This is a genomic window from Massilia sp. NBRC 108631 (assembly GCF_059704565.1).
On record NZ_BAAKJE010000142.1, the window covers coordinates 1 to 57050 of the forward strand.

The following is a 57050-nucleotide window of genomic DNA, read 5'->3' on the forward strand; positions in this document are numbered from 1 at the left end:
CTGCCGTTGCCTGTCCCCATCACCGCGCCAGTGCCGCTGCTACTGCCGCTGCCATTTGCGCGGCTGCCGCCGTCAAGCACACCACTGGCGTTCAAGGCGTGCAGTGGACCGGCATTGGCCGTAGCCGGAGCCGAGTCGCTTGCGCCTGTTGGCGCGCCGCCTTGTGCGGGCTGGGTGGCCTTGGCCGCTGCGGCCGGAGCCAGGTTGGTGGCCAGCGAACCCGAGCCGCTCGCGCCGCCCGTTGCCTGCAAATCCGCCGTGGCGGACTTCGACCCGAACAGGCTGCTGAAAAAGCCCGGTTTCTGGCCTGCAGCCGTGCTGTCGGTGGGGGCCGCCGGCTGCGCGTCCGCCAGCTTGGCGGCCAGGCTGCCCGAACCGCTGCCGGCCGCATTGCCGCTTGCCGCGCCGTCCGCGCGGCCGGCATCGATAGCGCCGGTGACCGAGCGGGGCGCATTGAGCACGGTGGCGCGCTTGCCGGCCGCACCCGTGCCTCCCATGCCACTCATGCCGCCCAGTTGCCCGCCGAAACTGCCCGCGCCGCCTATCATGCCGCCCACGGAGCCTCCGCGTCCCAGCAATTGCGCCTGCGCCGAGCAAGCCAGGCCGATGGACAGCGCGAGAATCAGTTGTTTGGCGATGGTATGGTTTTTCATGATGTTCTCCTTGTCGTTGACCGCAGGTTGTCTGCCGCCGTTGAAAGGAAAACGTCCCTGCTCAGCCATTTAATCCATCGCTGCGCAAATTTTTTCAGAATTTATTGGAATGCCGACGGATCGGTGCGGAACGCGGCGCCCAGCACGCCGTAGCCGGTCTCGTTGCTCTGCGTGCCGGCCGCCACGCCGGCCGCCTGCTTGGCCAGCCCCGCGAGCGCCTCGCGGGCGGCGGCCGGCGCGGGCCGGGGCAGGGCGTCCGCCAGCAGCGTGGCCACGATGGGCGCAGCGAATGACGTTCCGCGCACCACGCGATATGGCGGCCGGCCCATGGCCGCGCTCACCATCTGGCTACCCGGCGCCGCGAACATGACCTGCGGCCCGCGCGCGGCCTCGGGGAGCGGGCGGCCGCGCTTGTCTACGCCGCTTACGCCCACCACGCCGGGATAGCTGGCCGGATACAGTGGCGGCGCGGCTGGCCCGTCGTTGCCCACCGCAGCCACCAGCAGGTGCCCGCGCCTGACCATGCCGGCCACCACGCGCTCCAGTATCTGGTTGGGCGGGCCGACCAGGCTCAGGTTCACCACCGCCACCTGTTGGTGCGCCATCCAGCCCAGGGCTGCGGCCACGCGCGCGGCCGAGCCGCCGGTGGCGCTGTCGCAGTAGATATCCGCCGCATACAAAGCAGCGTGCGGCGCCACGCCTTTGAAGCGGGCGGACTGTCCCACCATCAGCGCCGCCACCGCCGTACCGTGCGCGCTCGGACGGGCTGCGCCGTCGCAGCCCCAGCGGATAATCGACGCGTCGCGGAACACATCATGGCCGCGGTCGATGCCACCGTCCACCAGGCCCACCCTCGCACCCGCACCCGCACCCGCACCCGCACCCGCACCCGCACCCGCACCCGCACCCGCACCCGCACCCGCACCCGCACCCGCACCCGCTTCAGCCGACCGCTGGCCGCGCGCTTGCCCGCCTTGACCGCCAACCTGCGCCGCGTCCGCGCCCATTTCCGTGCCGCTGCCGGTGTATACATGGTTGAAATCGTAGGCGCCTTCAGGATCGAGCGCGCGCAATTGTTCCAGCGCGGCGGCCGTGCTCGTCCCATCGGGCACGCGCAGCACGACCATGCGCTCGCCGCCGTCCAGCACCTGCCCGCTATGCACGGCCAGCCCGGCCGCCTGTGTCGCCGCCAGTCCCTGCGCACTGGGCGACCAGGCCAGGATTTCGCCCCGCACAACCGGTTCCCCGCGCGGATCCGCCTCCAGCACGGCGCGGTGCCGCTGCAACAGACCGGTGACGCGCTCCAGACGCAGGGTGCGCAGGTCTGCGGGGACGGTGCGGTCCAGCAGGTTGCGGCTGGAGGCGCGCAACTGGGCGGCGCCGACTGGGTCTTGTAGCTGTGGCAACTGTGGGAGTTGCAATTGCGGCAAGCGCAATTGGGCGTTGGCTGCGCTGGCGCTTAGCGTGCAGGCCAGCACGATAGTCAGGGTTCGGATACGCATGATAGTCGGATGATAGTATAGGAAATCGCACTTTCTTTTGGTTAAACGAACGGGGCAGGGATTAAAATCCCTCGCCGCATCGTTTACCTGTTATCCATGCCATCGATAAACAGCGACATCGCCGCCTTGCTGCCGCGCCTGCGGCGCTTTGCCCGCACCATCACCCACCACCGGGAGGATGCGGACGACCTCGTGCAGATTGCCGTCGAGCGCGCGCTGAACCGTAGCGCCCAGTGGGAGGCCGGCACGCGGCTCGACAGCTGGATATTCAGGATCATGAAGAATGCCTGGATAGACGAGATGCACTCGCGCATGCGGCGCGACCGGCTGTTCGCGCCCGAAGAGGCGGGAGAGCATGTGGGCGACGAGGGCGCGGCGGCGCAGCAGCAGCGCATGGCGATCCAGAAAGCGGTCAGCCTGCTGTCCGACGAGCACCGCATCGTGGTGGCGCTGGTGCTGGTCGACGGCCTGCCGTACAAGGAGGCTGCCGAGGTGCTGGACATCCCGATGGGCACCTTGACCAGCCGCCTGGCGCGCGCCCGCGCCGCGCTGCAAGACCTGTTATCCGATACTGCGAGGACTGCAAGATGAGCTTTAGCGACGAGACCCTGATGGCCTATGCGGACGGCGAGCTGGACGAGCCGGCGCGCACCGAGGTCGAGCGCGCCATGCGCGGCGATCCGGCGCTGGCCGCGCGCGTGGCGCAGCATCAGGCCATGCGCTCGGACGTGTTCGCCGCGTTCGCGCCGATTGCCGACGAGCCGCTGCCACCGGCGCTGCTGGCCACTGCCATGCCGGACAAGGTGAGCGACCTGGGGGCTGCGCGCGCAGCCCGCAGCCAGCCGCAGCGGCGCTGGGCATGGCAGGAGTGGGGCGCGATTGCCGCTTCCTTGTCGGTGGGCGTGCTGGTGGGGAGCTTGGTGCTCGGCGGCGGCTCGGGTGCTGGCGCCAGTGCCGCGGCAAGGCTGCTTGTCGCGCAGGACGCCGACGGGGCGGCGGTCGCGCATGGCCGCCTGGCTGCAGCGTTGTCCAATCAGTTGGCCAGCACCGGAGCAGGGCAGGCCGCAGCTGCTGCCGCTGGTGTGGGTGCGCAAGCGGCCGGCAACGGCGCGCCGGGTGCGGATGGCGGCGCCATCAGGATCGGCGTGACGTTCGCTGCCACGGACGGCGCGCTGTGCCGCAGCTTCATCGCCGGCAGTGCGGCCGGCCTGGCCTGCCGCAGCGGCGACCAATGGAAGCTGGCCGTGTTGGCCGAAGCGGAGCAGGGCGCCAGCGGCGACTACCGCCAGGCCGGCAGCGCCATGCCCCCCGCCGTGCTGGAGGCCATCGATGCCCGCATCGCCGGCCCCGCCCTGGACGCGCAGGCGGAGAAGGCAGCTCAGCAGCGTGGCTGGCGCTAAGCCGGCTGCGCCAGCGGCAAGGTGATCACGAAGGCGCTGCGGCCCGTATGCAGCTTGGCGCAGCGCGCCTCGCCGCCATGGCGTCGGGCGATCTGCCTTACCAGCGCCAAACCGAGCCCGGAACCCACGCTGTCGCGCGCGTTGCTGCTGCGGTAGAAGGGTTCGAATACCTTGTCGTACTCGCTTTGCTGAATGCCGGGGCCGGCGTCCTGCACCACGATTTCGGCGCACACGTCCTTGCCGGCGCCGCTGCGGCGCAGCTTGACCGTGGTGGGCGGCACGCCGTGGCGGCGCGCGTTGTCGAGCAGGTTGCGCAGCATGCGGCGCAGCAGGCGCGCATCGCCGCGCACGATCAGCGATTCACCGTCCAGGTCTGCCTCGTCGTAGCGCGAGCATTCCTCGGCGGCCAGCGGCAGCAAGTCCAGCTCCTCGTTCTCGGTGCGCTCGCCCACCGCATCCAGGCGGCTGGCCAGCAGGATCTCGTCGATCAGCTGGTCCAGTTCCGCGATGTCCTGCTCCAGCCCGGCGCGCCGCTTCGGTTCCACGCTGTCCTTGCTCAGTTCCAGCGCCAGGCGGATGCGCGCCAGCGGCGTGCGCAGTTCGTGCGAGGCGTTGGCCAGCATGGTCTTGTGCGCGCCCACCAGCGCTTCGATCTGGTCGGCCGAGCGGTTGAAACTGGCCGCCAGCGCGGCCACCTCGTCGCTGCCCTTGACCTCCACCCGCGCCGACAGGTTGCCCGCGCCCAGCGATTCCACCCCTTTCTGCAAATGTTCCAGGCGCCGCGTCACGCGCCGCACCACTGGGTAGGCGGCGATGGCGATGATGATGGCCAGGCCGATCAGGATGGTGTGTAGCCGCATGCGCGACGGCGCCTGGCGCAGCGGCGTATTGGAGACGATGTGGCGGCCGTCGTCCAGGTGCATCTGGAAGCGGCGCTGGCGCAGCGGACGGTCAATGTCCTCGTCGCCGCGCGCCCAGCGGCGGGCCTGGTCCAGCGGGCCGGCGCGCTGGGCCGCCTCTGCCTCGTGTGCGGCGCCGCCGCGGCGGTCGCCAGCATTGCCGTGCTCATTGCGCCTGCTGTCCGCGCCGCGCTGGCCGTCCTCACCGTGCTGGCGGGCCTCCATGCGCTCCATGCGTTCCATGCGCTGCTGGCGCAGCATGCGCCGGTCCGGGCGTTCCAGCGGTTCGCCCACGTAGGCCAGCCGCTGCCAGTCCTTGCTGAACAGCGTGATGTCGGCGCGCAGGCCGCGCGTCATGCGCTCCAGCGCTGCCTGTTGCTGTTCGGGCGGCGCTTCGGCAGGGGGCAGCGCGTTGCGCAGCAGCGTGCCCAGGGTGCGGTCGGACAGCTCGACCGGCGCGCCGGCCCATTGCCACAGCAGCACCACGGCCAGGGTCAGCAGCGCCAGGCTGGCCAGCAGCGCGGCGTAGAAGCGGAAATACAGACGCGGCATCAGTCCTGGTCCTTGGCGAACAGATAGCCCGCCCCGCGCACCGTGATGATGCGGCGCGGATGCTTGGGATCGTCCTCCACGGCGGCGCGGATGCGCGACATGTGCACGTCGATCGAGCGGTCGAACGCCTCGGCCTGGCCGCTGCTGGTGGCCTCCATCAGCGCCTCGCGCGACAGCACCCGGCCGGCGTTGCGCGCCAGCATCAGCAGCACGTCGAACTGGCACGCGGTCAGCTCGCAGGCCTTGCCGTCCAGCCGCGCGCCGTAAGCGCCCGGCTCGATTTCCAGGCGCCCGAAGCGCAGCACCTCGTTGGCCGCGCGCTGCGCCTCGCCGCCCCTGCGCAGCACCGCGCGCAGGCGCGCCAGCAGCTCGCGCGGCTCGAAGGGCTTGGGCAGGTAGTCGTCGGCGCCCAGCTCCAGGCCGATGATGCGGTCGATGGCGTCGCCGCGCGCGGTCAGCATCACCACCGGAATGTTGGAGGAGGCGCGCAGCGTGCGGCACACTTCCATGCCGTCCATGTCGGGCAACATCAGGTCCAGGATCACGGCGTCGGCATGGTTGGCCGCCAGCCAGGCCAGCGCCGGCTTGGCGCGGGTGTGGGCGGTGACCTCGAATTTGGCCGTGGTCAGGTATTCGGACAGCATCTCGCTCAGGCGCGGATCGTCCTCGATAATCAGGATATGTTCGCTCATGCCCCATTTTACGGAGCATGGCCGCCGCCGGTCACCACAAATTTGTAGCAGCTTTGTATCGGGCAGCTACCCGATGTAACAGGCCGCCGCCCCGCCGTTGCAGGCACTCTGGCTTGCATGATGGAAACTGCCTGCGGCGGGGGGCGTAATTGTTTCAAACCGACACGTAGCCGAAATTCCATTGTGCTAGAGTCGGTTCATCTCCCGGCGCGTACTGGGCGCGCCACGCCTAAGAACAAGGACAATAGCGATGACCTCGCCCACACCACCCACACCACCCTCGAAGACCCTTCCCGCCACGCCCAGGCGCAGCCGGCGCGCGCAAATTATCGGCGGCCTGCTGGCGCTTGCCGCCATGGCCGGCCTGGGCGGCCTGGCCTGGCATCTGACCCACCCGGCCGCCGGCCAGGGCGCGCAAGCGGGCGCCCAGGGCGGCCCCGGAGGTCCGGGCGGCCCGGGCGGTCCCGGCGGCGGGGGCGGGCGGCGCGGCGGCGCGGCTACCACGGTGGGCGTGGCCACCGCCGACAAGGCCGACATCCCGGTGGTGCTGGATGCCCTGGGCACCGTCACGGCGGCGGCCACCACCACGGTGCGGCCGCAGGTATCCGGCATCCTGCAGAAGGTGCTGTTCAAGGAGGGGCAGATGGTCAAGGCCGGCCAGGTGCTGGCCCAGATCGACCCGCGCCAGTTCGAACTGGCGCTGATGCAGGCCAGCGGCCAGCGCCAGCGCGACGAGGCCCAGCTGGAAAACGCCAGGCTGACGCTGGAGCGCTACCGCACCTTGCTGGCGCAGGACTCGATCGCGCGCCAGGACGTCGATACCCAGGCCGCGCAAGTCAAGCAGCTGGAGGGCACCGTCATGACCGACCGCGCCAACGAGGGCGTGGCGCGCCTGAACCTGGGCTACACCAAGGTGGTGGCGCCGATCAGCGGGCGGGTCGGCCTGCGGGTGGTCGATATCGGCAACCTGGTCAGCTCGGGCGACGCGGCCGGCATCGCCGTCATCACGCAGCTCTCGCCGATCGACGTGGAATTCTCGGTGCCGCAGGACCAGGGGCCGATGGTGATGGAGGGCGTGAGCGCCGGCGCGCCGCTGCCGGCGCTGGCGCTGGACCGCACCCGCGCCGTGACGCTGGACGACGGCCGCTTCTATGCGCTGGACAACCAGGTCGACACGCAGACCGGCACCATCAAGGCCAAGGCACGCTTCGCCAACGCCAGGAACACGCTGTTCCCCAGCCAGTTCGTCAACGTGCGGCTGGAGCTGCGCACCATCAAGGATGCCGTGATGGTGCCGGTGACGGCGCTGCGCCATGGCAGCAAGGGCGATTTCGTCTATGTGCTGAACGGCGACAAGACGGTCAGCACGCGTCCCGTCACGCGCGGGCAGGCCACGGTGGACAAGGTGGAGATCCGCAGCGGCCTGAAGGCGGGCGAGCAGGTCATTACCGAAGGCGCGGACCGCCTGAAGGACGGCGCCAAGGTCACGCTGCCGGGCGACAAGCCGGGCGCGGGCGCAGGCGGCGGCCGGCGCGGCAGGCGTGAAGGGCAGGGCGGCGCTGCGCCTGCACCGGCCGGCGCCGAGGGGGCAGCGCCTGCCGGCGCCGGCGCGCCGCATGGCGAACACCGCCGCCGCGACTGGTCCGCCCCCGGCGGTACGCCGGCGCCGGCGGCGCCGTCCGCAACGCCGAAGCCGACGCCATGAGCCCGTCGCGCCCCTTCATCCAGCGGCCGGTGGCGACGTCGCTGCTGATGCTGGCCATCGTGCTGGCGGGCCTGGTCGGCTTCAAGTTCCTGCCGCTGTCGGCGCTGCCGCAAGTCGATTTCCCCACCATCCAGGTGCAGACGCTGTACCCCGGCGCCAGCCCGGAAGTGATGGGCCAGACCGTCACCGCGCCGCTGGAGCGCCAGTTCGGCCAGATGTCCGGCCTGCAGCGCATGAGCTCCACCAGCGCCGCCGGCGTCTCCATCATCACGCTGCAGTTCGGCCTGGGCCAGACGCTGGACGTGGCCGAGCAGGAAGTGCAGGCCGCCATCAACGCCGGCGGCTCGCTGCTGCCCACCGACCTGCCGGCGCCGCCGGTGTACGCCAAGGTGAACCCGGCCGACGCCCCCGTGCTGACGCTGGCCATCACCGCCGACACCATGCCGCTGACGGAAGTGCAGAACATCGTCAACACCCGTTTGGCGCTGAAGATCAGCCAGGTCTCCGGGGTCGGCCTGGTGTCGCTGAGCGGCGGCCAGCGCCCGGCCGTGCGGATCCAGGCCGACACCCAGGCGCTGGCGTCCTACGGCCTCGGGCTGGACACGCTGCGCACCGCCATCACGTCCTCCAACGCCAACAGCGCCAAGGGCAGCTTCGACGGCCCCACGCGCTCGTTCACCATCAACGCCAACGACCAGCTGGTGACGGCCGAGGACTACAAGAACCTGATCGTGGCCTACCGCAACGAGGCGCCGGTGCGCCTGTCCGAAGTGGCGCGCGTGGTCGACAGCGCGGAAAACGTCAAACTGGGCGCCTGGTCCGGCCACACCGGGGCGCTGACCCCCGCCATCATCCTGAACGTGCAGCGCCAGCCCGGCGCCAACGTCATCGCCACCGTGGACGCCATCAAGGAACGCCTGCCGGAGCTGCAGGCCGGCCTGCCCGGCGCGCTGAAAGTGGAAGTGCTGAGCGACCGCACCACCGGCATCCGCGCCTCCGTCAAGCACGTTGAGTTCGAACTGGTGCTGGCGGTGCTGCTGGTGGTGCTGGTGATCTTCTTCTTCCTGCACAGCGTGCGCGCCACCGTCATCGCCAGCCTGGCCGTGCCGATCTCGCTGATCGGCACCTTCGGCGTGATGTATTTGCTGGGTTACAGCCTGAACAACCTGAGCCTGATGTCGCTCACCATCGCCACCGGCTTCGTGGTGGACGACGCCATCGTCATGATCGAGAACATTGCGCGCTACATCGAGGAAGGCGAAACGCCGATGGCCGCCGCCATCAAGGGCGCCACCCAGATCGGCTTTACCATCATCTCGCTGACGGTGTCGCTGATCGCGGTGCTGATCCCGCTGCTGTTCATGGGCGACGTGGTGGGCCGGCTGTTCCGCGAATTCGCCGTCACGCTGGCCATCACCATCCTGATTTCAGGCGTGGTGTCGCTGACCCTGGTGCCGATGATGTCGGCGCGCTGGCTCACCAGCCACCGGGACGACGCGCCGGATTCCTTCGGCGGCCGCGTGCAGCGCTTCTTCGACAAGGTGATCGCCCGCTACGACAACTCGCTGCAATGGGTGCTGCGCCGCCAGGGCCTGACCCTGCTGGTGGCGCTGGGTACGCTGCTGTTGACGGTGGTGCTCTACATCTTCATCCCCAAAGGATTGTTCCCGACCCAGGACACCGGCCAGCTGCAGGCCCGCATCGAGACCGCGCAAGCGGTGTCCTACAGCCGCATGGCCGAGCTGCAGCAGGCCGCCGCCCGGGCCATCATGGAAGATCCGGACGTGGCCACCCTCAGTTCCGTGGTGGGCGTGGACGCGGCCAACAACACCATGCTGCACACCGGCCGCATGCTGATCAACCTGAAGGACAAGCGCGGCCACCAGAACGAGATCATGGAGCGCCTGCGCAAGCGCGTGGCGGCCGTGGCCGGCGTCACCGTCTATCTGCAGCCCACGCAGGACCTGACCATCGACGCCGAATCCGGTCCGACGCAGTACCGCGTGTCGCTGGAAGGCGCCGACACGGCCACCGTCACCGAGTGGGCCGGCAAGCTGGCCGCACAGATGCAGCAGCACGAGCAGCTGCGCAACGTGGTGTCGGACGCCGGCGCCACCGGCGTGGCGGCGCAAGTGACCATCGACCGCGACAGCGCCTCGCGCCTGTCCATCACCGCCGCCGCCATTGACGACGCGCTCTACAGCGCCTTCGGCCAGCGCATCGTCTCCACCATTTTCACCGAGACCAACCAGTACCGCGTGATCCTGGAGGCGCAGCCGGGCACCCTGACCACGGCCGAGTCGCTGGGCAACCTGCACCTGAAGACCGGCTCCGGCAAGCCCACGCCGCTGTCGGCGGTGGCCACCATCACGGAAAAGCCGGCGCCGCTGCAGATTACCCACGTGGCGCAGTACCCGGCCACCACCCTGGGTTTCGATACCGCGCCCGGGGTGTCGCTGGGACGTTCGGTGGAAGCGGTGCGTGCGGCGGCCGAGGAGATCAAGCTGCCGCCGTCGGTCACCATGACCTTCCTGGGCGCGGCGGGCGCCTACCAGGCCTCGCTGTCGAACCAGCTGTGGCTGATCCTGGCGGCCGTGATCTGCGTCTACATTGTGCTGGGCGTGCTGTACGAGAGCTACATCCATCCGCTGACCATCCTGTCCACCTTGCCGTCGGCCGGCGTGGGCGCCTTGCTGGCGCTGATGGTGAGCGGCCAGGACCTGGGCGTGATCGGCATCATCGGCATCATCCTGCTGATCGGCATCGTCAAGAAGAACGCCATCATGATGATCGACTTCGCCATCGAGGCCGAGCGGGGCGACGGCGTCAACCCAGGCAAATCGCCGCAGGAAGCCATCCACCAGGCCGCGCTGCTGCGCTTCCGCCCCATCCTGATGACCACCCTGGCCGCGCTGTTCGCCGCCGTGCCGCTGATGCTGGGCTTCGGCGAAGGCGCCGAGCTGCGCCGCCCGCTGGGCCTGTCCATCTTCGGTGGCCTGATCGTCAGCCAGGTGCTGACCTTGTACACCACGCCGGTGATCTACCTGGGCTTCGACCGCCTGGCGCAGCGCTGGCGCGGCAGGACAGGCACAGGCGGCGGGCAGGGCGCTGGCGCAGGCAATGCGCCGCCGCGTGCCGTGCCGCCGGGGGCGCAGCCGTGAACCTGTCCGAACCCTTCGTCCGGCGCCCCATTGCCACGGTGCTGCTGACCATCGGGATGGCGCTGGCGGGCATCGGCGCCTTCTTCGTGCTGCCGGTGTCGCCGCTGCCGCAGGTCGACTATCCGTCGATCTCGGTCAGCGCCAGCCTGCCCGGAGCGAGTCCTGACACCATGGCCTCCAGCGTGGCCACGCCGCTGGAACGGCGGCTGGGCGTGATCGCGGGCGTGAACGAAATGACTTCGTCGTCCGGCAGCGGCTCCACCCGCATCAGCCTGCAGTTCGACCTGAACCGCAAGATCGATGCCGCCGCGCGTGAAGTGCAGGCGGCCATCAACGCCTCGCGCGCCGACCTGCCGGCCACGCTGAAAAACAATCCGACCTACCGCAAGGCCAACCCGTCCGACGCGCCGGTCATCATCCTGGCGCTGACCTCGCCCACCCGCAAGCCGGGCCAGATCTATGAGGCCGTCTCCAACATCGTGCAGCAGAAGCTGGCGCAGGTGAAGGGCGTGGGCGACGTGGAAATCGGCGGCGGCTCGTTGCCGGCAGTGCGCGTGGAATTGCTGCCGTACGCGGTGAACCGCTATGGCGTCTCGATGGAGGACGTGCGCGCCGCCATCCAGGCGTCCAACGCCAACCGCCCGAAGGGCGCGCTGGAAGGCGACGAGCGCCGCCTGCAGATCTATTCCGCGCCGGCGCGCGTGAGCGGCGTGGTGCCGGGCGCCGCTGCCGGTGCGGGCGCCGGCAACCCTCCGACACGCCCCAGTGCGGCGGACTACCGCGACCTGGTGGTGGCCTGGCGCGACGGCGCCGCCATCCGCCTGCGCGACATCGCCACCGTGGAGGATGGGGCCGAGAACAAGAACACGCTCGGCCTGTTCAACGGCGAGCCGGCGGTGATCGTGCTGATCACGCGCCAGCCTGGCGCCAACGTGATTGAAACCGTGGACGGCGTGCGCGCGCTGATCCCGCAGCTGCAGGCGCAATTGCCTCCGGACGTGAAGCTGGAAGTGGCGTCCGACAGCACCAACTCGATCCGCTCCTCGCTGCATGAAATCGAACTGACGCTGGTCATCTCCATCGTGCTGGTGGTGCTGGTGGTGAGCGCCTTCCTGCGCAGCGCGCGCGCCACCATCATCCCGGCGGTGGCCACTGTGGTGTCGCTGCTGGGCACCTTTGGCGTCATGTATCTGCTGGGCTTCAGCCTGAACAACCTGAGCCTGATGGCGCTCACCGTGGCCACCGGCTTCGTGGTCGATGACGCCATCGTGGTGCTGGAAAACACGGCGCGCCACATCGAGGCCGGCATGGACCGCTTCAAGGCGGCGCTGCTGGGCGCGCGCGAAGTGGGCTTCACGGTGCTGTCGATATCCCTGTCGCTGGTGGCCGTGTTCATCCCGCTGCTGTTCATGGGCGGCCAGGTGGGGCGGCTGTTCCGCGAGTTCGCCGTCACGCTGTCGGTGGCGGTCATGATTTCGCTGGTGATCTCGCTCACCACCACGCCCATGATGTGCGCCTGGCTGCTGAAACCCGGGCACGACGGCAAGCCCGAGGGCAGGGTGGCGCGCCTGTTCGAGCGCGGCTTCCAGGCCGTGCTGCGGGTGTACGAGCATGCGCTGGATTGGGCGCTGCACAGCGTGTGGCTGGTGATGGCCATCCTGGTGTTCGTGGTTGGCCTGAACGTGTACCTGTTTGCGGCGGCGCCAAAGGGCTTCTTCCCGCAGCAGGACACGGGGCAGATCAACGGCGGCATGCGCGCCGACCAGAGCATCTCCTTCCAGGCCATGCAGGGCAAGCTGCGCCAGCTGGTCAACATCATCAAGCGCGACCCGGCGGTGGCCACCGTGGTGGGCTTTACCGGCGGCTCGCGCGCCGGCGGCGGGTTCATGTTCATCAATCTCAAGCCTGCCTCCGAGCGCACCGAGTCCGGCCAGGCCGTGATCGCGCGCCTGCGTCCGCAGCTGGCGCAGGTTACCGGCGTGTCGCTGTTCCTGAACACGGTGCAGGACCTGCGCATGGGCGGACGCTCCAGCAATTCCACCTACCAGTACACGCTGAAGAGCGACAACCGGGCCGATCTGAAGGCCTGGGCCGGCAAACTGGCCGATTCGATGAAGCAGCAGCCGGAGCTGATCGACGTGGACACCGACCAGGCCGAAAACGGCGTGGAAACCTTCGTCACCATCGACAAGGACACCATCACCCGCATGGGCATTGGCGTGCGCGACGTCGACAATGCGCTCTACAACGCCTTCGGCCAGCGCCAGGTGGCCACCATCTACGATGAGCTGAACCAGTACAAGGTGGTGATGGAAGTGGCGCCCGAGTACGCCAAGAGCCCGGAGGCGTTGAAGGACGTGTACGTGTCCGCCAGGGGCGCGGGCGGCGGTTCCAACAACGTGGCCGCCGCGCGCGACGCGTCCACCGGCGCGGCGCTGAGCGTGGCGCCGGCGGCCATGGTGCCGCTGCCGGCCATCGCCAGCTTTGCTGAAAGCGCCACGCCCACCTCGGTCAACCACCAGGACGGCGAACTGGCCACCACAGTCTCGTTCAACCTGGCCGAAGGGTTCAGCCTGAGCGACGGCCAGGCCGCCGTCAAGCAGGCCGAGGCCGACATCGGCATGCCCAACAATGTGCGCGGCAGCTTCCAGGGCACGGCCAAGGCGGCCGACGACAGCAACAAGCAGCAGCCCTTGCTGATCCTGGCGGCCATCGTGGTGATCTACATCGTGCTGGGCATCCTGTACGAAAGCCTGGTGCACCCGGTGACGGTGCTGTCCACCTTGCCGTCGGCGGGCGTGGGGGCGGTGCTGGCGCTGCTGCTGTTCAAGATGGAGTTTTCCATCATTGCGCTGATCGGCGTGTTCCTGCTGATCGGCATTGTCAAGAAGAACGCCATCCTCATTATCGACTTTGCGCTGGAAGCCGAGCGCGCGCGCGGCCTGACGGCGGTGGAGGCGGTGCGCGAAGCCTGCCTGTTGCGCTTCCGGCCCATCCTGATGACCACGCTGGCCGCCGCGCTGGGCGCCTTGCCGCTGGCGATAGGCTTCGGCGAAGGCTCCGAGCTGCGCCAGCCGCTGGGCATTGCCATCATCGGCGGCCTGATCGCCAGCCAGCTGCTGACCTTGCTGACCACGCCGGTGGTCTACATCCTGATGGACAGGCTGCGCAGCCGCAGCGAGTCCGAAATCCAATTGAGCAGGCAGGCAACTGCCGGACCGAGCACGCCATGAACAAGCCCCCCTTCACTCCCGTTTCGTTGGCCCTGCTGGCGGCATTATCCCTGGCTGGTTGCGCCGTCGGGCCGAAATACGAAGTCCCTGCCACGCCGCAAACTGCCGCCTTCAAGGAGGCCGAAGGCTGGGCGCCCGCCGCGCCGGCCGACATGCTCGAGCGCGGCCCGTGGTGGACGCTGTTCGGCGACCCGGTGCTGAACGAACTGGCCGCGTCCATCGAGGTGTCCAACCAGAACGTGGCCGCCGCCGCCGCGTCCTATGCGCAGGCGCGCGCCCTGGTGGCCGAGCAGCGCGCCCAGCTCTTTCCGGCGGTGGACCTGAGCGGCAGTGCCAACCGCAGCGGCGGGGGCGGCGCCACGCGCACCGCCAGCGCCTACCGCGTGAACCTGGGCGGCAGCTGGGAGCCGGACATATGGGGCCGCCTCGGCGCCGCCAGCACTGCCGCCAGCGCCAGTGCCGCCGCCAGCGCCGCCGACCTGGCCGCAGCGCGCCTGTCCGCGCAGGGCGAACTGGCCGCCAATTATTTCGCGCTGCGCCAGGCCGACGCCCAGAAAGCGCTGCTGGACGCCACCGTGCAAGGCTACGAGCGTGTGCTGCAGATCACGCAAAACCGCTTCAGCGCGGCCATTGCCGCCAAGTCCGACGTGCTGCAGGCTGAAACCCAGCTTGCCAACGCCCGCATAGACCTGATCAGCGTCACGCGCCAGCGCGCCCAGCTCGAACACGCCATCGCCGTCCTGCTGGGCAAAGCCCCGGCCGAGTTCACGCTGGCCCCGCTGCCCCAAGCCGCCGCCCTCGCACTGCCATCGCTTGCCGCCTCGCAGCCCGGCGCCATGCCCGCCATGGCCGGCGGTCCTGCCGCCGCCGGCCCGGCCGCAGGCGCGCCGCCGCAGCTTGACGGCTCGGGGCGCATCGTCATGGCGCCGCCGCTGGTCTACGCTTCGCCGGCCGGCGCCGAGCCGGCTGCGTGGGGCGGGGCGGTGGTGCCGGCGGTGCCGGCCGTGGTGCCCTCCGCGCTGCTGCAGCGCCGCCCGGACATCGCCGCAGCCGAGCGCCGCGTGGCCGCCGCCAACGAGCAGATCGGCATCGCCCGCGCCGCCTATTTCCCCAACCTGAACCTGAGCGCCTCCTATGGCTTTGGCGCCAGCGCCGCCTCCGGCCTGTTCAATGCGTCGAACAGCCTGTGGGCGCTCGGCCTGTCCGCCGCACAGACCCTCTTCGACGCCGGCGCCACCAAGGCGCGCGTGGCCGGCGCCGAAGCCGCGCGCGACGCGGCCATCGCCCGCTACCGCCAGACCGTGCTGGCCGCCTTCGCCGATGTGGAAGACCAGCTGGCCGCCAGCCGCGCCCTGGAGCAGCAGCAGGCGCACCGCCGCACGGCCGCCGCCGCCGCCGACCAGGTGGAGCAGCAGATGCTGAACCGCTACCGCGCCGGCCAGGTCGCCTACACCGACGTGGTGCAAGCCCAGGTAACGGCCCTGAACGCCCGCCGCGCCCTGCTGCAGGCCCAGGCCGACCGCCAGACCACGGCCGTGGCGCTGATCCAGTCGCTGGGCGGCGGCTGGCATGCAGACCGCTAGCTGTCGCGAAAGGCAGGTGCGCCCGATAGCGGGCGCTGGCTTTCAGGCAAGGCGCTTTGTATAATCGACAATCCAGGCTAGCGCCTTTTCTAAGCCCAGCACCAATGAATCAAAGCGATACCGCCGAGTCCTTGCCGGCATCCAGACCCCTCATTCCCGTGGTGGGCATAGGCGCGTCCGCCGGCGGGCTGGAACCGATCTGCGAGCTGTTGGCGGCGGTGCCGCCGAACAGCCCGCTGGCCTACGTGGTGGTGCAGCACCTGGATCCGCAGCACATCGGCATGCTGCCGGAACTGCTGCAGCGCGTGACCGCCATGCCGGTGCAAGAAGCGGCCGACGGCATGGTGGTCGAGGCGGGCAACGTCTACGTGATTCCGCCCAATCGCGACCTGGGCTACGCGCGCGGTGCGCTGCGCCTGACGCGCCGCCCGCACACCCGCGCCCAGACCTTGTCGATCGACCATTTTCTAAACGACCTGGCGGCCGAATGCGGTCCGCTGGCGGCCGGCGTGGTGTTGTCCGGCATGGGCAGCGACGGCAGCGCCGGCCTGCGCGCCATCCAGGAGCGCGGCGGCCTGACGCTGGCCCAGCAGCCTGCCTCGGCGCGCTTCACCGCCATGCCGCAAAGCGCCATCGATTCCGGCAGCGCCGACATCGTCGCCCGCGCCGGCGAAATGCCGGCCCTGATTGCCGGCCGCCTGGCCCACCGGCAGCCGCTGAACGAACTGCCAGGCGCTCAGCGCCGCAATGCGCTGAGCGAACTGCTGCAGTTCCTGCTGACCCGCACCGGCAACGACTTCGCCGGCTACAAGTTGAACACCGTCATGCGCCGCATCGAGCGCCGCGTGGCGCTGCACCAGTGTGCCACGCTGGAAACCTACGTCCGCCTGTTGCAGGACAACCCGGGCGAGGTGCAACTGCTGTTCAAGGAAATGCTGATCGGCGTGACCAGCTTCTTCCGCGACCAGAAAGTGTGGGAGCAGCTCAAGGCCGTGGCCTTGCCTCAGCTGCTGGAAGCGCACCCGGACGGCGCCGCATTCAAGGCCTGGGTGCCGGCCTGCTCCACCGGCGAGGAGGCGTATTCCCTGGCCATGGTGTTCAGCGAGGCGGTCTTGCATGTGAGCCCGAAAGCCAAGTACAGCCTGCAGATCTTCGCCACCGACCTCGACCCGGACGCCATCGACCGCGCCCGCGAAGGCCTGTTCACGCACAGCATCGAGGCCGACGTGTCGCCGGAACGCCTGCAGCGCTTCTTCACTGCCGAGGAGCGCGGCTACCGGGTGCGCAAGGAACTGCGCAATATGATCATCTTTGCGCAGCAGAACATCATCTCCGATCCGCCGTTCACCAAGCTCGACGTGCTCAGCTGCCGCAATCTGCTGATCTATTTCAGCCCCAAGCTGCAGCGGCGCCTGATTCCGCTGTTCCATTACGCGCTCAAGCCGGCTGGCCTGCTGTTGCTGGGCAGCGCAGACACGCCGGGCCAGTTTACCGAGCTGTTCGCGCCGCTGCCGGGCGTTAGCCGGATCTACCAGCGGCTCGATGCCGGCGATCAGAGGCTGGTACACTATTTCCCAACCAAGATGGCGGCAGCCGCCCCCATTGCCAACGAAGCCAGGTCAGTATCGATGAACGGCAATCTCCAAACGCAGGTCGAGCAGCTGCTGCTGAAAAAGCACACGCCGGCGGCCGTCCTGCTCAACCGCGACGGCGACATCCTCTACATCCACGGCCGCACCGGCACCTATCTGGAACCGGCCGCGGGCAAGGCCAACTGGAACATCCACGCCATGGCGCGCGACGGCCTGCGTTACCAGCTGGACGACCTGCTGCAGCGCGCGCTGGGCAGCGAAGGGCCGCAAGTGCTGCGCGGCCTGGTGATGAAAAACGCCAGCGGCCAGGAACTGGCGGTGGACATGAGCGCCGAAGCGTTGCATGAAGGCGATGCGCTGGAAGGCATGGTGCTGCTGACTTTCCTCAGCGTGCCGCGTCCGGCCGGGCGCCGCGCGCGTTCGGCCAACCCGCGCGTGACCGAGCTGGAGCAGCAACTGGCCCAGGCGCGCCTGGAAATCCAGGCCGTGCGCGACGAAATGCAAACCTCGCGCGAAGAGCTGCGTTCGGCCAATGAGGAGCTGCAATCGACCAACGAGGAACTGCAGTCCACCAACGAGGAGCTGACCACGTCGAAGGAAGAGATGCAGTCGCTGAACGAAGAGCTCTACACGGTCAACGCCGAGCTGCAATCGAAGGTGGACGACCTGTCGCTGGTCAACAGCGACATGAAGAACCTGCTCAACAGCACCGACATCGCCACCATCTTCCTCGACAACCTGCTGCACATCCGCCGCTTCACCACGCAGGCCGCCCAGGTCTACAAGCTGATCGCCGGCGACGTGCAGCGCCCGCTGAGCGACATCTCCAGCGACCTGATTTACCCGGAACTGGAACAGGACGCCGAGCAAGTGCTGCGCACGCTGGTGTTCAGTGAAAAGCAGATCCCCACCCGCAACGGGCGCTGGTTCACGGTGCGCATCATGCCTTACCGCACGGTTGACAATGTGATCGACGGCCTGGTGCTGACCTTTATCAACATCACCGACGCCAAGCAGCTGGAATCGAAGTTGCGCGCGCTGAGCCTGACGGAAAGCGGCGACGGAGGTGCGCAGTGAGCAAGGGCAACCATCCCCGCAGCGACGCGCTACGCCAGTGGCAGACGCTCCAACTCAGCAAGATCGAGCTGGAACTGCAGCAGCAGGCGCTGTCGGCGCTGCAGCAGCGCAGCGAACAGGCGCGCACCGGCCAGGCGCTGTACCAGCAACTGTTCGAGCAGTCGCCGGCGTGCACCTACGCGCTGGACCAGGGCGGGCTGCTGGTGTGCGCCAACCAGGCCGGCGCCGCGCTGCTGGCGCAAAGCGCCGCCGCGCTCCAGGGCCAGCCTTTCGAACGTTACCTGGCGCCCGAGCAGCAGCCGCGCTGGCGCGCCTTTACGGCCATCCTGCGCAGCGGCGACGGCCGGGCCGGCATGGAAACGCAGCTGTTTGCCGGCATCCCCGGCGCCTGCGCGGTGCGCATCGACGCCTGCCTGGATGCGGCCTCCGGCCTGTGTTGCCTGGTCATCGCGCCGCTGGCTGCGGCGCCGTCCGCGCAGCCGGACAGCGGCGCAGCCGGCCATCGGGAGCAGGCCTTTCCCGGCCATGAGCCGCTGGCGGCCGGCCCCCTTGGCGCACGCCTGGCGGCGCAACTGGCGCAGCAGGGCGCCCTGGCCATGGCGTCCCAGGTGGCCGCGCAAGTGGCCGAGCGCACCACCGCGCTGACGCTGGACAACACGCAACTGCGCCTGCTGGCCGAGCACGAAGCGAATGCGCTGGAAGCGGCGCGGCTGGACATGGCGCGCGCCATGCACGACAACGTGGGGCAGAACCTGCTGGCGCTGCGTATCGAGGCTGCCCTGCTGGACCAGCGCACCCGCAGGCATGGCGGGCCGCTGCACCAGCGCGCCAGCGCCGCACTGGAGAATGTGGACACCACCCTGCGCAGCGTGCGCGCCATCCTGAACCAGCTGCGGCCGGCCGTGCTGGACCTGGGCCTGCACGCAGCGGTGGACTGGCTGCTGGCCGATTTTCGCAAGCGCAGCGGCCTGGTTTGCACACTGGACGTACCGGATGAACAAGCGTTCGACTGCCTGGAGAGCGGTGCCGCGCTGATGCTGTTCCGCCAGTTGCAGGCCTTGCTGGCATCGGTGCAGCGCGACGGCGGCGCCAGCGCGGTGGCGGTCAGCCTGCGGCGCCTCGGCCGCTCAGGCGCGGTGCTGCTGGTGACCGACGACGGCGCCGGCGACACTGCCGTAGACAGCGATGCCGGTGGCGGGGTTGCCCTTGCCGGGCGCCGCCAGCGCCAGGCGCTGGCCATGCTGGCCATTGGTGAGCGCCTGCGCGCCCACGGCGGCGTGCTGGAGGTCGATTACGGCGCGGCCCAGGGGTGCCGGGTGAGCATGCGCTTGCCGGGCCAGGTTGGTCAGGCTGGCAATAGCTAAAAAGCATTTTCAGCGGCAGGCGCAAGGTCTATACTGCCGCAGCTTTTCACATTAGGGGACCATCTTGTTCAAATCGCTAGCTTTTTCAGCACTGCCGGCCGCCTTGCTGGCCGCCTTCAGCCCTGCCCACGCCGACGAAGGCCAGTGGCAGCCGCACCAGCTGCCGCAGCTCAAGGCCGAGCTGAAACGCATCGGCATCGCCATTCCGGCCGAAAAGCTGGCCGACCTGTCCAAGCACCCGATGAGCGCCATCGTCTCGACCGATGGCTGCTCCGCCTCCTTCGTCTCGCCGGACGGCCTGGTGGTCACCAACCACCATTGCGCCTACGGCGCCATTCAGCGCAACTCCACGCCGGAGCATAACTACATCGCCAACGGTTTCCTGGCCAAGACCCGCAGCGCCGAGCTGCCTGGCGGCCCGAACCTGCAGGTCTACGTGACCGACAAGGTGGAAAACGTCAGCGCCCGCGTGCTGCAAGGCCTGGACAAGCTGGGCGGAAAAGCCCGCCACGAGGAAGCGCAGAAGCGCATCAAGGCCCTGATCGCCGAATGCGAGACCGACAAGATGTACCGCTGCTCGGTGCCGAGCTTCCACCGCGGCGCCGAGTACTACCGCATCCGCCAGATGCAGATCCGCGACGTGCGCCTGGTGTACGCGCCGTCCGACAAGATCGGCAACTACGGTGGCGATATCGACAACTACGAATGGCCGCGCCACACCGGCGACTACTCCTTCCTGCGCGCCTACGTGGGCAAGGACGGCCGCCCGGCCGACCCGTCGCCGGACAATGTGCCGTACAAATCGAAGGACTTCCTGGTGGTGTCCGCCGAGGGCCTGAAAAACGGCGATCCTATCCTGCTGGCCGGCTACCCCGGCCGCACCAGCCGCTACAAGCTGCCGGTTGAAATCCGCAACGCGCGCGATTCGGCCTATCCGCTGCAGGCGGCCGAATACCAGTCCGACCTGGACACCATCGCCGCCGCCACCAAGGGCGACGCGGCCGGCGAAGTGCGCTACGCCAGCGTGGTCAAGAGCATCAACAACCGCATGAAAAAGACGCTGGGCCTGATGGACGGCTTCGCGCGCAAGGACCTGGCTGCCGTCAAGGACGCGCAGGACGCCGAGTTCCGCGCATGGTACGCCAGGCAGCCCGGCGTGTCGGCTTCCATGCTGTCCGAACTGGACGCGGCGATTGCCGCCGACATGGCCCTGGCCGACGAAGAATTCGCCTGGGGCGTGGCCACCAATAGCGACCTGCTGAAAAGCGCGCGCACCCTGTACCGCCTGGCGCTGGAGAAGCAGAAGCCGGACGCCGAACGCAAGGCTGGCTACCAGCAGCGCGACGTCAGCCCGATCAGGGCCCGCCTGACCCGCCTGGAGCAGTCGTTTACGCAGAAGGTGGACCAGGCCCGCTACGCCGACGGCCTGGCGCGCTACGCCAGGCTGGCTGCCAAGTCCCACCCGCAGGGGCTGGACGCGCTGTTGCCATCCGTGGCCGAGGTGCCTGCGCTGTACGCGCAGAGCAAGCTGGGCGCCACTGCCGAACGGCTGGCGCTGATGGACAAGGACGCCGCCGCCATCGCCGCGTCGGACGACGCTTTCCTCAAGCTGGCCGTCAAGCTGCACGCCGTCGGCCTGTCGCTGGAGGAGCGCCGCATGGAAGTGGACGGCAACCTGGAACGCGTGGTGCCGCAATACATGGCCGCCGTCATCGCTTGGAAGAAGTCGCAGGGCAAGCCGGTGTACCCCGACGCCAACTCCACGCTGCGCGTCACCTACGGCACCGTGTCGCCGTACTCGCCGAAGGATGGCCTGACCAAGGGCCCATTCACCACGGTCGAAGGCATCGTCGAGAAGCACACCGGCAAAGACCCGTTCATCGCGCCGGGCAACCTGATCGACGCGGTGAAAGCCAGGCGCTACGGCCAGTTCAAGGATCCGGTGCTGGGCACCGTGCCGGTGAACTTCCTGAGCAGCGCCGACACCACCGGCGGCAACTCCGGATCGGCGGTGATGAACAAGCGCGGCGAACTGATCGGCCTGAACTTCGATTCGACCTATGAATCGATCACCAAGGACTGGTACTTCGACACCGCCATCACCCGCGCCATCCACCTCGACATCCGCTACATGCTGTGGGTGATGAAGGAAGTGGACCACGCCGACAACCTGCTGCAGGAAATGACCATCAAGTATCCTAAAAAATAAATAGGCTAGCTTCCATGGGAAGGGGCCGGGCTCGATATTGAGCCCGGCCCCTTTTTGCTTCATAATCGACGGTTCACCTTCGATCGCCCGCCATGAATGAATCATTTGCCCTGTTCGGACTAAGCACCACGCCAATTGAGCTGGTTTCCTTCGTGCTTTCGGTCATGACGGTGCTGCTCAACATCCGCCAGAACCACTGGGCCTGGCTGTTCGCCATCCTGTCCTCGGCCACGTACGGCGTGGTGTTTTACGGCGCCCGCCTGTACGGCGACATGGCGCTGCAGCTGGTGTTCATCAGCGTGTCGTTCTGGGGCTGGTACCAGTGGCTGCACGGCGACGCCACGCACGAGCGCCTGCCCGTCACCCGCACCACGCAGCGCGGGCTATGGATGGCCGCCGCCGGCTGGGCCGTGGGCTTCGCCGTCCTGGCCTGGTTCCTGCACAGTTTCACCGATACCGACGTGCCGAAGACCGACGCCTTCCTCACTGCCGGCAGCCTGGTGGGCCAGGTGCTGCTGTCGCGCAAAAAGCTGGAGAACTGGCATGTCTGGATCATGGTCGACGTGATCTACGTGGGACTCTATATCCACAAAGGGCTGATGCTGACCGCGCTCCTGTATGGCATGTTCGTGGTGATGGCCGCCATCGGCCTGCTGGCATGGAAGAAGTCCATGGGCGAGGGTGGTGCGGCGGCCGAAGCGATGGTGCTGAAATGACGGAGGCTGCATGACGCCGGTGCTGCGCGTGGCCATCGTCGGTTCCGCGTCGTCCGGCAAAACCACGCTGGCGGCGCGCCTGGCGCAGCACTACCGCACCGTATGGGTGCCGGAGTACCTGCGCGAGTTCGTCGAGACCGAGGCGCGCCTGCCTGTGTCGTCCGACCAGATCCACATCGCCGGCACCCAGGTGGCGCGCGAGGAGGCCGCCTTGCCGCAGGCACGCCACTTCCTGTTCTGCGACACCACGCCGCTGATGACGGCGGTCTACAGCCGCCACTACTTCGGCGGCATCGACGCCGAACTGGCCGCGCTGGCCGCCTCGCACCGCTACGACGTCACCCTGCTGTGCGCGCCGGACCTGCCCTGGGTGCCCGATGGCCTGATGCGCGAGCCGGAGGACGCCAGCGGGCCTGTCAGCGCGCTGCTGCTGGAAGAACTGGCCGCGCGCGGCATTGCATACACGCTGGTAAGCGGCGCGCCCGAACAACGCTTGATGAAAGTCGAGCAAGTGCTAGGAAGGCCTGCTACATTAGCAGGATGAGAAGAACCCGCACAGTCCCCGCATTCCTGTTCGCCGCCACGCTGGGCACAGCGCTGCCGCTGCCGGCCTGCGCGGCCACTGGTTACTATCTTGTTTCAATCTACGACGTGGAAGGCCAGAAGTCGCTCGACTTCAAATACTGGAACGCCGACTACAAGCGTCATTCCAGCACGTCCTCCCCCGAACTGGGCTTCGGCTACGGCCTTACTTCGCGCTGGTACACCGAGCTGACGGCCGTCTGGATACGCCGTCACGGGCGCACCGACAGGCTGGCTTCGGTGGACTGGCAGAACGACTACATGCTGACGCAGGGCCAGTATCCTTTCGACCTGGCGCTGCACACCGTGGTCGGCAGGGGCGACAGCAGCCCGCACAGCTACAGCGTGGAGATCGGTCCTGCGCTACAAACCGAGGTCTGGCGCACGCAGTTCAACTTCAACGTCTTCCTGCAGCGGGACTACCGCACCGGCCAGGCGGAGCAGACCCAGCTGGTATACCAGTGGCAGGTGAAGCAGCGCTGGAAAAGCTGGCTGCAGCCCGGTGTGCAGGGTTTTGGCGAAGTGGGGAAGTGGAACGGCTGGCTGCCGGAGAAGCAGCGTTCGCACCGGCTCGGGCCGGCGCTGTTCGGCACCCTGGGCATGGGTGCCGGACAGGAGATCAAATACGACGCGGCCCTGCTGGTGGGGCGCAACTCAGCCCGCACGGCGAAAAGCTTCACCTTGCGGGTGCAGTACATCTTCTAGTTTAGAAGTCCAGCTGCGCGGACAGCTTGACGGTGCGCTCGGCGCCCGGGAACAGGTAGCCGCCCAGGTCCGGCGTCACGTCGCGCCAGTAGAATTTGTCGGTGGCGTTGTAGACCTGCGCGCGGAAGGTGGCGGCGGCGGTGCCGATCTTCGTGGCGTAGGATGCGCCAAGGTTCAAGGTGCTATAGCCCGGCACGAAGAAGGAGTTCTCCGGGTCGAAGGCTTTCTTGCCCGCGTGCTGCCAGTTGGCATTGACCTTCAGGCCTGCCACTTGCGGCACCGCGTATTCCGCGTACAGCGTCGATTTGAACTTCGGCACATTGGTCACGCGCTTGCCGTCCATGCTGGCCAGGCCGGTGCCGCTTTGCTCGGTGTCCAGCGCCATGGCGCTGAAGGCCAGCATCAGGTCGGGCGTGACGTGGCCCTGCGCCGACAGTTCCAGGCCGCGATGCTGCGCGCGGCCGTTGCGCACGTAGGTGCCCGCGGTGTCGGTGTATTCGAGGCCTTTGCGGATCTGGAACACGGCCATGGCCAGGCTCAGGTCCTTGTACAGGTCCGCCTTCACGCCCAGTTCGATCTGCTTCGACAGCGAAGGCGCCAGTGCTTCGCCCACGTTGCTGGTGCGCTTGGGCGCGATGCCGCCCCGCTCCAGGCCTTCGGCCCAGCTGGCGTAGGCCGATACGTTGGCGCGCGGCGCGTACACCAGCGACACGTTGGGCAGCCAGAAGCTCTCGTCGGTGCGGGCCTTGGCCGCCAGCTGGTCGCGCTCCACTTGCGTATGGCGCGCGCCGGCGTGCAGCTTCAGCTGCTCCGTCAGGCCCACCACGTCCTGGAAGAACACGGCGCGTTCGCGGTCGCTGCGGCGCTCGGACACGGGGCCGCTGCTCAAGCCGGTCGGCTTGACGATCACCGGATGGTAGATATTGCTGGTGCCGGCCCATTCGTACAGGTCCTGGCCCCATTTCTCGCTGTTTTTGTAGAACGAGTAGCCGGCCGTGACGGCGTGGCTGAAGGCGCCGGTGGCGAATTTGCCCTGCACCATGGCTTGCATGGCCTGCGGCTTTTTGCGCTCGCCCAGGCTGATGTAGTCATAGACGTCGTAGTCGCCATTGGCGCAGAAGCCCGGGTACAGGTTCTCCGCACCGCAGCCGTAAGGGAAGGCAGTGTAGTCGTCGCGCTTGAAAGAGTGGCTGTTGGCGGTGACGGTGGCGTTCCAGTCCTGGCTGAACTGGTAGGTGAAGCGCGCGCCGATGTTGCTGCTCTCGGTCTCGACCGGATAGCTCCACGGCTGGTCGTTCAGCATGGTGTCGGCCGGGATATTGGGCAGCGTCTGGTTGCCAATCAGCTGGAAGCCTGGCACGGACACCTGCGCCTTTTTCTGGAAGTCCGCGTCCAGCTGCAGCAGCGCTTGCGGCGAAATCTGCCAGTCGAACGCGCCGGAGATGAAGTTGCGGCGGCCGTCGGCGCCCTTGACGTAGGAGCGCAGGCGCTCGCTGGCCACGTTCACGCGGTAGCCGAAGCGGCGGTCCTCGAAGCGGCCACCCACGTCCACGGCGCCCAGCAGCGTGCCGCGCTCGCTCGCTTCCACGATGACGGAGCGCAGCGGCTTGTCGGTCGGACGCTTGGTGACGTAGTTGACGATGCCGCCCGGCGTGGCCAGGCCGGCTTGCAAGCCCGCCAGGCCTTTCAGCACTTCGATGGCTTCTTTGTTTTCCAGCGGAATCTGGGTGTCGCCCGGGATCACCAGGCCGTCCTTGCGGTAGCTGCTGCCGTTGTCGAGCTTGAAGCCACGGATGGAGAACTGTTCGGCGTAACCGACGGCGTTGTAGGCGTCGCCGATGCTGGCGTCGAACTTGGCGGCGTCGGTGGTGGAGCGGATGTTCAGCTCCTGCATCTTCTCGCGGTTCAGCACCGTGACCGAGGCCGGCGTTTGCAGCAGCGGCATGTCGGTGAAGCCGGCCACGGAGGCGCGGCTGGCCCCGGTCTTGCCGGTGATGACGACCACTTCGGTCATGGTGCCTTCGGCTGCCGCCGCTGCTGCGGGCGCTTCATCGGCGAAGGCGGAAACGGAAAAGGCTTGGGAGACCGCCAGGGCGATCGTGCTAACTGCGAAATTACGTGCGGACATATCGGGCTCTCGTAAACAAAGGGAGCCAACGGAAGGGAACAAAGGAGGGGAAACAACTTTGCGCTTTCCTTCGCTGGCATTATCCAGATCAGGTACGAAGGGTATCTCTCACCCGGAAAACGCATTCCCAGGACCCCTAGCGAATTACAAGTGTAACATGCTTTACAAGCTGAGCTCCAGCGCTGCGCGGGCGGCTGCGGCATCCACGTCACGGTGTTCGCCCAATTTCACCATCTTGTGCGCCTCCAGCGCGGCCACCACCGCTTCGATGGCCGACGCGTCCAAACCATAGCCGGACAGGCGCGTCTGCACGCCCATCTGCTCGAAGAAGCCGCGCGTGCGCTCGATGGCGGCGGCGATGCGGCTGTCGTCGTCACCCTCGGTAATGCCCCACACCCGCGCCGCATACTGCAGCAGCTTGGCGCGCTTGGCTTCCTTGCGCACGGTGAGGATGCCCGGCAGGACGATGGCCAGTGTCTGCGCATGGTCCAGCTGGTACAGCGCGGTCAGCTCGTGGCCGATGAGGTGGGTGGCCCAGTCCTGCGGCACGCCCACGCCGATCACGCCGTTCAGCGCCAGCGTGGCGCTCCACATCACGTTGGCGCGCACGTCCAGGTTTTCCGGCTCGCTCAGCGTTTTCGGGCCTTCCTCGACCAGGGTCAGCAGCAGGCCTTCGGCCCAGCGGTCCTGCACCGGCGCGTTGGCCGGGTAAGTCAGGTACTGCTCCATCACGTGCACGTAAGCGTCCACCACGCCGTTGCCCACCTGGCGCAGCGGCAGCGTGAAGGTCTTGCTCGGGTCCAGCACGGAGAATTTCGGGAACACATGGCGGCTGTGGAAGGCGCGCTTTTCCTGCGTGGCCGCGCGCGTGACAACGCTGGCCGGGTTCATCTCGGAGCCGGTAGCGGGCAGGGTCAGCACGGCGCCCAGGGGCAGGGCGGCGGTGATGTTGGCGCCGCCTTTTTTCAGGATCAGCCATGGGTCTTCGTCGCCGAACAGCGCTGCGGCAGCGACGAACTTGGTGCCGTCGATCACGGAGCCGCCGCCCACCGCAAGCAGGAAGTCGATCTTCTCCGCCTTCACGATTTCCACCGCCTTCATCAGCGTTTCGTAGTGCGGGTTCGGCTCGATGCCGGCGAACTCGATCACCGTGTGGCCGCTCAGGGCAGCCTTCACTTCCTCATAGACGCCGTTGCGCTTGATGCTGCCGCCGCCGTACAGCATCAGCACGCGCGCGCCGGCCGGCACCAGCGGCGTGATGGCCGCGATCTGGCCTTGGCCGAACAGGATTTGGGTGGGGTTGTAGAAATCGAAATTAAGCAAAGCAGGCTCCTGGATAATGTGGCTGGCTTGAGCCCGCCATTATCGCTCAGCGCCGCAAAACGCGTTGGAGCCTGCGCCGCCCCGCCTGAGGCGCCGCTAGAATGGAGAAAACGCCATCGGGAGGGGAATATGGACCAGCAAACTGCCTGGGCCGGAGGCTGCTACTGCGGCGCGGTGCGCTACGAAGTGCGCGGCCCCGTCGCCGGCACCACGCTGTGCCACTGCGAAAGCTGCCGCAGCATCGCGGGCGCGCCGTGCGTGGCGTGGTTCACGGTGCCGCTGTCGGGCCTGCATTACACGCAGGGCACGCCGCAGCGCTTCGAATCGAGCCCGGGCGTCACGCGCTGCTTCTGCGGCCGCTGCGGTGCCCATCTGAGCTACGAGTCGGCCAGCGGGCCCGGCTACATCGACATCACCACCTGCAGCCTGGATGATCCTGAAGCGCTGCCTCCGCAAGACCACACGCAGGTGGAGGACCAGCTCGGGTGGCTGCATCTTGGCGACGGCCTGCCGCGCTATCCGCGCAGCAGGATTCCCTGAGCTTGCCTTTCTCTGTGGAAATGTGGCAGAATTGGCAATGCAATTCTACCAAGCCAGGAGACAGGACTTGACCAGCATCGAACAACGGCTGCTCGCGGTCGAGCAAGAGAACGCGCGTCTGCGCAAGCGGCTCAGCCGCCAGAACGGCGCATGGATCGCTGGTTTGCTGCTGCTGGCTGGGGGCAGCGCCATCGCTGGCGCCAGCCTCAAGAACGCGGTGTTCGACAGCGTGCGGGCCAAAGAGGTGGTCATTGTGGACGGCAAGGGCATCATCCGCGCCCGCCTGGGCGGCGATTTGCCGGATGCCGTCATGGCGGGCGGCCACGTGGCCAAGCGCGGCAGCAAGGCGGCCGGCATGATCATCTACGACGAAGAGGGCATCGAGCGCGGCGGCTACGTGACGCAGGACGAAGGCAGCAACGCCATGATCACGCTGGATTCCAAGCACCGCATGGCCGCGCTGATGGTGGCCGGCCCCGACGCCTCCCAGAACAGCGCGCTGACCCTCATCACCAAGGACGGCGGCATCGAACTGCGCTCGGACGGCAACGGTTCCCGTCTCAGCGTTACCGACAAATCCGGCCTGGCCTACCAGCAGCCCGCCATCACCGCGCTCAAGCCCGAGACCTGCGCCAACTACAAAGGCCTCGAACTCAAATACCCCGGCAAGCGCATCTGCCAGGCGCGGTTCTCGGACGCCGCGTGCAAAGCCTGCTTGGAAGACTGAACGCCGCCATTCACGTTCGACGACACTCAGGCAGCCGAGGCGCCGCGGCGCTAGCGGATACTGAGCAGCCCACGCTGCGCATACGCAGGCGCCTGGTGATCCGATCCCTCGCCGCCCAGCGCCAGCTCGGGATCGGGCTTCAGCAGCAGCAAGCGGTCCTCCATCACGCGAAATGCCAGCGGGTTGGCCATATGGGTCACTTCGCCGTCCATGGCCACCTTCACCTTGCGGCGCCGCGCCAGTGTGCGCACCTTTACTTGCATTTGCGTGAAGCTGAAGGTGGTCAGCTGGTCGGCCTGATCCGGGCTCCCCAATCTGCCCAGTGCACCGTGCAGCATCAGCCACAGCATGCCCAGTTTGCCCTTGGTCCGTGGCGCCACGGCCGCCAGCTTGCCGTCCTCCACCGCATCGCTCAGCGGCGGAATGCCGACTTGTTCCATCTGCAGGCGATTGTTCCCGACAAAAAATGTCGCCGTGCGCAAGCGCTGCAGCTTCCCGTCGATTTGCAGCACCAGGCGCAGGCGGCGATGCGGGATCAGAATGGTCTTGATGGCCGACAGCACCGCCACCAGCCGGCTGCGGCCGAATTGCTTCTTGTCGATTTCGCGCTCCTCGAGCAGCTTCGAATACAGCCCGATGCTGGCGTTGACCAGGAACACGCGGTCGTTCACCATTCCGACTTGCACCGGATGCAGGCGCGCAGCAAGCAAGGCATGCACCGCTTGGCCCAGGTCTTCGGGGATGCCATGTGCGCGGCCAAAATAATTGAACGTGCCCTGCGGCAGTACGCCGAACGCGCAGCCGTGCTCGATGGCTTGGCGGGCTACCGCGTTGATGGTGCCGTCGCCGCCCGCCGCCACCAGCACGCCGCCGGCGCCCGCAGCCTGCTGGGCAAGCTGGCCGGCGACCTGGTCGATGGTGTCCGGCCGATCGATAGTCGTCAGTTGATATTGCCGGCCGGCTTCGCCCAGCACCGATTCGATGGTCGAGCGCCGCTCCTCGGTCTCGGCGTGGCCCGAGCCCGCGTTGAGAGCGATGAAAAAGGGGGCGTTGGGCTGGAGGGCGGTGGTTGGCATGGCAATGTCGGTTGGTCCATCATCACCGGCTCGGTGCGGAAGGACATTGTATCGTCGGCATGGGCTTGACACCTGCTCATTGGAGCCCAGGAATTATTGCAAAAGGGCAGTTTGAAGAATGCAACTATCGCGCCCCATGCTACCCTGAGTGCTTTCTGCCAATTGGGGACGAAGATGGCTTCAGGTTTAATCGAGGTGGAAGTTGGCGACGCTGAGATACGTAGCGCTCTTGGAATAGCGCGCACGCCAGCGGAATTGATCGAACTTTTGCAAGCGCAACAGATTCAGTCGGTGAAACTGCGCCGTATCCCCGGATCTCGATACGAGACGGTAGGGCAGCTCATTTTTGGACTGTCGCGGATAGGCATCAATGTTCAAATTTAAGGCGATGGCCGCTGACTGTTCTAGACCTTCACTATGCTTGCTAACATCCATCGCAGCGGCCTTGTCGCGCACAGCATAGCCGGCTCGGGCGTGACCGACAGCGACCTGCTTGGTGAATTTGAAGCCTATCCCGTAAGTTACAATGCGGAAGCGGCCTTTTGCGGCTATCTTTCCGTGGCGTGCGAAATTGCGGCTCAACGCCCGCATCTGTTGGGGCGGCTACTGCCGAAGGCAATTGATGCGGCGTATTGCATGGGCGTCGATTCGGCTGAAGGCTTCATTGCGTACGCGTCAAGCTGCATTGACAAGGATGCACTGCACGAGCCTGAGCATCGGCAGTTTTCGCCCGAGGCAAGCGCTCACTTTAGACGATCGCTTAATGGCCGTCTGACAACGATACAGGCGGTTCTGATGCAGATCGCGAGTAGACATGACGAGTAGGTCCTATTCCGCGATACTCGTCGTGGCGGGTCACTACGGGCGAAAGCGCGGTTGGCGGCGTGACTATGGTTGGCGTTTTGCGGCGTGACGCATCGCTGGGCGAGTCGAGCCCTGTTCCGGGCGGCAAAACAGTGGGGAACATCCATGCCTGAAGTGCGGCACAAGCCCTATTCGGGCGAACATTGTGAATCGACCATGCTGGCCAACCTGCTGGGCCAGCAGGGCATCGACTTGTCCGAAGAAATGGTATTCGGGCTCGGGATGGGGCTGAACTACATCCACTGGGAAGCGCGCAACATGCCGTTTCCCTTCATCGGCGGGCGCGTGAAGCCGGACGCGCTGGCGGAAAATCTGTCCACTGTGCTGGGCGTGGAATTCGACGTCCGCGAAACGTCCTCGGCCTCCCGTGCGCGTGATAATGCGCTGCAAGCCCTTGAGGCAGGCAAGCTGGTCGGACTCAAGCTCGATCACTACCACCTCGAGTATTTCCCGGAAAAGCGCGTGCACTTCCATGCCCATTACGCCACCCTGTACAGGATGGATGGCGAGGGTGCCTGGCTGATCGATACCAAGGGTGCTGGCGGTGGCGGCCGTACCAGTCTCGATAGCCTGAGCGAAGCTCGCTCGGCCAAGGGGCCGATGAGTTCGAAGAGCCGCTCTGTCACGGTGAAGAGCGGCCCCCGATTGGAAGCGCTGCGCGCGCAACTGGCAGACAAGCTGCGCGCTGCGTTCTTCAAGGCCCTCGCCGCCAACGCCCATGCCTACCTTAATCCGCCGATCAGGAACCTGGGCTACAAGGGCGTGCTCAAGAGTAGTGAAAGCGTTACGCGATGGCTCGACGAGATCGATAATCCGGCCGGGTCGCTGCCGATTATTGCCATGCTGATGGAACGCGCCGGCACCGGCGGCGGCCTGTTCCGGAAGATGTATGGCCGCTTCCTCAAGCAGGGCCAGGAGCTGACCGGCCTGGCGGCGCTGGGCAGCGTGGCCACCGGGTTCGACGCCATCGCCGCGCAGTGGACGGCAGTGGCGGGCTTGATCGAGCAGGCCGGCACGTGCAGCAGCCGAGATGCGCTGTCTGAGGCATCCAGGTTGATGGCTGAGATCTCCGGGCGCGAGCGCTCGGCTTTCATGACGCTCGCTGCGCTCGCCCTGGATGCTGCCGGGAACGCCGGGTTCAGCGGGAGCATGCAGCGCTGAACCAAGGCGCAAGATCACCTTGGTGCGCTGCCTCGCGCGTTCATGCCAGAATGGGCGCAGGTTATCGAGGGGAGGCGCATGACACCGGAACGCATCTGCACCATCGGCCATTCGAACCGTTCCATCGAGGACTTCATCGGACTGCTGCGCCAGAACGGCGTTGCCTGCCTGCTCGATATCCGCACCGTGCCCAGGTCGCGCCACAATCCGCAGTTCGGACAGGACCAGCTGTCGGCCTCGCTGGCCGGCGCCGGCATTGAATACCGCTACCTGCCCGGCCTCGGCGGCCTGCGCCGCGCGCGCAAGGATTCGCCGAACGCAGGCTGGCGCAATCTGTCGTTTCGCGGCTATGCCGATTACATGCAGACCGAGGAATTCGCGGACAACGTCGATGCGGTCGTTGAGCTGGGCCGCAGCAAGCCGTGCGCGCTGATGTGCGCCGAAGCGGTACCGTGGCGCTGCCACCGCTCGCTAGTGGCAGACGCCTTGCTGGTGCGCGGCGTTCCTGTCGACGACATCATCGATGCCCGCCAGCGGCGCCCGCACAAGCTCACGCCGTTCGCCTGCGTGGATGGTTTGCGCGTCACCTATCCGCCGGAACAGGAGGAACGTTTAGCGGACGACTACTGACTGTGCCCGGGCGCAGGCAGTTCGGCGCAGGCGGCGGCGCGGGTGAGCAGAAGGTCGCGCTCGCGCTGGTTCTGGGTGAGCGCGGCGGCGCGTTCGAATTCGGCGCGCGCCTCGGCCTTGCGCCCCAGCTTGAACAGGAAGTCGCCGCGCACGCTGGGCAGCAGGTGGTAGTTTTTCAGCGCCGCTTCGTCCAGCAGCGCGTCGGCCACTTCCAGGCCGGTTTCGGGGCCGAACGCCATTGACAGTGCCACGGCGCGGTTCAGTTCCACCACGGGGGAGGGCGCCAGTTGCGCCAGACCGTCATATAGCGCGGCGATGCGGCCCCAGTCGGTGTCCTCGGCGCGGCGCGCGCGGGCGTGGCAGGCGGCGATGGCCGCTTGCAGCGCGTATGGCCCCAGGCCGCGTCCGATCTGCTCGGCGCGCGCCAGTGCCGCCAGGCCGCGCCGTATCAGCAGCTGGTCCCAGCGCGAGCGGTCCTGCTCCAGCAGCAGCACAGGCGCGCCGCGCGCGTCGGTACGGGCGCGGGCGCGCGACGACTGGATTTCCATCAGCGCCACCAGCCCGTGGACTTCGGGCTCCTGCGGCGCCAGTTCGGCCAGCACGCGGCCCAGCCGCAGCGCTTCTTCGCACAGCGCCGGGCGCATCCAGTCCGCGCCTGCGCTGGCGGAATAGCCTTCGTTGTAGATCAGGTAGACCACTTGCAGCACGGACGCCAGCCGCTCCACCAGTTCGTGGCCGCGCGGCACTTCGAACGGCACCTTGGCTTCGGCCAAGGTACGCTTGGCGCGCACGATGCGCTGCGCCACGTTGGTTTCCGGCACGAAGAAGGCGCGCGCGATCTCGTCGGTGGTGAGGCCGCCCAGCAAGCGCAAGGTCAGCGCCACGCGCGCCTCGGTGGACAGCACCGGGTGGCAGGCGACGAACACCAGCCGCAGCAGGTCGTCGCCGATATTGTCGTCCAGCGCGCGCTCCAGGTCGGGCGCGGCGTCCTGCAGCAGGCCTTCGATTTCGTAGGTGAGTTCGGCTTCCTTGTCCTGTTCCAGCTTGCGGTGGCGCAGGTGGTCGAGGGCGCGGTTCTTGGCCACGGTCATCAGCCAGGCGGCCGGGTTGTCGGGCGTGCCGCTGTCGGGCCAGCGTTCCAGCGCGCTCACCAGCGCGTCCTGCGCGATCTCTTCGGCCTGGCCGACGTCGCGCAGCATGCGCGCCAGCACGGCGATGATCTTGGCCGATTCGATGCGCCAGACAGCTTCGATGGCGCGGTGGATGCCTTGCTGGTTCACAGGGCCACGGCGCGCAGTTCCACCACCACGTCCACTTCCGGCGGCTGCGGGTAGGGGTAGTTCTTGACCCACTGCATCACGCCTTCGATGGATTCGGCCTGCACCACCCAGTAGCCGGCGATCAGTTCTTTCACTTCGGTGTAGGGGCCGTCGATGATGGCGGCCTTGCCACCGGTGAATTTTACGCGTGCCCCCTTGGCCGAGGCGCGCAGGCCTTCGCCGGCCAGCGCAATGCCGGCGCGGATGCCGGCCTGGTTGGCGCGGTTCATGGTGTCGATGACGGAGGCGGGCGGTTCCAGGTCGGCCTCGCTGCCCGCGTCCGAGCGCAGCAGCACCGCGTAGGGTTTCATGCCCGGCCTGAGTTCGGCGGGCTTGAGGTCCGGCGGCGCGCCTTCGGGCAGCGTATCCATGTCGAAGCCGACACAGCCGCCGGGGCAGCCGGCCTGCCGCACTTCCAGCTCGGCCTGGCCTTCGGCGTCCGCCACCGGCCACTGGCTGGCCCACTGCGCCGCTTCCTCGCGGCTGGCGGCCTCGATGAAGGTGTAGCCCGCCACCAGCTCGCGCGGTTCGAAAGGCCCCTCGTCGCTGACACGCCACTGGCCGCCGCTGCGCGTCATGCGCAGGCCGCTGGAGCTGGGCTGCAGCCACTTCGCCGACGGCATGGCGCGCACCAGTTCCGCTGACGGGAAGCCCGCCGTTTCCGATACCTTGTCGCTCCTGCGTAAGATCATGAACTGCATTGCCTGCTCCTCGATAAAGTCAGTGCTGTTTCTGAAGCTCCGCCGCCTTCGCCATGATGCGCTGTTCCTGCTCGCGCAGTTCGGGCGTGAATTCGGCGCCGAAATCGTCCATCTCGAACACCTGGCGGATTTCGATATCCGACTCGCTTTCCATCGGATTCGGGCAGCGCTTCACCCATTCAATCGCCTCTTCCAGCGACTTTACCTGAACCAGCCAGAATCCGGCAATCAGCTCCTTGGTTTCGGCGAACGGGCCGTCGATGACGGTGCGGTTCTTGCCCGAGAAATGGACGCGCACGCCGCGCGAACTCGGGTGCAGGCCTTCGCCCGCCAGCAGCACGCCGGCGTTGACCAGCTCTTCGTTGAACTTGCCCATCGCGGTGAGCAGCTCTTCGCTTGGCATCTTGCCCGCTTCGGATTCCGGGCTCGCTTTCACTATCAGCATGAATCGCATGATGCTTCCTTTCAAGCCTGATTGCCGGCGCAGTTTTCGGACATGGATTTTTGCATCTCGGCATCCATCTCTTCGGGCGTCATATCGCGCTTGTGGGTGGCGATGGACCAGCTGTGGCCGAACGGGTCCACCAGCATGCCGTAACGGTCGCCCCAGAACATGTCGGCGGGCGGCATCTTGGCGGTGCCGCCGGCGGCAACGGCCTGCGCGTAGGCCTTGTCGACGTCTTCCACGTACAAGTGCAGCACGACGGGGGAGCCCTTCAGGGCTTTCGCGCCGACGCTGCCCCACTCGGGGAAGTCGTCCGCCAGCATCACGATGGAAGTGCCGATCTTGACCTGGGCGTGCATCACTTTGCCGCCGGGGCCGGGCATGCGGCACATTTCCACCGCATTGAAGGCCTTCTTGTAGAACTCGATGGCGTCGGCGGCGCCCTCGCAGACGAGGTGCGGCGTTACAGTGTGGAAACCTTCTGGGATGGGGGCAACTTGGGTCATGACTATCTCCTTGCCAATTTAATAGATGAGTTGATCAGGTCTGAACGCAACTGCGGCGCTCATACTCACACGACGGGCGAGGAAACGCCAGATCGACACGCTACACAAATATATTTTTGTACTATTTTTTGCTTGCCTGCGGCATCCCAAGGTTGTACGATGACATACAACTTAGAGGCCCCGTGGAGATAGGGGCCGGAACGTACAACCAGAATAAGTGATTCCCTATGAACCTGAGTGAGCCTGTCAGCCAGCAAGTTATTGGCAAATACCGGTGGACCATCTGCGCGCTGCTGTTTTTCGCCACCACCGTCAACTACCTGGACCGCCAGGTGCTCAGTTTGCTGGCACCGGACTTGTCCAAGGAATTCGGCTGGTCCAATAGCGACTATGCCAACATTACGGCTGTGTTCCAGTTCGTCTACGCCATTTCCATGCTGTTCGCGGGCCGCGTGGTGGACCGCATCGGCACCAAGCAGGCTTACGTGCTGGCCATCGTCATCTGGTCGATCGGCGCCATCATGCATGCCTACTCGGTGCCGATGGGCGAGGGCATTGCCAAGGTGATGGGCGCGGTCGGCCTGGCTGCCATTCCGGTCTCGATCGCCGGCTTCATGCTGTCGCGCGCGGTGCTGGCGGTGGGCGAGGCGGGCAACTTCCCGGCCGCCATCAAGGCCACGGCGGAATATTTCCCGCGCAAGGAACGCTCCTTTGCCACCGGCATTTTCAACTCGGGCGCCAACGTGGGCGCCATCCTGGCGCCGCTGACGGTGCCTTGGATCGCCATCAACTGGGGCTGGCAGATGGCCTTTATCGCCATCGGCGCGGTGGGATTCCTGTGGATGCTGGCGTGGCAGCTGATGTACGACACCCCGGACCGCCAGCGCCGCCTGTCGGCCAGCGAACTGGCCTACATCCGCAGCGACGCCGTGGCCGCCGCGCCTGCGGCGCCGGCCGGCGAAAAGACTTCGTGGTTCAAGCTGCTGAGCTATCGCCAGACCTGGGCCTTCGCCTTCGGTAAATTCATGACCGACGGCGTGTGGTGGTTCTTCCTGTTCTGGCTGCCGAAATACCTGTCGGTGCAGTACGGCATGGGCAAGGAAGCCATCGTGATTCCGCTGGCCGTGCTGTACAGCATGACCATGGTCGGCAGTATCGGCGGCGGCTGGTTCCCCGCCTACTTCATGAACAAGGGCATGCACGCCTACGACGGCCGCATGAAAGCCATGCTGGTGATCGCGCTGTTCCCGCTGGTGGTGCTGCTGGCGCAGCCGCTGGGCTACATCAGCTTCTGGGTGCCGGTGCTGCTGATCGGCGTGGGCGCCTCGGCCCACCAGGCCTGGTCGGCCAATATCTTCACCACCGTGTCCGATATGTTCCCGCAAAAGTCGGTGGCCTCGGTGGTGGGCATCGGCGGCATGGCCGGCGGCCTGGGCGGCGTGGCCGTGTCCAAGGCCGGCGGCTGGCTGTTCGACTACTACGGCGCGCTGGGCCAGATCCAGACCGGCTACATGATCATGTTTACGTTCTGCGCACTGGCCTACCTGGCGGCGTGGGGCGTGATGAAGACCCTGGTGCCAAGGCACAAGGAAATCACCGACCTGTAAGCTGGATGGCAGACCGGGCAAGAGGCCCGGCGGTAAGCGAACTTGCTTGCCGCCGGGCCTTTTTTGCTTCTGGTGGCGGTTTATTGCTTCGCTTCTTGCGCTGCCATGCGCTGGTGGAAATTCAGGGCAATGCGATCCGCCTTCGCATTGGCGGCGGCCAGCTGTTCCGGCGTCAGGCCGTCCTTCAGGAAAGCGAACATATTGCCGCTGTACGGCCCGTCTGCCACGTCGGGATTCTGGTCGTGGTCGATGCGCTGCAGCGCCGCGTGGTAGGTGTAGGCCAGCACCGGATCCCTGGGGATGGCGATCCAGCCGCTCAGATGGCCGGTCCACAGCGTGTTCAAGCTGCCCAGGTCGCCCTGCAGGGCCTGGCTGGTCAGCTGGGCCAGCGCTTGCCGCCGCCACTCCACCACCAGCGGATCGTCCGGGCGGGTGGCGAGCGCGTCGCGGTCGCCAAAGGGCCCGGCCACCATGAATGCGGTGTCGGCGCCCGGCACGCCCGCCTTCGCGGCTGCGGCCAGGTAGTCGATGCGGGCGCGCCGGTGCAGCTCGGTGAGGCTGGCGCAGACCAGGGCCTCGCCGGCCTTCTCCGCGGCTGTCATGTCGCGCTGCTCCGGGAAATGCAGGAAGGGCAGGGTGCCCAGCCGCTGGAACGTCATGCAATCGTCGATGAGGTTGTAGGCGCGGTACAGGTCTTCCGGCTTGCCTGCGGCTACCAGCTGGTCCACCTGCCGGGCCAGCGGCACGGCGGCGGCTGGCCCGGCTTCGCCGGCCGGCGGGCCGCCGACCGCACTGAACCAGCTGCCCTGCGCCGGCGCAGCAGCGGGAGCATGGGCGGCGTAGGCCGGCGGCTTGGCGTGCAGCGCGGTCCGGCGGGCGCCGTGCTGCATGACGCCCCACACCGCCAGCGCCGAAATGGCTGCTACGGCGGCGGCGGCCAGCTTCAGCTTGTTAGCTTGCATGGGCTGGAAATCCTTTGCATCATCATGGGGGCAAGATTAGCAGATAAACGTTTTCGTCATGATAAGATCGTCTTCTTAACTTCCATGCTTACCGTGCCCATCCGCCACATGAAGAAAAGTGTCCCGACCATCCGCGACGTCGCCGCTGCAGCAGGGGTATCGACTGCCACCGTGTCCAAATTCGTCAACGGCGCGCAACGCTTTTCGCCGCCGGTGGAAGACACCATCAAGCGTGTGATCGCGGAACTGGGCTACCGCTCCAACCCGCTGGCGCAGTCCATGATCACCGGCCGCACCAAGACCGTGGGCCTGTCGGTGCTGGATATCTCCAATCCGCATTTCACCAGCATTGTCAAGGGCGCCAACCGCGTGGCGCAGGCGCACGGCTACACCGTGCTGCTGGTGGACACGGAGGAAAACCCGGACCGCGAACGCCATCTGCTGGAAGCGCTGAGCCGGCGCGTGGACGGCATGCTGGTATTCTCGCGCCTGCAGGAGGCCGAGCTGGGCTGGCTGGTGGAGATGGACCGGCCGCTGGTGTTCTTCGGCCGCATGCCCGGGCTGGAAATGCCCACGGTGGCGGGCGATGACCAGCGCGCCGCCTACATGCTCACGCGCCACCTGGTGACGCAGGGGCACCGCAGGTTTGCTTACCTGGGCTTTTCCAGGTCGCGCCGGGACGAAGAGCGCCGCGACGGCGTGCGCGAATGCCTGGCCGCGCACGGCCAGCAACTGACGGTGTACGACACCGATTCGCCGTCGTCGCTGGAAGGGGAGCGCATCTGCTCGTCCATCATGCTGGGCGCGGAACATCCGGATGCGCTGATCTGTTACAACGACCTGATGGCGCTGGGCTTCATGAAGGCCGCGCAGACGCTGGGCTTCCGGCTGCCCGGCGATATGTCCGTGGCGGGCTTCGACAACATCCAGTTCGGCAACTACAGCTCGCCCGCGCTGACCACCGTGGATTTGCAAAGCGAGCGCATGGGGGCGACCGCGATGGAGAAGCTGCTGGCCATCATCGACGGCAAGCCCACCGAGCGCTGCACCCGCATCGAACCTCAGCTGATTTTAAGGGCCTCCACCTCATGCCGCACCTGACCATAGACTACTGCGGCAACCTCGACGCGCACAGCGACATGCAAACCCTGTGCGCGCGCCTGTCGCGCACGCTGGTGCAACTCCAGGACGGCAGCGGCCACGCCGTCTTCCCGCTGAACGGCACGCGCGTGCTGGCCTATCCCGCGCCGCACCACGCGGTGGCGGACGGCGCGCCGGACAAGATATTCGTCTACCTGAACCTGCGCATCACGCCCGGCCGCACGGCCGCGCTGGTGGAGACGGTGGGCAAGGCGCTGCTGGCCCAGGTCGATGCCCACTTCGCCCCGCTGTCCGGAAAACTGCCCATCCGCATCACCCTGCATATCGACGAGGGCAACCCGGTGTACGAAGGCAAGTGGGCTTCTGCTTAATCCCATCCGCCGGCAATCGCTGGCATCAAGGCCTAGGGGTCACGCTGAAGTGCGCTCTTAAGGGGAAGGCCTGCTCGCATGGCTTGCCGCTGCACAGGGCGGGCTTGTATTTTTCTAGCATCATCAGCGTCGCCACCACCCGTGCTATTTCGGGGTCAGGCGCCTTGTAGATGGTCACGCTGCTGCCTTCGCCATTGGCGTCGACCATGACAGCGATGTCCAGTTCGCCTACGACAAGCATTTTGCCTTGAATTTCCGACAAGGCCTTGAAGATGGTCTTGTAGCCGCGCAGCGGGAATGGCGGTTCGTCGTCCGGCCCCATGTGCTCGTACAAGCCGCGCAGCATGCGCTTGTCGTCGGGCGAGAGCTGGGCGTAAGTCTTGTTGTAAGGCAGCGGCGAGACGATCAGGTCATGCAAGATGTTGGTGCCGGTGCGCGGGGCGTCGGCTTTCAATTTGTACTCGGGCCTTCCGTCTGCTGGCTGAGCCGAGGCGGACAGCGGCAGGACGGCCGCCAGCGCGAGATTTAATATTGGGACCAAGCGCATGCACAGGTACTCCGGTTAGTCGAAACGTGTTTATACAGGACACGCAGCCGCGCGAGATACACACATTGTCACGCATCGTCCCGGCCGGCCGTTAGGGGGGGGGCGGCATGTGTTGCAGCTGGCGCTGGCCGACGCACGGGTGGGAAGTGTGATTGCGCCGTCGCGGAGCGGATTGCCGCCGTGCTGATTGAGTGCGCCGTCGGCGCTGCGCCTGGCGTTCGAATCGGCCGATCCCTGCTGGCGCAGCCTGCACTACGTCGCGGGCGGCCAGTTCTACGCCACCGGCGAAGCCTATGCCGCCGGCGATGCCGGTTGAACTTCCGGCGTGCCGACGATGACGCAGTTGCGGCCGGCTTTCTTGGCGGCGTAGAGCGCGCGGTCGGCGGCGCCCAGCATGGCGGCCGCGTCGTTCAGGTCGCTCTTGCTGAAGGTGGCCACGCCGATGCTGAGCGTGACGTTGGGATGGGCGGCGGCGGGGGCGTGCGGCACGTCCAGCCCGGCCACCCGCGCGCGGATGGCTTCGGCCACGATCTGTGCCTGCGCCGAGTCGGTGTCCGGCAGCACGGCGGCAAATTCCTCGCCGCCGTAGCGCGCCGCCAGGTCGGCCGGGCGCTGCAGGGTGGCGGCAAAGGCTTCGGCGACCAGCGTCAGGCAGGCGTCGCCCTGCTGGTGGCCGAAATGGTCGTTGTAGGCTTTGAATGAATCGATATCCATCAGCAGCAGCGACAGAGCGCTGTCGTTGCGGCTGGCGCGTTTCAGTTCGCGGCTCAGCGCCACGTCGAAATGGCGGCGGTTGGCGATGCCGGTCAGGCCGTCCACATACGATTGCGCGCGCAGCGCTTCGGCCTGCACCCGCAGTTGCCGCTCTCGGCCCATGGTGCTGCTGACGTTGCTCACCTCGATCAGGCAGTATTTTTCCTTGCCCTCGTTGAACGGCGTCACCGACACGGCCTGCTCCATGCGTTCGCCACCCCAGGTGCCGGACGGGTAAAGCGGGAAGGGGGCGCGGTTCAGGCCGTGCGGCAGGCTGGCCGCCGTGCCGTTCTGCAGCGCGCTGTGCACCGCCTGTTCCACGCGCTGGCCGCGCAATTCCTCGAATAGCTCGAACAGGTCGCTGCCCTGCACGCGGCTGGCCGACAGCCCGGAATGGCTGGCCATCCACTGGTTCCACAGCACGATGCGGTGTTTCGAGTCGACCACCGCCAGGCCCAGGTTGGCCAGGCCGAGCACGCGGCTCGACAAGGTGGACAGGGATGCGGCGGGCTGAGTAGGGCGGGGGAGGGTATTTTCGGGCATGCCAGATTATAGCGGCTGGCCGCCGGTGGGCAAGGGCGATGCGCCTGGCCGCATGGTCATGCCATGACCTTCATTGTGATCTGGAACAGCAGGCCGCCGCCTTCGCGGTTGCGCACCTGCAGTTCGGCGCCGTGGCGCAGCAGCACGCGGTCGACAATCGCCAGTCCCAGTCCGGCGCCGTTGGCCTGGCCGCGCGCGCTGTCGAGCCGCGTGAAGGGTTTCAGCAGCGCTTCGATCTGGTCGTCCGGCACGCCTGCGCCATGGTCCTGCACCTCTATCGTCACGCGCTTGAAGGTGTGCATGCCTTTCACGCTGCACTTGATGTCGATTTCGGTGTAGTCGGTATCCGGGGTCTTGCCGTAGCGGCGCGCGTTCTCGATCAGGTTGTTCAGCACCCGCTTCAGGTCGGTCGGGTTGCCCAGCACCGTGGCGCTGTCGGCGATGTCGGTGGTGATGCGCACGTCGGGCAGGCGCGCCGCTTCGTGCGCGGTTTCCGCCAGCAGCGCCGTGATGTCCACCGTGGTGAAGGTGGAAGCCTCGGTCGGCTTGGCGAAGTCCAGGAACTGGCCGATGATGGCGTCCATTTGCCCGATGTCGGATTGGATGCCTTCGCGCGCTTCATCCGACAGGCTGGCCATCTCCACTTCCAGCTGCATGCGCGCCAGCGGGGTGCGCAGGTCGTGCGAAATGCCGGCCAGGATCACGGCGCGGTCGGACTCCACCTGCTGCAAGTCCTCCACCATCTGGTTGAAGCTGCGGTTGGCCTGGATGACCTCTGCCGGACCGATTTCAGGCAGCTTGTCCGGGCGGCGCCCTTCCGCCAGTTCGCGCGTGGCGGCGGTCAGGCGCGCCAGCGGACGGTTGATCAGGCTGGAGATCAGCGCCGCGCCCAGCAGCGAGGCGACCGACACCACGCTGGCCCAGCCCAGCCACTGCACGCCGGTCATGCCGTGGATGCGCTCGCGCTCCAGCATCAGCCAATAGCGGTCTTCGCCGATGTTGAAGCTGACCCAGAAGCCGGACATGCCGTTCACGCTGCGCGAAAAGCGCGTGTCGGCGCCCAGCTTGGCTTTCACCAGCGTTTCGATGTCGGGCATCAGGGAATTGGCGGGCGGCGGCTCGACCTCGTCGTCGTCCTCCATTGTGAACACGCGGATGCCTTCATTCGACACCAGTTCGAACAGCAGCTCGCGCCGCAGTTCGGGCGCGGAGTGGGTGAGGGCGGCATGGGTGATGGTGACCACCGAGATCACCTGGGCCGAAATCTGCTGCACCTGCGGTTCGCGCTGCAGCACGCTCACCAGGCCGACCCAGGCCGACATGCTGAGCGTGGTGAGCACGCCCATCAGCAGGAAGGTGCGCCAGAACAGACCGCTCTTCAGCGAACTCAGTTGAATATAGCGGGACAGTTTCATACGGCGCTACCTCGCAAGCTAGCGCGGCTGACCCTCCGGGATGAAGACATAGCCCAGGCCCCACACGGTCTGGATGTACAGCGGGCTGGAAGGGTCCGGCTCGATCAGCTTGCGCAGGCGCGAAATCTGCACGTCCAGGCTGCGGTCGAACACTTCGTACTCGCGGCCGCGCGCCAGTTCCATCAGCTTCTCGCGCGACAGCGGCTGGCGCGCGTGGCGCGCAAATACCTTCAGCACCGAAAATTCGCCGGTGGTCAGCGGCACGGTCTCGCCGCTCTTCTTCAGCGTGCGCGTGCCCAGGTCCAGCACGAACTGGCCGAACTCGAAGGTCTGCGGGGTTTCCGACGGCGCGCCCGGAATCTCGTCGGGCTGCTTGCGGCGCAGCACGGCGCCGATACGCGCCACCAGCTCGCGCGGGTTGAAGGGCTTGGGCAGGTAGTCGTCCGCGCCCATTTCCAGGCCGACGATGCGGTCCACGTCCTCGCCCTTGGCGGTGAGCATGATGATGGGCGTCTGGTCCCCGGCGCCGCGCAGGCGGCGGCAGATCGACAGGCCGTCTTCGCCCGGCAGCATCAGGTCCAGCACCAGCAGGTCGTAGCGCTCGCGCAGCCACAGCTTGTTCATGGCGGTGGCGTTCTCCGCCGTGAAGACGTTGAAGCCCTGTTCAGTCAGGTAGCGGCGCAGCAGGTCGCGCAGGCGGACGTCGTCGTCCACCACCATGATCTTGGCTTGATGGCCGCCGCTGTTGGCGGTGCTGGGGCTGTTGCTGGAATCAGTCGAAGTCATAGTTGTCACGCTGTCAGAATTGTCTTAATTATGTTGCTATGGTAACGTCATATTCGCCGGAGGCAAATGTCATTGCCAACCCATTACAAACTGTTACAAACTTTACCCAATTGGTCTTACCCCCGGGGGGAAATGTCCATACACTGGACGCATGGCAGTAAGCTACAGAGGAATCCCATGAACAAGCATCCCGACAAACTGAACGCGGCGCGCCAAGCGTCCAAGCTGGTCCGCGCTTCCGTGGGAGCGCTGGCCGTCTGTACCCTGCTGGGTTCGGCTTTGCCGGCCTTGGCCTTTGGTCCCGACAATCCGCAGCAGCGCAAGGAAGAGCGCAGCGACCGTTCCCGCAACGAGGACCGCGAACGCGCCCATCGCGAAATGGAAATCCGCGCCGAGGAGCGCCGCCGCATGCTGCAGGATAGCACCAACAATGCCGAGGCGTCGCGCCGGGTCCGCATGACGGCCGACGAGCGCCGCGACCTGCGCCGCCAGATCAATGAAGCGGGCGCCGAAGTCTACGCTTTGCCACCGCGCCGTTGATCCATCTCAAGCCGGCGCGATATTGTCCGCCGGCGTCGTATGGAAGCCTCATCCAGCTACCGAAAATCCCCTTTCATTCTTGACTTGCGTGTAACATTGGTTACTTGTGAGAATGCCGGCCGCGTGTAGGGCACGCCGCTGGCCCTTGCCGTATGTCGGGAGGAGATTTGTGGTGGACAAAGTAGCAGAAGCTGCCGCGACAGCGTTGCCCCATGGCGTCATCCAGCGCCCGGATGGGGTGTATCTGGACGCTTCCCTGCAGGGGCCGGTGTTTGTGGCGGCCATCAACCAGATATTCTCGGCCGGCGCCTTCCTGGCCGGGCTGGACTATGCCGTCTTCACCAAGGCCCTGTTCAACATCGGCCCGCCGTTGCCGCCGGGGCCGCCCGGCCAGGCGCTGATCCGCATCGCCGACGTAATCCGCATGTTCGATCCGCAGCGCCGCGCGCTGTATCGCGCAGTGAAAATGGACGGCGAGCTGGCCGAGTATGTGTTCGAGCCGCTGTTCCTGGACGCCATGGAGCTGCCCGACGGCACCCTGATCCCCGAGCGTCCGGTGAAGCTGGACTTCGACGAGTTTGTGGCCGACCTGTGGACCAAGGGCATCCGCTTCGGCATCGACGCCAACAACGTCAAGGCCGGCATCGCCTCCGCGCGCGGCGACCGCAGCACCGTGGCGCGCCGGCTGGAGCCGGGCAAGAGCATCGATGCGCATGTGGTGGAAGTGTCGCAGGACCTGCACCGCAGCGACGCGCCGCGCGAGAAAGCCGATGGCCGGGTGGACCTGAACAGCTTCCAGAACCGCTTTCCGCAAATCCGGCAAGGCATGCGCCTGCTGAAGAAAGTGCCCGGCCAGGCCGGCGCGCAGGGCCTGGAGATGGCCGGCACCGCGCTGCTGCCGCAGCCGCCGGCCGACCTGGATTTCCGCCGCTGGGTGGGCGACGGCACCGTGATCGAAAATACGCCGGACGGCGAATTCCTGGTGGCCGCGCAGGACGGCTTTCTGGACGTCGATACCAAGAGCGGCAGGATTTCCGTGCGCGACAAGATCGTCAGCCGCGAAGGGGTGAGCGGCCGCACCACGGGCAACCTGGCCCTGGCTGGCGCCTTCGAGGAGCATGGCGACGTGCAGGAACTGCGCGCCGTGGATGGCAGCGACATCACCATCCGCGGCAACGTGTTCGGCAACATCAACTCCACCGGCGGCACCATCATCCTCGGTTCCAACCTGGTGGGCGGCAGCGCCTACAACGTCAAGGGCGACATCAAGGTCAAGGGCGTGGCGTCCGGTTCCACCCTGCACACGCGCGACGGCGAAATCCGCATCGCCGGCCGTGCCGAGAGCTGCGTCATTGTCGGCACCCGGGTCTTCATCGAAGAAGCGTCGAATTGCGAGATCCTGGCCGACGAGGTGAAGCTAGGGCTGGCGGAGGGCTGCGCGGTGGCGGCACGGCGCATCGAGATTGAAAGCGCCGGCCCGCGCAAGCAGAGTGAAATGCTGGTGCTGGTGCAAGTGCCGGACATGGGGCCGCTCAACGGCGAGATCGCCGGCCTGGTGGGCAAGATCGACGCGCTGGAACAGCTGCGCCAGCAGTTCCGCCAGGAGGCCGAGCAGATCACCGCCATTCCCCAGGTGCGCGGCTACATGACGCTGACGGCGCAGATGCGCAAGGGCGAGCTGACCCTGACGCCCGAGCAGGCGCCGCAGCTGAAGAAGATGGCGGCGGCCGTCGAGCCGCAGCTCAAGACCGTGGGCCATTTGCTGCAGAAAATGAAGGCGGCCGAATCGCAGCAGATGGTGCGGCGCGCGCAGGTCGAAGAGCTGCGCAAGCAGAAGCAGGCCTCAAACGGGCTGGCCCGGTGTAAGATCCAGATGGTGGCAGGCGAGACGCTGGTGCGCAGCATGCCGCTGAAAGAGGGCGCGCCGGCGGCCAACCTGATGGCGCCCAAAGACGGTAAAACCTTCCTGCGCGGGCCGCACGTAGGCTACGAGAGCCTGTTCTCCGACTCCCTCGGGTCGCTGGACTGGACTTACAGCGTCGAGCCGGATTAAGGAGGCGTGGTGCAGAACGACGTCCAGGCCGCAGATTCGCCAGCGGAAGGCGAGCTGCCGCCGTCCATTGTCAAGCGCGCGGACGGCGTCTTCTTCAAGGGCGACGCCGCGGCGGCGGCCTGCCTGGCCGGCGTCAACCACTACTTTCTGGCCGGGGCCTATTTCGCGGGACTGGACTACGCGGTGTTCATCCGCGTGCTGTACGGCGTGGGCGCCGAGCTGCCGCAGAACCTCAAGGACCAGCAGCTGATACGCTTTGCCGGCAGCGTGGAGCCTTTCCAGGCGCGCCGGCGCGAACTGTATAAATCGGTACGCATCGTCAATGGCGAGGCGGAGTACTATTTCGAGCCGGTGTTTTTCAACGTGGCCGATATGCCGCCCGAGCCGGCGCGGCTCAATTTCGACGAGTTTGTGGCCGACATGTGGGTCAAGGGCATCCGTTTCGGCATCGATGCGCCGGCCGTCAAGGCCACCATTGCCGCCGGCCGCGTGGTGCGGCTGATCGCCGCGCGCAGGCTGAACGCCACGCCGGGCCGCGACGCCGCCATTGTCGAAGTCTCGCAGAGCATCCACCGCAGCAACGCCCCGCGCGAGATGGCAAACGGCCGTTTCGACCTGCACACTTTCCAGAACCGCTTCCCCCAGGTGCAGCCGCACGTCAAGCTGCTCAGGAAGGTGCCGCGCTCGCCCGGGCTGCGCGGCTATGAACTGTCCGGCATACCGCTGGAACCGCCCGAGCCGCGTGACCTGGAGCTGAGCAGCGTGGCCGGCGAGGGCACCATGCTGGAGCAGGCCGGCGGGGTGGAATACCTGGTGTCGGCGGTGGAAGGCTTCATCAGCGTCGACGCCGGCAAGAAGATTTCGATCGGCCCCAAGATCATCAGCCGCGAGGGCGTGAGCGTGCGCACCACCGGCAATTTGCAGCTGACCGGCGAGTACGAGGAATTCGGCGAGGTGCAGGAGCAGCGCGTGGTGGAAGGCGGCAACATCACCATTCACGGCGACGTGTTCGGCAACATCGTTTCGCGCGGCGGCAATATCGCGCTGCAGCGCAACCTGGTGGGCGGGAGCGCCGTCAACGCCGGCGGCAACGTGGCGGTCAAGGGCGTGGCCTCGGGCGCGGTGATCCAGACCAAGCTGGGCGAAGTGGTGCTGGGCCGGGCCGAGAGCTGCGTCATTTCCGGCACGCGGGTGGTGATCGGCGAGGCCAGCAACTGCGAGATCATCGCCGACGAAGTGCTGATCAAGAGCGCCGAAGGGTGTGCCATCGCGGCGCGCCGCATCGAGGTGGGCCGTGCCGGCCCGCGCAGGCAGACCGAGATGCTGCTGTTTCCGCTGGTACCGGATACCGCCAAATACGACCAGGCGATAGCCGAGCACACGGAACGCGCCGGCCGCTTCGGCGCGCAGGCGCAGAAATTCAAGGCGGAGCTGGATGCCATCGCCGGCGAGCCCGAGCTGCGCAACTATCTCACGCTGGCCACCAGCGTGCGCAAGCAGGAAGTGATGCTGACGCCGGAGCAGCTGGCGCTGTTCCAGAAAATGGCCGTCTCGGTGGGACCGGCCCTGCGCTCGGTGGGCAAGCTGTCGCTCACGGTGAAGGAAGCCAAGGCGCAGGAGGCAGTAGCGCTGGAGCAGGCGGCGCTGGTGCGCAAGCAGAAGGAAACCGTGATTGGCCACGGCCGCTGCACGGTGCAGATCGTGACCGGCGACACCATTGTGCGCGAAATGAAATTCAACCCGGACCTTGGCGCGCCGTACGACCGCGCGCCCAAGGAAATCAAGGCCAGGCTGCGCGGCAGCACGTCCGGCATCGCCGCCATTTTCGCCGGCAGCAGCGGCTCGGTGGACTGGGCCGCCAATTCGCCGTCCTTGCCGCCGCCGGACCCTACATCTCCACCTTCCCCCGCAGCTTCTTGACCGCGGCATCCCTGGTCTTGCCATCGAGCCGCTTGCGCTGCGAGCTGCGCGTGGGGCGCGTGGCGCGGCGCGGCTTGGCCAGCACGGCCACGCTGTCGACCAGCTCCTGCAGGCGCCGCAGCGCCTCTTCCTTGTTGGTTTCCAGGCTGCGCGCCTGCTGCGCCTTGAGCACCACTATGCCGTCCTTGGTGATGCGCGTGTCGCGCAGCGCGAGCAGGCGTTCCTTGATGGCGTCCGGCAGCGAGGACGCGGCAATGTCGAAGCGCGCATGCACTGCGTTCGACACCTTGTTGACGTTCTGCCCGCCCGGCCCCTGCGCGCGAATGGCGCTGAACTCGACCTCGTCGGGATTGATGTTCATGCCTTGAACTTGAGCGGGCCGGCCGCCGCCCAGTACTCGCCCTCGCTCTCATGCTCTGCGCGCGCCGCCATGCCGCGCGCCTGGAACAGCGGATGCGCCAGCGCCTCGCTGGTGCGCAGGATGGGCGAGACGCAGCAGTCGCTGCCAGCGAAGGCTTCGGTCCACTCGGCCAGCGTGCGCTGCCCGAAGATGGTGTCCAGCTCGGCCTGCACCGCCAGCGCATCTTCGCCGGCTACTTGCTGGCCCAGCTGCCAGTGCCGCGTTTTCAGATCGGGGCGCCGCAGCACGTCGCAGCAGCCCTGCCAGAATTTGAGCTCCAGCGCGCCCACTGCCATGTAGCGGCCGTCGCTGGTGCGGTAAACGTTGTAGCAGGGCACCCCACCGGTGAGCAGGTCGCGCCCCGGCGCGGCGTCGCCGCCGTTGTTGACCGCCACCAGCGGCATGATGTTGTAGGCGAAGACCGCGTCCGTCATCGACACGTCCACGAAGCGGCCGGCGCCGCCCATCTTCACCGCCACCAGCGCCGCCAGGATGCCTTGCAGCGCGGCCTGAGCACCGCCCAGCAGGTCGCCCACCTGCAGGTTGGGCAGGGCGGGGCGGCCGTCCGGGCCGGCGTTCTGGTCCAGCATGCCGGCGTAGCCGGTGTAGTTGATGTCGTGCCCGGCCAGCATGGCGTATGGGCCGTCCTGGCCGTAGCCGGAGATGGCGCACATCACCAGCTTGGGATTGCGTGCGCGCAGCACCTCCCAGCCCAGGCCCAGCTTGTCCATCACGCCGGGGCGGAAGCTTTCCACCAGCACGTCGGCCTGCTCCACCAGGGCCAGCAGCTGTTCGCGCTGGCCGGCGTCCTTCAAGTCCAGGCGCATAAAGCGCTTGCCGCGGTTGACCGCCACGAAGAATTGCGACACTTCCCTGCGCACCGGGCCCATCACGCGCGCGTAGTCGCCGGGGCCGGGGTCTTCGATCTTGATGATGTCGGCGCCCAGGTCTGCCAGCTGCATGGTGGCGGCGGGGCCGGGTAGCAGGCGGGTGAGGTCGAGCACGCGGATGCCGGCCAGCGGCAGGGAAGGATCTGGTTGCGTCATTGGGTGTTCTCTTGACTCTCTTGTTGTTCCTGTTCAGCCAGGATGGCTGTCTTGCTCTGGTAGTCGCCCAGCGACAGCAGGCGCCCCATGGCCGACAGCTGCACGCCTTTCTGCAGCGTGTCCAGCTCGCGCACCGCTTGCGTGACGGCCGGCGCAAAGTTCCAGTCCTGCGCGATGGCGGCCGAGACCAGGCGCGCGCTGCGCAGCAGCTGGGCGCAGAACATGGGGCTGCCCAGGTCTTTGGCGCCGCCGGCCTCCTGGTCCATCATGCGCAGCGATACCAGCAGGCCGGCGTTCTGCACCAGGCCCGCCAGGAAGGCGTCGAACGGCTCCACGCCGAGCGGGCCAGCCAGCGCGCGGTTGGCCCCGGCGCAGCGTTCGGACTGTTCCCAGATGCGCGGCGCCAGCAGCTTGGTGTAGTGGCCTGAATTCAGGTCGATGATGGGCTTGAAGGCCACCGTGGTGATGAGCTGGCGCAGGCCTTCCTGGCCGATCACGATGACGGCGTGCTCCACGCTGGTGATGGCTTGCGCGCCGGGCAGCATGGCGCCGTTGGCCAGGCGGATAACGGCCGCCACCAGCACCACGTCGTTGGAGATCTTGCGGGCGATATCGGCGCCGGCGAAGTGCTCGCTGCGCAGGCTTTGCAGCAATTGCGGGATCAGGCCGGGCATGCGGCGCATCAGGTCCGCGCCGGAGCCGGGCGAGTTGGCGATGCCGGACAGGGTTTGCAGGATGCGTTTTTCAGGGGCGCTGGTTTCCAGCGTGTCCTGGTGCGCGGCGCCGAACAGCCAGCGGTTGTAGCGGCTGTTGAGCAGGTCTTTTTGCTCGAAGGTGGGCGCGGCCGGCACGCTGGGGGCGGTCCCGGCGCCAGCTTCCGCGAGCGCTTCGGCGATCGGGGCGGCAGGCGCCGCCGGCGGTGCTGCGGTGGATGCCGCTGCGGACGCCGCGGGCGGCTGGGCGCGGGCGGGCTGGGGCGTGCTGCGCGGCGCGCCGCCGCCGATCAAGCGCTTGAGCCACTGGTACATAGTTTCGCCTTCGGGTTGCCGTTGTTCGAGATGGGGGAAGCGCGTCCCATTGTAGCGGGTTGGCTTCTGTTTGCCACGCGCCCGTGTTGCGCCGATAACGTTGACTCCAATCAACACTTGCGCTAGCCGCGCCGGGTAGGATGGTGAACGCGTCATCCTACCGTGAAAGGATCATCATGCAATCCTCGACCTTGCAGGGCGCTGCCGACGCCGGGCTGCGCCAGTACCTGAGCTTTCGCCTGGGCGGCTTGGAATATGCGCTGGACTACCGCAATGTGCAGGAACTGCGTCCCTTGAATGCGCTGGAGCGCTTCTCGGCGGACGGCGAGGTGATCAGCGGCGTGGCGGTGTCGCGCGGCGTGATCATGCCCATCGTGGACATGCGCATCGCGTTCGGACCGCGCCCGCCGGTGCACGATCCGCGCACCGACGTGATCATCCTCAAGCTGACTGACTGCGTGATGGGGATGGTGACCGACGGCGTGACCGACATCGTCACGCTGGCGGAGGACAGCATCCAGCCCATGCCGGGGCTGGCGAATGTGGATTACCTGCTCGGGCTGGGCAGCACGCAGGCGGGGAGGCGGCTGATTGTGGTTGATATCGACAAGCTGATGTCGATACGGCGCGCGGGCTTTGGCGGGTTGCGCGCCGTGCGCTAACCCGCCCTGCAAGTTACAGGCGCGCCGCGCTTATGCCGCCAGCGCTTCCAGCTGTTCTTGCAACTCCAGCCACTCTCCTTCCAGCTGGGCCAGGTCCTTGGTGTAGAAGGCCTGGTCGGTCAGCAGGGTTTTCAGCTTGGCCTTGTTGGCCGCGTCGTAGATGGCGCTGTCGCCCAGCGCCGCGTCCACTTCGGCCTTCTGGCCGTTGCGCTTGGCGATGCTCTCTTCCAGGCGCTTGATCTTGTTCTCGATCGGCTTGCGCAGCGCGGACAGCTTCTGGCGCTGCTCGGCGTCCAGGCGCTTCTGGTCCTTGTTGTTGACCACGGGCGCGGAGGCGGGCGCCACCGGCGAGGCCACCGGGAAGTCGGTCTTGTTGCCCTTGCCAGCAGCCGGCAGCACGTCGGTGCCTTTGCCCAGCTTGGTCTGGAACAGCCAGTCCTTGTAGTCGTCCAGGTCGCCGTCGAAGGGCTGCAGCTTGCCGTCGGCAACAATGATGAACTGGTCGGTGGTGGCGCGCAGCAGGTGGCGATCGTGCGATACCACCACCAGCGTGCCTTCGAACTGCGCCAGCGCCTCGGTCAGCGCTTCGCGCGTTTCCAAATCCAGGTGATTGGTCGGTTCATCGAGCAGCAGCAGGTTGGGGCGCTGCCACACGATCAAGGCCAGCGCCAGGCGCGCCTTCTCGCCGCCGGAGAACGGCGCGATCGAGCTGGTGACCATGGTGCCGGGGAAGTTGAAGCCGCCCAGGAAATTGCGCAGCTCCTGCTCGCGCACCGTCGGCGCGATCTTGGCCAGGTGCCACAGCGGCGATTCGTCGTGGCGCAGCATTTCCACCTGGTGCTGGGCGAAGTAGCCGATGTTCAGGCCTTTGCCCATGGTGGCGTCGCCGGTCAGCGGCGACAGCTCGCCGGCGATGGTCTTGATCAGCGTCGATTTGCCCGCGCCGTTCACGCCCAGCAGGCCGATGCGCTGGCCGATCTGCAGCGAGAAGTTGATGCCGTGGACGATGCTCTTGGTGGTGATGTCGCCGGTGGCTTCGTTCTCGATCTTGTAGCCCGCGTCCACGTCTTCCATCACCAGCAAAGGGTTCGGAGCGCTGAGCGGCTCGCGGAATTCGAACGAGAACTCGGCGGCGGCGCGCAGCGGCGCCAGTTCTTCCATCTTGGCCAGCGCCTTCATGCGGCTCTGCGCCTGGCGGGCCTTGGAGGCCTGCGCCTTGAAGCGGTTCACGAACGATTCCAGGTGGGCGCGCTTGCGCTGCTGCTTTTCCAGCGCGCCGGCGGCCAGGATCATCTGCGCTGCGCGCTGGCGTTCGAAGGACGAGTAGTTGCCCGAGTAGCGCTTCAGCTTGCGCTCGTCGATGTGCACCACCACGTTTACCACTTCATCGAGGAAGTCGCGGTCGTGGGAAATGATGATCAGCGTGCCTGCGTAGCGCTTCAGCCAGTCTTCCAGCCAGATGATGGCGTCCAGGTCCAGGTGGTTGGTCGGTTCATCGAGCAGCAGCAGGTCGGAAGGGCACATCAGCGCCTGCGCCAGGTTCAGGCGCATGCGCCAGCCGCCCGAGAAGCTGGCCACCGGCAGCTGCATCTGGTCCAGCGTGAAGCCCAGGCCCAGCAGCAGCTGTTCGCCGCGCGACTGCACGGTGTAGGCGTCGGCATCGGCCAGCGCGCTGTACACCTCGCCGATGGCGATGCCGTTTTCGCTGGTGGCCGGTTCCGATTCCAGGCGCGCCAGTTCCGCTTCCAGCTTGCGCAGGTTGACGTCGCCGTCGATGGCGTAATCGAGGGCGCAGCGTTCCAGCGGCGGGGTTTCCTGCGCAACGTAAGCCACGCGCCATTTGGCCGGGAAGTCGATTTCGCCCTGGTCCGGGTGCAGCTCGCCGCGCATCATCGCGAACAGGCTCGATTTGCCGGCGCCGTTGGCGCCGATCAGGCCGATCTTGTCGCCCGGATTGAGGGTGACATCAACCTGCTCCAGCAGCGGCTTCACGCCGCGCATCAGGCTTACTTGAATAAAGCGGATCATAGCGTGTTCTTTACAGTTTAAGCTGGTCGGCGGTCAGCAGGAATACCATGTCGTCGCCGGCGCTGGTGGTCAGCCAGGTCAGGCCCAGGTGGCCGAAGGCTTTCTCGGCGAATTCGCGCTCGTTGCCGATTTCGACGATCAGCAAGCCCTCGTCGGTCAGGCGTTCGCCGGCCCCGGCCACGATCTTGCGCACCAGGTCCATGCCGTCCGCGCCGCCTTCCAGGGCGATCTGCGGCTCGGCCAGGTATTCCGGCGGCAGCTTGGCCATCGAACCGGAGTTCACGTACGGCGGGTTGGTGATGATCAGGTCGTACTTCTTGTCCGGCACGTTGGCGTACAGGTCGGACTCGATCAGCGCCAGGCGGTCCTGCAGCTTGTAGGTGTCCACGTTGATGCGGGCCACGTCCAGCGCGTCCCTCGAGATGTCCACCGCGTCCACGTGCGCGTTCGGGAACGCTTCGGCCAGCATGATGGCCAGGCAGCCCGAACCCGTGCACAGTTCCAGCACGTTGGTGGTGGCTTCAGGATCGACCATCCACGGCGAGAAGTAGTCCGGGATCAGTTCGGCGATGAAGGAGCGCGGCACCAGGGCGCGCTCATCGACGTAGAAGCTGTATGGGCCCAGCCACGCTTCGCGCGTGATGTAGGCGGCCGGCACGCGGTCGGTGGCGCGGCGCTCGATCACCGCCAGCACGGCGTCGATCTCCTGCGGCAGCAGGCGCGCGTCCAGGAACGGGTCCAGCTTGTCCAGCGGCAGCTTGAGGGTGTGCAGGATCAGGTAAGCCGCTTCGTCCAGCGCTTCCACGCTGCCATGGCCGAAGAACAGCTTGGCGGTGTTGAAGCGGGTAACGGCGTAGCGCAGCAGGTCGCGCGGGGTGGTGAAGATGGAAGTGGTCATTATTGTTCTCGCAAATGGAGCCGCCGCGTTCAGCGCAGCAGGTTCTCAAGGGTACGGCGGTAGATATTCTTCAGCGGATCGATGAAACGCAGCTCGATGTGCTCGTCGATCTTGTGGATGCTGGCGTTGGGAGGGCCGAATTCTATCACCTGGGGGCAGATCTGCGCGATAAAGCGGCCGTCCGAGGTGCCGCCGGTGGTCGACAGCTCGGTCTCGATGCCGGTCTCGGCGCGGATCGCGTCGGCCATGGCGGTGCTCAGCGTGCCGCGCGGGGTCAGGAAGGGCAGGCCGCTCAGGGTCCATTTCAGTTCGTACTCCAGGCCGTGCCTGTCGAGGATGGCGTGCACGCGCGCGCGCAGCTGCTCGTGCGTGCTGGCGGTGGAAAAGCGGAAATTGAAGTCGATCTCCAGCGCGCCGGGGATGACGTTGTTGGCGCCGGTGCCGGCCTTGATGTTGGACATCTGCCACGAGGTGGGCAGGTAGTACTCGTTGCCCTGGTCCCAGACCTCGGCCACCAGGTCCGCCAGCGCCTGCGCCGACTGGTGGATGGGATTGCGCGCCAGCTGGGGATAGGCGATGTGGCCCTGGATGCCCTTGATCACCAGGTGGCCGGACAGCGAACCACGGCGGCCGTTCTTGATCATGTCGCCCAGCGTCTTGTCCGAGGTCGGCTCGCCGACGATGCAGAAATCGATGGTTTCGCCGCGCGCCTTCAGTTTTTCCACCACCACCACGGTGCCGTCGGTGGCCGGGCCTTCCTCGTCGCTGGTGATGAGGAAGGCGATCGAGCCCTTATGGTCCGCATTGGCGGCCACGAACTCCTCGCAGGCCACCACGAAGGCGGCGATGGAGGTCTTCATGTCGGCCGCGCCACGGCCATACAGCTTGCCGTCGCGGTGCGTCGGGTAGAACGGCTCGGACGACCACTGCTCGACCGGGCCGGTGGGCACCACGTCGGTGTGGCCGGCGAACACCAGCACCGGGCTGGCCGTGCCGCGCCGCGCCCACAGATTGGTGACCTCGCCGGAGACGATGGTCTCGCAAGCGAAGCCGAGCGGCTCCAGCAGCGCGATCAGCTGTTCCTGGCAGCCCTTGTCTTCGGGCGTGACGGAGGCGCGGCCGAGCAGCTTCTCGGTTAGCGCCAGGGTGCGGGAGGATGCTGTCATTTGGCGAAGATCTGGCGGTAGGCGTCCGGCGAGAAGCCGACGTGGCAGGCCTCGCCCGCGCCTTGCAGCACCGGGCGCTTGATCACGGAGGGGAACTCCAGCATCAGCGCGGTGGCGCTGGCGGCGTCGGTGACGGCGGCCTTGCGCTCGTCCGGCAGGCCGCGCCAGGTGGTGCCCTTCTTGTTGACCAGGACTTCCCAGCTCAGTGTCTGCAGCCAGCCGCCGACGGTCTGCGCGTCCAGGCCCTGCTTTTTGAAGTCGTGGAAGGTGAATTCGTGCTGCTGGTCAGCCAGCCAGACGCGGGCTTTCTTCACCGTGTCGCAGTTGGGGATGCCGTAGAGAGTAATCATGGGATGCGTAAGTTCAGGAGCGTGGCCGCGCCGGGCGGCGGCCGAAGTGCAGCATTATAGCGTGACTGCGGCACGCCCCGAGCCTGGCAGGGTCAGGCGGCGATGCGCGAGCGCGAGCTGGCGGCCACCAGCAGCATGGCGCAGCCCAGGCCCGCGAAGGCCACCTGCAGGCTGGAGGCGTGGGCGATAAAACCAATCAGCGCAGGGCCTGCCAGGATGCCGGCGTAGCCGATGGTGGTGATGGCGCCCACCGCCAGGCCGGCCGGCATGTCGTGCTGGTTGCCCGCCGCCGTGAACAGGATCGGCACGATGTTGGACGCGCCCAGGCCGATCAGCACGAAGCCGAGCAGCGCCACGGCGGGCGAGGGTGCAATGACGGCGGTGAAGAAGCCGGCGGCGGCGCACAGCCCCCCCGTCAGCAGCACGCGCCGGCGGCCGAAGCGGGCCACGATCTTGTCGCCGCTGAAGCGGCCCAGCGTCATGGCGACGGCGAAGGCGGCGTAACCGAGGCCGCCCTGGTCGGCGCTGATGCCGGTGGAAGTGGTCAGCAGCAGCGCGCTCCAGTCCAGCACCGCGCCTTCGGCCATGAAGCAGGCGAAGCACAGCAAGCCGATCACGGCCACCGCGCCGCGCGGCACCACGAACAGGCGCGTGTCTTCCTTGGCGCCCGCCTCCGCGTGTGCGGCAGGCGGGGCGGGCAGCAGGTTCGGCGCGGCTGCCGCCAGTACCGCCGCCGCCACGGCGGCTACCAGCACGGAAGCCATCAGCGTATCCATGCCGGCCCACAGCAGCGCGGCCATGCCGCCCGCGCCGGCGATGCCGCCCACGCTGAACATGCCGTGAAAGCCCGACATCAGTGCGCCGCCGCTTTCCTTTTCCACCTGCACCGCTTGCACATTGATGGCCACGTCCAGCGTGCCGATGGTGGCGCCGAACAGGAACAGTGTCACACCCAGCAGCAGCGGCGAGGGCGCCACGGCGAGGAAGGGCAGCACGGTGCACACCAGCGCGCCGGACACCAGCACCACAGGCCGGCAGCCAAAGCGCGTGGTCAGCGCGCCAGTGATGGGCATGGCCAGCAGCGAGCCGATGCCCAGGCACAGCAGCAGCATGCCCAGTTGCGCCGCTTCGATCTGCAGCCGTTCTTTTGCATACGGCACCAGCGGCGCCCAGGCGGCCATGGTGATGCCGGCGGTTAAAAATCCAAGGCGGGTGGAAAGGCGGTGTGCTGCTGAGTTATTCATTGTGCAAAGGAGCGCTTGGCGTGCGTCACCTGCGCAGTAGAAATATGGAAACGCAATGATAGTGCAATTAGTCCGAAGGCACGAGACTGGCGGGAGGTTTCTGGGCGGCGTAGGCGATATTCTTGCTCAGCCAGGACGTTTCGACATGATTCAGATCAGTGCCGCTGAGCAGGTCGACCAGCTTTGCCCCTTCAAAGATAAACAGTTTTGCGTCGCGGATCTCTGTAGGTGGGAAGAGAAGATGTTCACGCGCGAGGTATGTTTTTTCAACCAGAACCAGTGTCCAGACGCAATTGTCCTTGGTCCAGGTTGCCTCGAATACGCGCGATGCCTGATCTACATTTCGGATTGTTGTCCGATAGGCCGCCTTGTCTACTTGTCTCCATTGTAGTTCTGCGGTTTGGGTGCATCGAACGATGTCCTTGTAAAGGCGCTTACTCTGGTTCATAGATCCTCCGAGTACGACCGCAAATCCTCCAGTGCCTCAACTAGCGCAGGCGCATCGCCAGCGTCCAGGAAGCAGTGGACGGCAATGATTGCGCGGCCCTTTGAGGTGAACCTGTGCCAAACATGGATCGGCAGATT

48 protein-coding genes, 2 pseudogenes and 1 riboswitch are annotated in these 57050 nt (G+C 66.8%); of the genes and pseudogenes, 25 read left to right on the top strand and 25 right to left on the bottom strand.

Annotation, left to right across the window (positions count from 1 at the left end):
- Window positions 1-653 (bottom strand): annotated as a pseudogene (locus AC6H42_RS15410) (hypothetical protein); the annotation flags it as partial.
- Window positions 654-754: 101 nt separating this feature from the next.
- Entirely contained in the window at window positions 755-2155 is a 1401-nt protein-coding gene (locus tag AC6H42_RS15415; protein WP_497548429.1) for a S8 family serine peptidase, read from the bottom strand.
- 96 nt (window positions 2156-2251) lie between these two features.
- Between AC6H42_RS15415 and AC6H42_RS15420 the strand changes: the two genes are divergently transcribed.
- Both AC6H42_RS15420 and AC6H42_RS15425 read left to right on the top strand, forming a co-directional pair.
- Window positions 2252-2746, top strand: coding sequence for an RNA polymerase sigma factor (locus AC6H42_RS15420; protein WP_497548430.1), 495 nt, complete (start codon window positions 2252-2254; stop codon window positions 2744-2746).
- Complete coding sequence (locus AC6H42_RS15425) at window positions 2743-3555, top strand: anti-sigma factor family protein (RefSeq protein WP_497548431.1); 813 nt, start codon at window positions 2743-2745, stop codon at window positions 3553-3555. Before AC6H42_RS15420 ends, AC6H42_RS15425 begins: the two co-directional genes overlap by 4 nt.
- On the opposite strand, the gene AC6H42_RS15430 is transcribed toward AC6H42_RS15425, so the two are convergent.
- Both AC6H42_RS15430 and AC6H42_RS15435 read right to left on the bottom strand, forming a co-directional pair.
- A complete protein-coding gene (locus AC6H42_RS15430) occupies window positions 3552-5006 on the bottom strand; it encodes a sensor histidine kinase (protein ID WP_057157859.1) in 1455 nt (484 codons plus the stop codon). The genes AC6H42_RS15425 and AC6H42_RS15430 overlap by 4 nt on opposite strands.
- Complete coding sequence (locus AC6H42_RS15435; protein WP_497548432.1) at window positions 5006-5698, bottom strand: response regulator; 693 nt, start codon at window positions 5696-5698, stop codon at window positions 5006-5008. The genes AC6H42_RS15430 and AC6H42_RS15435 overlap by 1 nt, the downstream gene beginning before the upstream one ends.
- A 250-nt stretch (window positions 5699-5948) precedes the next feature.
- Between AC6H42_RS15435 and AC6H42_RS15440 the strand changes: the two genes are divergently transcribed.
- From AC6H42_RS15440 to AC6H42_RS15485, 10 genes are all read left to right on the top strand, one after another.
- Window positions 5949-7403: an efflux RND transporter periplasmic adaptor subunit gene (locus AC6H42_RS15440; RefSeq protein WP_497548433.1), complete on the top strand. Its 1455-nt coding sequence runs from the start codon at window positions 5949-5951 to the stop codon at window positions 7401-7403.
- The gene (locus tag AC6H42_RS15445; protein WP_497548434.1) at window positions 7400-10564 is read left to right on the top strand and encodes an efflux RND transporter permease subunit; all 3165 of its coding nucleotides are present in this window, start codon (window positions 7400-7402) and stop codon (window positions 10562-10564) included. The genes AC6H42_RS15440 and AC6H42_RS15445 overlap by 4 nt, the downstream gene beginning before the upstream one ends.
- Window positions 10561-13797: an efflux RND transporter permease subunit gene (locus AC6H42_RS15450; RefSeq protein ID WP_057157863.1), complete on the top strand. Its 3237-nt coding sequence runs from the start codon at window positions 10561-10563 to the stop codon at window positions 13795-13797. The genes AC6H42_RS15445 and AC6H42_RS15450 overlap by 4 nt, the downstream gene beginning before the upstream one ends.
- Complete coding sequence (locus tag AC6H42_RS15455) at window positions 13794-15380, top strand: TolC family protein (protein WP_497548435.1); 1587 nt, start codon at window positions 13794-13796, stop codon at window positions 15378-15380. The genes AC6H42_RS15450 and AC6H42_RS15455 overlap by 4 nt, the downstream gene beginning before the upstream one ends.
- A gap of 104 nt (window positions 15381-15484) precedes the next feature.
- Window positions 15485-18049: a chemotaxis protein CheB gene (locus AC6H42_RS15460; protein WP_497548436.1), complete on the top strand. Its 2565-nt coding sequence runs from the start codon at window positions 15485-15487 to the stop codon at window positions 18047-18049.
- Window positions 18046-19413: a sensor histidine kinase gene (locus AC6H42_RS15465; protein ID WP_497548437.1), complete on the top strand. Its 1368-nt coding sequence runs from the start codon at window positions 18046-18048 to the stop codon at window positions 19411-19413. The genes AC6H42_RS15460 and AC6H42_RS15465 overlap by 4 nt, the downstream gene beginning before the upstream one ends.
- A gap of 64 nt (window positions 19414-19477) precedes the next feature.
- Window positions 19478-21622: a S46 family peptidase gene (locus tag AC6H42_RS15470; RefSeq protein WP_497548438.1), complete on the top strand. Its 2145-nt coding sequence runs from the start codon at window positions 19478-19480 to the stop codon at window positions 21620-21622.
- Between the two features lie 92 nt (window positions 21623-21714).
- A complete protein-coding gene (pnuC, locus tag AC6H42_RS15475; protein ID WP_057157868.1) occupies window positions 21715-22338 on the top strand; it encodes a nicotinamide riboside transporter PnuC in 624 nt (207 codons plus the stop codon).
- A 10-nt stretch (window positions 22339-22348) separates the two neighbouring features.
- Entirely contained in the window at window positions 22349-22882 is a 534-nt protein-coding gene (locus tag AC6H42_RS15480) for an AAA family ATPase (RefSeq protein WP_057157869.1), read from the top strand.
- Window positions 22879-23625, top strand: coding sequence for a hypothetical protein (locus AC6H42_RS15485; protein ID WP_057157870.1), 747 nt, complete (start codon window positions 22879-22881; stop codon window positions 23623-23625). Before AC6H42_RS15480 ends, AC6H42_RS15485 begins: the two co-directional genes overlap by 4 nt.
- A 1-nt stretch (window position 23626) precedes the next feature.
- Here AC6H42_RS15485 and AC6H42_RS15490 read toward each other — a convergent pair whose 3' ends face one another.
- Window positions 23627-25753 (bottom strand): TonB-dependent siderophore receptor, encoded by a 2127-nt coding sequence (locus tag AC6H42_RS15490; protein WP_057157871.1) that lies wholly within the window; start codon window positions 25751-25753, stop codon window positions 23627-23629.
- A gap of 48 nt (window positions 25754-25801) precedes the next feature.
- Window positions 25802-25901: riboswitch (TPP riboswitch) on the bottom strand.
- A 14-nt stretch (window positions 25902-25915) separates the two neighbouring features.
- A complete protein-coding gene (locus AC6H42_RS15495; RefSeq protein WP_057157872.1) occupies window positions 25916-27076 on the bottom strand; it encodes an iron-containing alcohol dehydrogenase in 1161 nt (386 codons plus the stop codon).
- A gap of 129 nt (window positions 27077-27205) precedes the next feature.
- Here AC6H42_RS15495 and AC6H42_RS15500 point away from each other — a divergent pair, with 129 nt between their 5' ends.
- Window positions 27206-27616, top strand: a complete 411-nt coding sequence (locus tag AC6H42_RS15500; RefSeq protein WP_057157873.1) for a GFA family protein — start codon at window positions 27206-27208, stop codon at window positions 27614-27616.
- Between the two features lie 67 nt (window positions 27617-27683).
- Window positions 27684-28343: a hypothetical protein gene (locus AC6H42_RS15505; RefSeq protein WP_057157874.1), complete on the top strand. Its 660-nt coding sequence runs from the start codon at window positions 27684-27686 to the stop codon at window positions 28341-28343.
- A 50-nt stretch (window positions 28344-28393) separates the two neighbouring features.
- Here AC6H42_RS15505 and AC6H42_RS15510 read toward each other — a convergent pair whose 3' ends face one another.
- On the bottom strand, window positions 28394-29419 hold the full coding sequence (locus AC6H42_RS15510) for a diacylglycerol/lipid kinase family protein (RefSeq protein WP_497548439.1): 1026 nt from the start codon (window positions 29417-29419) through the stop codon (window positions 28394-28396).
- 417 nt (window positions 29420-29836) lie between these two features.
- On the opposite strand from AC6H42_RS15510, the gene AC6H42_RS15515 reads away from it, so the two are divergent.
- The 3 genes from AC6H42_RS15515 (at window position 29837) to AC6H42_RS15525 (ending at window position 32074) form a co-directional block, all read left to right on the top strand.
- A complete protein-coding gene (locus tag AC6H42_RS15515; protein ID WP_497548440.1) occupies window positions 29837-30244 on the top strand; it encodes a hypothetical protein in 408 nt (135 codons plus the stop codon).
- 144 nt (window positions 30245-30388) lie between these two features.
- Window positions 30389-31444 carry a BtrH N-terminal domain-containing protein gene (locus tag AC6H42_RS15520; RefSeq protein WP_057157876.1) on the top strand — a complete coding sequence of 352 codons (1056 nt, stop codon included), beginning with the start codon at window positions 30389-30391 and terminating at the stop codon, window positions 31442-31444.
- A gap of 78 nt (window positions 31445-31522) precedes the next feature.
- Window positions 31523-32074 (top strand): DUF488 domain-containing protein, encoded by a 552-nt coding sequence (locus tag AC6H42_RS15525; RefSeq protein WP_497548441.1) that lies wholly within the window; start codon window positions 31523-31525, stop codon window positions 32072-32074.
- Here the strand turns inward: AC6H42_RS15525 and AC6H42_RS15530 are convergent.
- The 4 genes from AC6H42_RS15530 to AC6H42_RS15545 are packed head-to-tail and all read right to left on the bottom strand — an operon-like array spanning window position 32068 to window position 35045.
- Entirely contained in the window at window positions 32068-33354 is a 1287-nt protein-coding gene (locus tag AC6H42_RS15530) for an RNA polymerase sigma factor (protein ID WP_497548442.1), read from the bottom strand. The genes AC6H42_RS15525 and AC6H42_RS15530 overlap by 7 nt on opposite strands.
- Window positions 33351-34094 carry a YciI family protein gene (locus AC6H42_RS15535; RefSeq protein WP_057157879.1) on the bottom strand — a complete coding sequence of 248 codons (744 nt, stop codon included), beginning with the start codon at window positions 34092-34094 and terminating at the stop codon, window positions 33351-33353. Before AC6H42_RS15535 ends, AC6H42_RS15530 begins: the two co-directional genes overlap by 4 nt.
- A 19-nt stretch (window positions 34095-34113) precedes the next feature.
- A complete protein-coding gene (locus AC6H42_RS15540; protein WP_057157880.1) occupies window positions 34114-34548 on the bottom strand; it encodes a YciI family protein in 435 nt (144 codons plus the stop codon).
- Between the two features lie 11 nt (window positions 34549-34559).
- Window positions 34560-35045, bottom strand: coding sequence for a VOC family protein (locus tag AC6H42_RS15545; RefSeq protein WP_057157881.1), 486 nt, complete (start codon window positions 35043-35045; stop codon window positions 34560-34562).
- Between the two features lie 227 nt (window positions 35046-35272).
- Here AC6H42_RS15545 and AC6H42_RS15550 point away from each other — a divergent pair, with 227 nt between their 5' ends.
- The gene (locus AC6H42_RS15550; protein ID WP_057157882.1) at window positions 35273-36652 is read left to right on the top strand and encodes an MFS transporter; all 1380 of its coding nucleotides are present in this window, start codon (window positions 35273-35275) and stop codon (window positions 36650-36652) included.
- Between the two features lie 80 nt (window positions 36653-36732).
- Here the strand turns inward: AC6H42_RS15550 and AC6H42_RS15555 are convergent, their stop codons facing one another.
- Window positions 36733-37614 carry a hypothetical protein gene (locus AC6H42_RS15555; protein WP_497548443.1) on the bottom strand — a complete coding sequence of 294 codons (882 nt, stop codon included), beginning with the start codon at window positions 37612-37614 and terminating at the stop codon, window positions 36733-36735.
- Between the two features lie 108 nt (window positions 37615-37722).
- Here AC6H42_RS15555 and AC6H42_RS15560 point away from each other — a divergent pair, with 108 nt between their 5' ends.
- Window positions 37723-38715: a LacI family DNA-binding transcriptional regulator gene (locus AC6H42_RS15560; protein ID WP_057158072.1), complete on the top strand. Its 993-nt coding sequence runs from the start codon at window positions 37723-37725 to the stop codon at window positions 38713-38715.
- Window positions 38703-39086 (top strand): 5-carboxymethyl-2-hydroxymuconate Delta-isomerase, encoded by a 384-nt coding sequence (locus AC6H42_RS15565; protein WP_057157884.1) that lies wholly within the window; start codon window positions 38703-38705, stop codon window positions 39084-39086. The genes AC6H42_RS15560 and AC6H42_RS15565 overlap by 13 nt, the downstream gene beginning before the upstream one ends.
- A gap of 25 nt (window positions 39087-39111) precedes the next feature.
- On the opposite strand, the gene AC6H42_RS15570 is transcribed toward AC6H42_RS15565, so the two are convergent.
- The gene (locus AC6H42_RS15570; protein WP_057157885.1) at window positions 39112-39540 is read right to left on the bottom strand and encodes a hypothetical protein; all 429 of its coding nucleotides are present in this window, start codon (window positions 39538-39540) and stop codon (window positions 39112-39114) included.
- 301 nt (window positions 39541-39841) lie between these two features.
- Here AC6H42_RS15570 and AC6H42_RS15575 point away from each other — a divergent pair.
- Window positions 39842-39949, top strand: a pseudogene (locus AC6H42_RS15575) (flavin reductase); the annotation flags it as partial.
- Here AC6H42_RS15575 and AC6H42_RS15580 read toward each other — a convergent pair.
- From AC6H42_RS15580 to ompR, 3 genes are read right to left on the bottom strand one after another with little or no spacing between them, the layout of a single operon-like run.
- On the bottom strand, window positions 39925-40929 hold the full coding sequence (locus AC6H42_RS15580; protein ID WP_497548444.1) for a sensor domain-containing diguanylate cyclase: 1005 nt from the start codon (window positions 40927-40929) through the stop codon (window positions 39925-39927). The pseudogene AC6H42_RS15575 and the gene AC6H42_RS15580 sit on opposite strands and share 25 nt — an antisense overlap.
- 56 nt (window positions 40930-40985) lie before the next feature.
- Window positions 40986-42344, bottom strand: coding sequence for an ATP-binding protein (locus AC6H42_RS15585; RefSeq protein WP_497548445.1), 1359 nt, complete (start codon window positions 42342-42344; stop codon window positions 40986-40988).
- Between the two features lie 18 nt (window positions 42345-42362).
- Complete coding sequence (ompR, locus tag AC6H42_RS15590) at window positions 42363-43130, bottom strand: osmolarity response regulator transcription factor OmpR (protein WP_057157888.1); 768 nt, start codon at window positions 43128-43130, stop codon at window positions 42363-42365.
- Between the two features lie 177 nt (window positions 43131-43307).
- Between ompR and AC6H42_RS15595 the strand changes: the two genes are divergently transcribed.
- The 3 genes from AC6H42_RS15595 (at window position 43308) to AC6H42_RS15605 (ending at window position 47643) form a co-directional block, all read left to right on the top strand.
- Complete coding sequence (locus AC6H42_RS15595) at window positions 43308-43670, top strand: hypothetical protein (protein WP_229418334.1); 363 nt, start codon at window positions 43308-43310, stop codon at window positions 43668-43670.
- 172 nt (window positions 43671-43842) lie between these two features.
- Complete coding sequence (locus AC6H42_RS15600) at window positions 43843-45723, top strand: flagellar assembly protein A (RefSeq protein ID WP_229418335.1); 1881 nt, start codon at window positions 43843-43845, stop codon at window positions 45721-45723.
- Between the two features lie 9 nt (window positions 45724-45732).
- Entirely contained in the window at window positions 45733-47643 is a 1911-nt protein-coding gene (locus tag AC6H42_RS15605; RefSeq protein WP_057157890.1) for a flagellar assembly protein A, read from the top strand.
- Here AC6H42_RS15605 and arfB read toward each other — a convergent pair.
- The 3 genes from arfB to AC6H42_RS15620 are packed head-to-tail and all read right to left on the bottom strand — an operon-like array spanning window position 47612 to window position 50117.
- The gene (arfB, locus tag AC6H42_RS15610; RefSeq protein ID WP_057157891.1) at window positions 47612-48004 is read right to left on the bottom strand and encodes an alternative ribosome rescue aminoacyl-tRNA hydrolase ArfB; all 393 of its coding nucleotides are present in this window, start codon (window positions 48002-48004) and stop codon (window positions 47612-47614) included. The two genes, AC6H42_RS15605 and arfB, sit on opposite strands and share 32 nt — an antisense overlap.
- Window positions 48001-49089 carry a CaiB/BaiF CoA transferase family protein gene (locus tag AC6H42_RS15615; protein WP_057157892.1) on the bottom strand — a complete coding sequence of 363 codons (1089 nt, stop codon included), beginning with the start codon at window positions 49087-49089 and terminating at the stop codon, window positions 48001-48003. Before AC6H42_RS15615 ends, arfB begins: the two co-directional genes overlap by 4 nt.
- Window positions 49086-50117: an HDOD domain-containing protein gene (locus tag AC6H42_RS15620; RefSeq protein WP_497548446.1), complete on the bottom strand. Its 1032-nt coding sequence runs from the start codon at window positions 50115-50117 to the stop codon at window positions 49086-49088. Before AC6H42_RS15620 ends, AC6H42_RS15615 begins: the two co-directional genes overlap by 4 nt.
- A gap of 176 nt (window positions 50118-50293) precedes the next feature.
- Here AC6H42_RS15620 and AC6H42_RS15625 point away from each other — a divergent pair, with 176 nt between their 5' ends.
- Complete coding sequence (locus AC6H42_RS15625; protein ID WP_057158074.1) at window positions 50294-50779, top strand: chemotaxis protein CheW; 486 nt, start codon at window positions 50294-50296, stop codon at window positions 50777-50779.
- A 30-nt stretch (window positions 50780-50809) separates the two neighbouring features.
- Here AC6H42_RS15625 and AC6H42_RS15630 read toward each other — a convergent pair whose 3' ends face one another.
- From AC6H42_RS15630 to AC6H42_RS15655, 6 genes are all read right to left on the bottom strand, one after another.
- On the bottom strand, window positions 50810-52807 hold the full coding sequence (locus tag AC6H42_RS15630) for an ATP-binding cassette domain-containing protein (RefSeq protein WP_057157894.1): 1998 nt from the start codon (window positions 52805-52807) through the stop codon (window positions 50810-50812).
- A 10-nt stretch (window positions 52808-52817) separates the two neighbouring features.
- On the bottom strand, window positions 52818-53705 hold the full coding sequence (prmB, locus tag AC6H42_RS15635) for a 50S ribosomal protein L3 N(5)-glutamine methyltransferase (protein ID WP_057157895.1): 888 nt from the start codon (window positions 53703-53705) through the stop codon (window positions 52818-52820).
- Between the two features lie 29 nt (window positions 53706-53734).
- Entirely contained in the window at window positions 53735-54871 is a 1137-nt protein-coding gene (gene dapE, locus AC6H42_RS15640; RefSeq protein ID WP_057157896.1) for a succinyl-diaminopimelate desuccinylase, read from the bottom strand.
- Window positions 54868-55221 carry an ArsC family reductase gene (locus AC6H42_RS15645; RefSeq protein WP_057157897.1) on the bottom strand — a complete coding sequence of 118 codons (354 nt, stop codon included), beginning with the start codon at window positions 55219-55221 and terminating at the stop codon, window positions 54868-54870. Before AC6H42_RS15645 ends, dapE begins: the two co-directional genes overlap by 4 nt.
- A gap of 92 nt (window positions 55222-55313) precedes the next feature.
- Window positions 55314-56465 carry an MFS transporter gene (locus AC6H42_RS15650; RefSeq protein ID WP_497548447.1) on the bottom strand — a complete coding sequence of 384 codons (1152 nt, stop codon included), beginning with the start codon at window positions 56463-56465 and terminating at the stop codon, window positions 55314-55316.
- 67 nt (window positions 56466-56532) lie between these two features.
- The gene (locus AC6H42_RS15655) at window positions 56533-56913 is read right to left on the bottom strand and encodes a hypothetical protein (protein ID WP_157201154.1); all 381 of its coding nucleotides are present in this window, start codon (window positions 56911-56913) and stop codon (window positions 56533-56535) included.
- Window positions 56914-57050 lie beyond the last annotated feature (137 nt).

Excerpts from the sequence above, each read along its gene's own strand:
- AC6H42_RS15415 (WP_497548429.1), bottom strand. The coding sequence starts at position 2,155 with ATGCGTATCCGAACCCTGACTATCGTGCTGGCCTGCACGCTAAGCGCC.
- AC6H42_RS15420 (WP_497548430.1), top strand. The coding sequence starts at position 2,252 with ATGCCATCGATAAACAGCGACATCGCCGCCTTGCTGCCGCGCCTGCGG.
- AC6H42_RS15425 (WP_497548431.1), top strand. The coding sequence starts at position 2,743 with ATGAGCTTTAGCGACGAGACCCTGATGGCCTATGCGGACGGCGAGCTG.
- AC6H42_RS15430 (WP_057157859.1), bottom strand. The coding sequence starts at position 5,006 with ATGCCGCGTCTGTATTTCCGCTTCTACGCCGCGCTGCTGGCCAGCCTG.
- AC6H42_RS15435 (WP_497548432.1), bottom strand. The coding sequence starts at position 5,698 with ATGAGCGAACATATCCTGATTATCGAGGACGATCCGCGCCTGAGCGAG.
- AC6H42_RS15440 (WP_497548433.1), top strand. The coding sequence starts at position 5,949 with ATGACCTCGCCCACACCACCCACACCACCCTCGAAGACCCTTCCCGCC.
- AC6H42_RS15445 (WP_497548434.1), top strand. The coding sequence starts at position 7,400 with ATGAGCCCGTCGCGCCCCTTCATCCAGCGGCCGGTGGCGACGTCGCTG.
- AC6H42_RS15455 (WP_497548435.1), top strand. The coding sequence starts at position 13,794 with ATGAACAAGCCCCCCTTCACTCCCGTTTCGTTGGCCCTGCTGGCGGCA.
- AC6H42_RS15460 (WP_497548436.1), top strand. The coding sequence starts at position 15,485 with ATGAATCAAAGCGATACCGCCGAGTCCTTGCCGGCATCCAGACCCCTC.
- pnuC (WP_057157868.1), top strand. The coding sequence starts at position 21,715 with ATGAATGAATCATTTGCCCTGTTCGGACTAAGCACCACGCCAATTGAG.
- AC6H42_RS15480 (WP_057157869.1), top strand. The coding sequence starts at position 22,349 with ATGACGCCGGTGCTGCGCGTGGCCATCGTCGGTTCCGCGTCGTCCGGC.
- AC6H42_RS15485 (WP_057157870.1), top strand. The coding sequence starts at position 22,879 with ATGAGAAGAACCCGCACAGTCCCCGCATTCCTGTTCGCCGCCACGCTG.
- AC6H42_RS15490 (WP_057157871.1), bottom strand. The coding sequence starts at position 25,753 with ATGTCCGCACGTAATTTCGCAGTTAGCACGATCGCCCTGGCGGTCTCC.
- AC6H42_RS15500 (WP_057157873.1), top strand. The coding sequence starts at position 27,206 with ATGGACCAGCAAACTGCCTGGGCCGGAGGCTGCTACTGCGGCGCGGTG.
- AC6H42_RS15510 (WP_497548439.1), bottom strand. The coding sequence starts at position 29,419 with ATGCCAACCACCGCCCTCCAGCCCAACGCCCCCTTTTTCATCGCTCTC.
- AC6H42_RS15515 (WP_497548440.1), top strand. The coding sequence starts at position 29,837 with ATGCTTGCTAACATCCATCGCAGCGGCCTTGTCGCGCACAGCATAGCC.
- AC6H42_RS15520 (WP_057157876.1), top strand. The coding sequence starts at position 30,389 with ATGCCTGAAGTGCGGCACAAGCCCTATTCGGGCGAACATTGTGAATCG.
- AC6H42_RS15525 (WP_497548441.1), top strand. The coding sequence starts at position 31,523 with ATGACACCGGAACGCATCTGCACCATCGGCCATTCGAACCGTTCCATC.
- AC6H42_RS15535 (WP_057157879.1), bottom strand. The coding sequence starts at position 34,094 with ATGCAGTTCATGATCTTACGCAGGAGCGACAAGGTATCGGAAACGGCG.
- AC6H42_RS15540 (WP_057157880.1), bottom strand. The coding sequence starts at position 34,548 with ATGCGATTCATGCTGATAGTGAAAGCGAGCCCGGAATCCGAAGCGGGC.
- AC6H42_RS15545 (WP_057157881.1), bottom strand. The coding sequence starts at position 35,045 with ATGACCCAAGTTGCCCCCATCCCAGAAGGTTTCCACACTGTAACGCCG.
- AC6H42_RS15550 (WP_057157882.1), top strand. The coding sequence starts at position 35,273 with ATGAACCTGAGTGAGCCTGTCAGCCAGCAAGTTATTGGCAAATACCGG.
- AC6H42_RS15555 (WP_497548443.1), bottom strand. The coding sequence starts at position 37,614 with ATGCAAGCTAACAAGCTGAAGCTGGCCGCCGCCGCCGTAGCAGCCATT.
- AC6H42_RS15560 (WP_057158072.1), top strand. The coding sequence starts at position 37,723 with ATGAAGAAAAGTGTCCCGACCATCCGCGACGTCGCCGCTGCAGCAGGG.
- AC6H42_RS15565 (WP_057157884.1), top strand. The coding sequence starts at position 38,703 with ATGCCGCACCTGACCATAGACTACTGCGGCAACCTCGACGCGCACAGC.
- AC6H42_RS15580 (WP_497548444.1), bottom strand. The coding sequence starts at position 40,929 with ATGCCCGAAAATACCCTCCCCCGCCCTACTCAGCCCGCCGCATCCCTG.
- AC6H42_RS15585 (WP_497548445.1), bottom strand. The coding sequence starts at position 42,344 with ATGAAACTGTCCCGCTATATTCAACTGAGTTCGCTGAAGAGCGGTCTG.
- ompR (WP_057157888.1), bottom strand. The coding sequence starts at position 43,130 with ATGACTTCGACTGATTCCAGCAACAGCCCCAGCACCGCCAACAGCGGC.
- AC6H42_RS15595 (WP_229418334.1), top strand. The coding sequence starts at position 43,308 with ATGAACAAGCATCCCGACAAACTGAACGCGGCGCGCCAAGCGTCCAAG.
- arfB (WP_057157891.1), bottom strand. The coding sequence starts at position 48,004 with ATGAACATCAATCCCGACGAGGTCGAGTTCAGCGCCATTCGCGCGCAG.
- AC6H42_RS15615 (WP_057157892.1), bottom strand. The coding sequence starts at position 49,089 with ATGACGCAACCAGATCCTTCCCTGCCGCTGGCCGGCATCCGCGTGCTC.
- AC6H42_RS15620 (WP_497548446.1), bottom strand. The coding sequence starts at position 50,117 with ATGTACCAGTGGCTCAAGCGCTTGATCGGCGGCGGCGCGCCGCGCAGC.
- AC6H42_RS15625 (WP_057158074.1), top strand. The coding sequence starts at position 50,294 with ATGCAATCCTCGACCTTGCAGGGCGCTGCCGACGCCGGGCTGCGCCAG.
- AC6H42_RS15630 (WP_057157894.1), bottom strand. The coding sequence starts at position 52,807 with ATGATCCGCTTTATTCAAGTAAGCCTGATGCGCGGCGTGAAGCCGCTG.
- prmB (WP_057157895.1), bottom strand. The coding sequence starts at position 53,705 with ATGACCACTTCCATCTTCACCACCCCGCGCGACCTGCTGCGCTACGCC.
- dapE (WP_057157896.1), bottom strand. The coding sequence starts at position 54,871 with ATGACAGCATCCTCCCGCACCCTGGCGCTAACCGAGAAGCTGCTCGGC.
- AC6H42_RS15645 (WP_057157897.1), bottom strand. The coding sequence starts at position 55,221 with ATGATTACTCTCTACGGCATCCCCAACTGCGACACGGTGAAGAAAGCC.
- AC6H42_RS15650 (WP_497548447.1), bottom strand. The coding sequence starts at position 56,465 with ATGAATAACTCAGCAGCACACCGCCTTTCCACCCGCCTTGGATTTTTA.
- AC6H42_RS15655 (WP_157201154.1), bottom strand. The coding sequence starts at position 56,913 with ATGAACCAGAGTAAGCGCCTTTACAAGGACATCGTTCGATGCACCCAA.